At 69.0% G+C, this 45,992-nt stretch carries 49 protein-coding genes and 8 pseudogenes; 25 read left to right on the top strand and 32 right to left on the bottom strand.

The genetic code is table 11. The features are described from left to right. A pseudogene (locus SYNGFB01_RS02315) lies at positions 1–916 on the top strand (sulfite reductase, ferredoxin dependent); the annotation flags it as partial. A gap of 363 nt (positions 917–1,279) precedes the next feature. Here SYNGFB01_RS02315 and SYNGFB01_RS02305 read toward each other — a convergent pair. The 10 genes and pseudogenes from SYNGFB01_RS02305 to SYNGFB01_RS02260 all read right to left on the bottom strand — a co-directional run bounded on the left by SYNGFB01_RS02305 (position 1,280) and on the right by SYNGFB01_RS02260 (position 12,026). Next, positions 1,280–2,011 carry a M15 family metallopeptidase gene (locus tag SYNGFB01_RS02305; RefSeq protein ID WP_200900037.1) on the bottom strand — a complete coding sequence of 244 codons (732 nt, stop codon included), beginning with the start codon at positions 2,009–2,011 and terminating at the stop codon, positions 1,280–1,282. A 31-nt stretch (positions 2,012–2,042) separates the two neighbouring features. Further along, positions 2,043–4,516: pseudogene (gene recG, locus SYNGFB01_RS02300) on the bottom strand (ATP-dependent DNA helicase RecG). 1,120 nt (positions 4,517–5,636) lie between these two features. Further along, entirely contained in the window at positions 5,637–6,293 is a 657-nt protein-coding gene (gene tsf, locus SYNGFB01_RS02290; RefSeq protein ID WP_048016755.1) for a translation elongation factor Ts, read from the bottom strand. Positions 6,294–6,373: 80 nt separating this feature from the next. After that, a pseudogene (gene rpsB, locus SYNGFB01_RS02285) lies at positions 6,374–7,086 on the bottom strand (30S ribosomal protein S2). A 119-nt stretch (positions 7,087–7,205) separates the two neighbouring features. Next, entirely contained in the window at positions 7,206–8,132 is a 927-nt protein-coding gene (locus SYNGFB01_RS02280; RefSeq protein WP_048016753.1) for a glycosyltransferase family 2 protein, read from the bottom strand. Between the two features lie 82 nt (positions 8,133–8,214). Next, positions 8,215–8,370 carry a hypothetical protein gene (locus tag SYNGFB01_RS14765; RefSeq protein ID WP_006171625.1) on the bottom strand — a complete coding sequence of 52 codons (156 nt, stop codon included), beginning with the start codon at positions 8,368–8,370 and terminating at the stop codon, positions 8,215–8,217. 66 nt (positions 8,371–8,436) lie between these two features. Continuing rightward, positions 8,437–9,106, bottom strand: a pseudogene (locus SYNGFB01_RS02275) (DevA family ABC transporter ATP-binding protein). 73 nt (positions 9,107–9,179) lie between these two features. Further along, positions 9,180–10,349, bottom strand: a complete 1,170-nt coding sequence (gene devC / locus SYNGFB01_RS02270; protein ID WP_048016752.1) for an ABC transporter permease DevC — start codon at positions 10,347–10,349, stop codon at positions 9,180–9,182. Continuing rightward, positions 10,346–11,110, bottom strand: a complete 765-nt coding sequence (locus tag SYNGFB01_RS02265) for an HlyD family efflux transporter periplasmic adaptor subunit (RefSeq protein ID WP_152669472.1) — start codon at positions 11,108–11,110, stop codon at positions 10,346–10,348. Before SYNGFB01_RS02265 ends, devC begins: the two co-directional genes overlap by 4 nt. A gap of 157 nt (positions 11,111–11,267) precedes the next feature. Further along, on the bottom strand, positions 11,268–12,026 hold the full coding sequence (locus SYNGFB01_RS02260; RefSeq protein WP_235299870.1) for a phycocyanobilin:ferredoxin oxidoreductase: 759 nt from the start codon (positions 12,024–12,026) through the stop codon (positions 11,268–11,270). 49 nt (positions 12,027–12,075) lie between these two features. Here SYNGFB01_RS02260 and SYNGFB01_RS02255 point away from each other — a divergent pair, with 49 nt between their 5' ends. The 3 genes from SYNGFB01_RS02255 to SYNGFB01_RS15130 are packed head-to-tail and all read left to right on the top strand — an operon-like array spanning position 12,076 to position 14,641. Continuing rightward, the gene (locus tag SYNGFB01_RS02255; protein ID WP_235299869.1) at positions 12,076–13,356 is read left to right on the top strand and encodes a pitrilysin family protein; all 1,281 of its coding nucleotides are present in this window, start codon (positions 12,076–12,078) and stop codon (positions 13,354–13,356) included. After that, positions 13,353–14,078 carry an insulinase family protein gene (locus SYNGFB01_RS15135; protein ID WP_235299868.1) on the top strand — a complete coding sequence of 242 codons (726 nt, stop codon included), beginning with the start codon at positions 13,353–13,355 and terminating at the stop codon, positions 14,076–14,078. The genes SYNGFB01_RS02255 and SYNGFB01_RS15135 overlap by 4 nt, the downstream gene beginning before the upstream one ends. Continuing rightward, on the top strand, positions 13,967–14,641 hold the full coding sequence (locus SYNGFB01_RS15130; protein WP_369795459.1) for a M16 family metallopeptidase: 675 nt from the start codon (positions 13,967–13,969) through the stop codon (positions 14,639–14,641). Before SYNGFB01_RS15135 ends, SYNGFB01_RS15130 begins: the two co-directional genes overlap by 112 nt. A gap of 31 nt (positions 14,642–14,672) precedes the next feature. Here SYNGFB01_RS15130 and SYNGFB01_RS02245 read toward each other — a convergent pair whose 3' ends face one another. Continuing rightward, positions 14,673–14,927, bottom strand: a complete 255-nt coding sequence (locus SYNGFB01_RS02245; protein ID WP_235299867.1) for an NAD(P)H dehydrogenase assembly family protein — start codon at positions 14,925–14,927, stop codon at positions 14,673–14,675. Between the two features lie 84 nt (positions 14,928–15,011). Between SYNGFB01_RS02245 and SYNGFB01_RS02240 the strand changes: the two genes are divergently transcribed. From SYNGFB01_RS02240 to SYNGFB01_RS02230, 3 genes are read left to right on the top strand one after another with little or no spacing between them, the layout of a single operon-like run. After that, positions 15,012–15,587, top strand: coding sequence for a biotin transporter BioY (locus tag SYNGFB01_RS02240; RefSeq protein WP_048016751.1), 576 nt, complete (start codon positions 15,012–15,014; stop codon positions 15,585–15,587). Next, a complete protein-coding gene (gene lspA, locus SYNGFB01_RS02235; protein ID WP_048016750.1) occupies positions 15,584–16,057 on the top strand; it encodes a signal peptidase II in 474 nt (157 codons plus the stop codon). Before SYNGFB01_RS02240 ends, lspA begins: the two co-directional genes overlap by 4 nt. Continuing rightward, on the top strand, positions 16,054–17,601 hold the full coding sequence (locus SYNGFB01_RS02230) for a YcjF family protein (protein ID WP_048016749.1): 1,548 nt from the start codon (positions 16,054–16,056) through the stop codon (positions 17,599–17,601). The genes lspA and SYNGFB01_RS02230 overlap by 4 nt, the downstream gene beginning before the upstream one ends. On the opposite strand, the gene SYNGFB01_RS02225 is transcribed toward SYNGFB01_RS02230, so the two are convergent. Beyond that, entirely contained in the window at positions 17,537–17,752 is a 216-nt protein-coding gene (locus SYNGFB01_RS02225) for a hypothetical protein (RefSeq protein ID WP_048016748.1), read from the bottom strand. The two genes, SYNGFB01_RS02230 and SYNGFB01_RS02225, sit on opposite strands and share 65 nt — an antisense overlap. Continuing rightward, positions 17,745–19,163 (bottom strand): aspartate aminotransferase family protein, encoded by a 1,419-nt coding sequence (locus SYNGFB01_RS02220; RefSeq protein WP_053068263.1) that lies wholly within the window; start codon positions 19,161–19,163, stop codon positions 17,745–17,747. Before SYNGFB01_RS02220 ends, SYNGFB01_RS02225 begins: the two co-directional genes overlap by 8 nt. 122 nt (positions 19,164–19,285) lie before the next feature. Between SYNGFB01_RS02220 and SYNGFB01_RS02215 the strand changes: the two genes are divergently transcribed. Beyond that, the gene (locus SYNGFB01_RS02215; protein ID WP_048016762.1) at positions 19,286–19,723 is read left to right on the top strand and encodes a nucleoside deaminase; all 438 of its coding nucleotides are present in this window, start codon (positions 19,286–19,288) and stop codon (positions 19,721–19,723) included. A gap of 60 nt (positions 19,724–19,783) precedes the next feature. Here the strand turns inward: SYNGFB01_RS02215 and SYNGFB01_RS02210 are convergent, their stop codons facing one another. Together SYNGFB01_RS02210 and SYNGFB01_RS02205 are read right to left on the bottom strand one after the other, a co-directional pair. Continuing rightward, complete coding sequence (locus SYNGFB01_RS02210; protein ID WP_235299866.1) at positions 19,784–20,968, bottom strand: alanine--glyoxylate aminotransferase family protein; 1,185 nt, start codon at positions 20,966–20,968, stop codon at positions 19,784–19,786. A gap of 58 nt (positions 20,969–21,026) precedes the next feature. Next, positions 21,027–21,545 (bottom strand): allophycocyanin, encoded by a 519-nt coding sequence (locus tag SYNGFB01_RS02205; RefSeq protein WP_048016747.1) that lies wholly within the window; start codon positions 21,543–21,545, stop codon positions 21,027–21,029. Between the two features lie 207 nt (positions 21,546–21,752). On the opposite strand from SYNGFB01_RS02205, the pseudogene glnA reads away from it, so the two are divergent. After that, positions 21,753–23,172: pseudogene (gene glnA, locus SYNGFB01_RS02200) on the top strand (type I glutamate--ammonia ligase). Between the two features lie 106 nt (positions 23,173–23,278). Here glnA and SYNGFB01_RS02195 read toward each other — a convergent pair. Both SYNGFB01_RS02195 and SYNGFB01_RS02190 read right to left on the bottom strand, forming a co-directional pair. After that, the gene (locus SYNGFB01_RS02195) at positions 23,279–23,515 is read right to left on the bottom strand and encodes a hypothetical protein (RefSeq protein WP_048016746.1); all 237 of its coding nucleotides are present in this window, start codon (positions 23,513–23,515) and stop codon (positions 23,279–23,281) included. Positions 23,516–23,649: 134 nt separating this feature from the next. Further along, positions 23,650–23,901 (bottom strand): hypothetical protein, encoded by a 252-nt coding sequence (locus SYNGFB01_RS02190; RefSeq protein WP_235299865.1) that lies wholly within the window; start codon positions 23,899–23,901, stop codon positions 23,650–23,652. 78 nt (positions 23,902–23,979) lie between these two features. Between SYNGFB01_RS02190 and SYNGFB01_RS02185 the strand changes: the two genes are divergently transcribed. Continuing rightward, the gene (locus SYNGFB01_RS02185; RefSeq protein WP_235299864.1) at positions 23,980–24,339 is read left to right on the top strand and encodes a DUF6439 family protein; all 360 of its coding nucleotides are present in this window, start codon (positions 23,980–23,982) and stop codon (positions 24,337–24,339) included. Here SYNGFB01_RS02185 and SYNGFB01_RS02180 read toward each other — a convergent pair. Together SYNGFB01_RS02180 and SYNGFB01_RS02175 are read right to left on the bottom strand one after the other, a co-directional pair. Continuing rightward, positions 24,281–24,739 carry an ATP-binding protein gene (locus SYNGFB01_RS02180; RefSeq protein WP_048016744.1) on the bottom strand — a complete coding sequence of 153 codons (459 nt, stop codon included), beginning with the start codon at positions 24,737–24,739 and terminating at the stop codon, positions 24,281–24,283. The genes SYNGFB01_RS02185 and SYNGFB01_RS02180 overlap by 59 nt on opposite strands. Before the next feature lie 65 nt (positions 24,740–24,804). Continuing rightward, positions 24,805–25,527 (bottom strand): GUN4 domain-containing protein, encoded by a 723-nt coding sequence (locus SYNGFB01_RS02175; RefSeq protein ID WP_048016743.1) that lies wholly within the window; start codon positions 25,525–25,527, stop codon positions 24,805–24,807. A 65-nt stretch (positions 25,528–25,592) separates the two neighbouring features. Here SYNGFB01_RS02175 and mnmH point away from each other — a divergent pair, with 65 nt between their 5' ends. From mnmH to SYNGFB01_RS02155, 4 genes and pseudogenes are all read left to right on the top strand, one after another. Beyond that, positions 25,593–26,648 (top strand): tRNA 2-selenouridine(34) synthase MnmH, encoded by a 1,056-nt coding sequence (gene mnmH / locus SYNGFB01_RS02170; RefSeq protein WP_048016742.1) that lies wholly within the window; start codon positions 25,593–25,595, stop codon positions 26,646–26,648. 23 nt (positions 26,649–26,671) lie between these two features. Further along, positions 26,672–27,046, top strand: coding sequence for a photosystem II reaction center protein Psb28 (gene psb28, locus SYNGFB01_RS02165; protein ID WP_048016741.1), 375 nt, complete (start codon positions 26,672–26,674; stop codon positions 27,044–27,046). 3 nt (positions 27,047–27,049) lie between these two features. After that, positions 27,050–28,133 (top strand): annotated as a pseudogene (locus SYNGFB01_RS02160) (AI-2E family transporter). Between the two features lie 15 nt (positions 28,134–28,148). Further along, complete coding sequence (locus SYNGFB01_RS02155; protein ID WP_048016740.1) at positions 28,149–29,153, top strand: AI-2E family transporter; 1,005 nt, start codon at positions 28,149–28,151, stop codon at positions 29,151–29,153. Positions 29,154–29,198: 45 nt separating this feature from the next. Here SYNGFB01_RS02155 and SYNGFB01_RS14760 read toward each other — a convergent pair whose 3' ends face one another. The 4 genes and pseudogenes from SYNGFB01_RS14760 to SYNGFB01_RS02135 all read right to left on the bottom strand — a co-directional run bounded on the left by SYNGFB01_RS14760 (position 29,199) and on the right by SYNGFB01_RS02135 (position 32,806). Further along, on the bottom strand, positions 29,199–29,426 hold the full coding sequence (locus tag SYNGFB01_RS14760) for a hypothetical protein (RefSeq protein WP_048016739.1): 228 nt from the start codon (positions 29,424–29,426) through the stop codon (positions 29,199–29,201). Beyond that, positions 29,423–30,385 carry a protein translocase subunit SecF gene (gene secF / locus SYNGFB01_RS02145; RefSeq protein ID WP_048016738.1) on the bottom strand — a complete coding sequence of 321 codons (963 nt, stop codon included), beginning with the start codon at positions 30,383–30,385 and terminating at the stop codon, positions 29,423–29,425. Before secF ends, SYNGFB01_RS14760 begins: the two co-directional genes overlap by 4 nt. Then, positions 30,385–31,804 (bottom strand): annotated as a pseudogene (gene secD / locus SYNGFB01_RS02140) (protein translocase subunit SecD). Before secD ends, secF begins: the two are co-directional and overlap by 1 nt. A gap of 18 nt (positions 31,805–31,822) precedes the next feature. Next, a complete protein-coding gene (locus tag SYNGFB01_RS02135) occupies positions 31,823–32,806 on the bottom strand; it encodes a pyruvate dehydrogenase complex E1 component subunit beta (RefSeq protein WP_048016759.1) in 984 nt (327 codons plus the stop codon). 257 nt (positions 32,807–33,063) lie between these two features. Between SYNGFB01_RS02135 and SYNGFB01_RS02130 the strand changes: the two genes are divergently transcribed. Continuing rightward, positions 33,064–33,681 (top strand): hypothetical protein, encoded by a 618-nt coding sequence (locus SYNGFB01_RS02130; protein ID WP_152669469.1) that lies wholly within the window; start codon positions 33,064–33,066, stop codon positions 33,679–33,681. Positions 33,682–33,689: 8 nt separating this feature from the next. Here SYNGFB01_RS02130 and SYNGFB01_RS02125 read toward each other — a convergent pair whose 3' ends face one another. From SYNGFB01_RS02125 to rsmA, 3 genes are all read right to left on the bottom strand, one after another. Beyond that, the gene (locus SYNGFB01_RS02125) at positions 33,690–34,016 is read right to left on the bottom strand and encodes a DUF3082 domain-containing protein (RefSeq protein WP_048016737.1); all 327 of its coding nucleotides are present in this window, start codon (positions 34,014–34,016) and stop codon (positions 33,690–33,692) included. Continuing rightward, entirely contained in the window at positions 34,013–34,948 is a 936-nt protein-coding gene (gene ispE / locus SYNGFB01_RS02120; protein WP_048016736.1) for a 4-(cytidine 5'-diphospho)-2-C-methyl-D-erythritol kinase, read from the bottom strand. Before ispE ends, SYNGFB01_RS02125 begins: the two co-directional genes overlap by 4 nt. Continuing rightward, positions 34,945–35,802 (bottom strand): 16S rRNA (adenine(1518)-N(6)/adenine(1519)-N(6))-dimethyltransferase RsmA, encoded by an 858-nt coding sequence (rsmA, locus tag SYNGFB01_RS02115; protein ID WP_048016735.1) that lies wholly within the window; start codon positions 35,800–35,802, stop codon positions 34,945–34,947. The genes ispE and rsmA overlap by 4 nt, the downstream gene beginning before the upstream one ends. A gap of 128 nt (positions 35,803–35,930) precedes the next feature. On the opposite strand from rsmA, the gene SYNGFB01_RS02110 reads away from it, so the two are divergent. Continuing rightward, positions 35,931–36,218: a hypothetical protein gene (locus SYNGFB01_RS02110; RefSeq protein ID WP_048016734.1), complete on the top strand. Its 288-nt coding sequence runs from the start codon at positions 35,931–35,933 to the stop codon at positions 36,216–36,218. Positions 36,219–36,262: 44 nt separating this feature from the next. Here the strand turns inward: SYNGFB01_RS02110 and SYNGFB01_RS02105 are convergent, their stop codons facing one another. Further along, complete coding sequence (locus tag SYNGFB01_RS02105) at positions 36,263–36,556, bottom strand: YraN family protein (RefSeq protein ID WP_369795457.1); 294 nt, start codon at positions 36,554–36,556, stop codon at positions 36,263–36,265. 67 nt (positions 36,557–36,623) lie between these two features. On the opposite strand from SYNGFB01_RS02105, the gene SYNGFB01_RS02100 reads away from it, so the two are divergent. From SYNGFB01_RS02100 to SYNGFB01_RS02080, 5 genes are all read left to right on the top strand, one after another. Next, positions 36,624–37,148, top strand: a complete 525-nt coding sequence (locus SYNGFB01_RS02100; protein WP_048016733.1) for a pentapeptide repeat-containing protein — start codon at positions 36,624–36,626, stop codon at positions 37,146–37,148. A 98-nt stretch (positions 37,149–37,246) separates the two neighbouring features. Further along, the gene (locus tag SYNGFB01_RS02095; protein WP_369795456.1) at positions 37,247–37,561 is read left to right on the top strand and encodes a hypothetical protein; all 315 of its coding nucleotides are present in this window, start codon (positions 37,247–37,249) and stop codon (positions 37,559–37,561) included. Then, complete coding sequence (locus tag SYNGFB01_RS02090) at positions 37,558–37,905, top strand: hypothetical protein (RefSeq protein ID WP_048016732.1); 348 nt, start codon at positions 37,558–37,560, stop codon at positions 37,903–37,905. Before SYNGFB01_RS02095 ends, SYNGFB01_RS02090 begins: the two co-directional genes overlap by 4 nt. A 42-nt stretch (positions 37,906–37,947) precedes the next feature. Continuing rightward, positions 37,948–38,949 (top strand): type I glyceraldehyde-3-phosphate dehydrogenase, encoded by a 1,002-nt coding sequence (gap, locus tag SYNGFB01_RS02085; protein ID WP_048016731.1) that lies wholly within the window; start codon positions 37,948–37,950, stop codon positions 38,947–38,949. A gap of 141 nt (positions 38,950–39,090) precedes the next feature. Next, on the top strand, positions 39,091–39,471 hold the full coding sequence (locus tag SYNGFB01_RS02080; protein ID WP_048016730.1) for a hypothetical protein: 381 nt from the start codon (positions 39,091–39,093) through the stop codon (positions 39,469–39,471). Here SYNGFB01_RS02080 and SYNGFB01_RS02075 read toward each other — a convergent pair. From SYNGFB01_RS02075 to SYNGFB01_RS13980, 5 genes are read right to left on the bottom strand one after another with little or no spacing between them, the layout of a single operon-like run. Beyond that, positions 39,440–40,180: a succinate dehydrogenase/fumarate reductase iron-sulfur subunit gene (locus SYNGFB01_RS02075; RefSeq protein ID WP_048016729.1), complete on the bottom strand. Its 741-nt coding sequence runs from the start codon at positions 40,178–40,180 to the stop codon at positions 39,440–39,442. The genes SYNGFB01_RS02080 and SYNGFB01_RS02075 overlap by 32 nt on opposite strands. Beyond that, the gene (locus SYNGFB01_RS02070; RefSeq protein WP_048016728.1) at positions 40,177–42,096 is read right to left on the bottom strand and encodes a fumarate reductase/succinate dehydrogenase flavoprotein subunit; all 1,920 of its coding nucleotides are present in this window, start codon (positions 42,094–42,096) and stop codon (positions 40,177–40,179) included. Before SYNGFB01_RS02070 ends, SYNGFB01_RS02075 begins: the two co-directional genes overlap by 4 nt. Then, complete coding sequence (locus SYNGFB01_RS15125; protein WP_235299863.1) at positions 42,093–42,329, bottom strand: hypothetical protein; 237 nt, start codon at positions 42,327–42,329, stop codon at positions 42,093–42,095. Before SYNGFB01_RS15125 ends, SYNGFB01_RS02070 begins: the two co-directional genes overlap by 4 nt. After that, positions 42,293–42,769 carry a hypothetical protein gene (locus SYNGFB01_RS02065; protein ID WP_235299862.1) on the bottom strand — a complete coding sequence of 159 codons (477 nt, stop codon included), beginning with the start codon at positions 42,767–42,769 and terminating at the stop codon, positions 42,293–42,295. Before SYNGFB01_RS02065 ends, SYNGFB01_RS15125 begins: the two co-directional genes overlap by 37 nt. Before the next feature lie 19 nt (positions 42,770–42,788). Beyond that, entirely contained in the window at positions 42,789–43,118 is a 330-nt protein-coding gene (locus tag SYNGFB01_RS13980; protein WP_152669468.1) for an MliC family protein, read from the bottom strand. Between the two features lie 293 nt (positions 43,119–43,411). Between SYNGFB01_RS13980 and SYNGFB01_RS02055 the strand changes: the two genes are divergently transcribed. The 4 genes and pseudogenes from SYNGFB01_RS02055 to SYNGFB01_RS02040 all read left to right on the top strand — a co-directional run. Continuing rightward, positions 43,412–44,878: a glycosyltransferase family 39 protein gene (locus SYNGFB01_RS02055; protein ID WP_161795829.1), complete on the top strand. Its 1,467-nt coding sequence runs from the start codon at positions 43,412–43,414 to the stop codon at positions 44,876–44,878. Further along, positions 44,851–45,105, top strand: coding sequence for a hypothetical protein (locus tag SYNGFB01_RS02050; RefSeq protein ID WP_048016725.1), 255 nt, complete (start codon positions 44,851–44,853; stop codon positions 45,103–45,105). The genes SYNGFB01_RS02055 and SYNGFB01_RS02050 overlap by 28 nt, the downstream gene beginning before the upstream one ends. Positions 45,106–45,205: 100 nt before the next feature. After that, on the top strand, positions 45,206–45,628 hold the full coding sequence (locus tag SYNGFB01_RS02045) for a LexA family transcriptional regulator (RefSeq protein ID WP_048016757.1): 423 nt from the start codon (positions 45,206–45,208) through the stop codon (positions 45,626–45,628). A 33-nt stretch (positions 45,629–45,661) separates the two neighbouring features. After that, positions 45,662–45,992, top strand: a pseudogene (locus SYNGFB01_RS02040) (Y-family DNA polymerase); the annotation flags it as partial.

Here is a 45,992-nt window from a genome sequence, read left to right as displayed (position 1 = left end):
CCCACAACAAGGAGGAGACCTTCGCCCGCACAGCCGACCCTCTCGGCTACGTGGCCGCTGAGCACATCCTGGAGCTCTGTCAGGCGATCGTGGCGCTGCAGCGTGATCATGGCGACCGCGTTCAGCGACGCCACGCCCGCATGAAGTATCTGATCCACGACAGGGGCATCGACTGGTTCCGACAGGAACTGCAGCAGCGCTACTTCCCCCATCCGATCCGAGGCTTCGCCAGGAGCCGAAGGCCAAGCTGGAGGATTATCTCGGCTGGCACCGTCAGGGCAGCGGCCTCTGGTTCGTGGGCTTGCCGGTGCTCTGCGGCCGGGTGGCGGGCGATCTCAAGAGCGGCCTTCGCCGACTGGTCGACACCTACAAGCTGGAGGTGCGGGTCACGCCCAACCAGGATCTGCTGCTCTGCAACATCGGCGCATCCCAGCGCAGCAGCATCCGGGCCGAACTGGCGGCGATCGGATTCGAGACGCCGGAGGCGCCGCCCCTGCTGGCCCGTCATGCCATCGCCTGCCCGGCGCTGCCGCTGTGCGGCCTGGCGGTCACCGAAGCCGAGCGGGGGTTGCCCGCCGTGCTGGATCGCCTCGATGCCCTGCTGAACCGACTGGGGATCAACAGGTCCGTGCTGGTGCGCATGACGGGATGCCCGAACGGATGCGCCAGGCCCTACATGGCCGAGATCGGGCTTGTCGGCAGCGGTGTCGACCAGTACCAGCTCTGGCTGGGAGGCACCCCGAACCTCAGCCGCCTGGCCGAGCCCTACCTCGAGAAGATGCCCCTCGAACAGCTCGAGAGCACGCTGGAGCCGCTGCTTCGCGCCTGGCATGAAGCGGGGGGCCGGCGCAGCTTCGGCGATTTCGTGCTGAAGTGCGGGCGCGACAGAACCCTGGAACTGCTGCAGGGGGCCTGATGCGCCGCCGTACCGCAACTCTGTTCTGCCTGGCCAGCCTGGCGGGCTTTCTGGCAGCCGGGATGGCGTTGGCCGAGCGGGGCGCAGCCAGGGGCGGGCCCAACCGCCCCCGCCAGCCTCACGCCCCGTCTACTACGACCCGGATCCACTCACCTGCCAGCCGGCCACCATCCGCAGCGGCTTCGAGCGGCAGCTGCAACCCTATGCCGACCAAAGCGAAGCCGTGCTCCAGCAGTTGCGGCGGGTGCAGCTGGAGCTCACCGCAGCCACGCTGCGCCGCTGCGTGGCCAAGGGGTTGATGGCGCCGGAGACTGCCAGTGCTCTCGAAGCCGAGCTGCTCAGGCCAGCGGGCAAACCCGGAGCTCAACCGCCGGGACCATCGACCCGGCCGTAGCAGGCGCAGGGTTCGCCGCGCCGCCAGGCCCACAGCTGATCGCCCCAGCTGAAGTGCCACCACTCGTTGGGGTGCTGGCTGAAGCCCGCGGCCTGCATGGCGTCGCGCAGCAGACAGCGGTGGTGGTGCCATTCCAGGAGGAGCTGCCGCCGCTGCCCGGGCGCCCCCTGTCGGGCCTGCTCCAGCCAATGATCCGGTTCGGAGACGGCACCGATCGCATCGATGGCCGAGCCCATGGCAACCGGCACACCCGTGAGCCGATCAGCCAAGGTGAGATCCACGGCAGCGCCGGTGCTGTGGGGAGGCGGAGCGGAGGGATCGGGGTTCGGTGGAGCCCAGAAGCGGCCCACGTCGGCCAGCACGGCCTCCTGATCGGGGCCGGAGCCGGCCGGATCGAGCCCCCGCTCGCGGCAGGTCTGGGCGATCGCCTCCTGCACCATGAACGCCTGCACCGCCAGGGGTCGCCAGCCATCGAAAATCGCCAGCCGGTACCGGGGCGAGTGCTGCTGGAGATGAAGCTGAGCCTGGAGCAGCCTCGCCACCACCCCACGGCGCAGCTGGAACGGCCCGCCGTCGGCGCCATAGGGGGCGCCGAGGGTCATGTAGGGATGAGGTTCGAGCCGCAGCAGCTCGCGGGGCAATGCCTCCAGGGGCTCGCCGCAGTCGTCGATCGGCAGGTTGTTCCAGGGTCGCAGGCTCATGACAGCGGCGCGGCGTCTCGAGGGCGATGGCTCAGTTGAGGCGACCGCCCTGGAGGCTCAGACGGCGACGGCTTTCGGCCAGGGCATCACGCAATGCGGGATGGCCGCTCAGATCGGGATCGGCGGCGGTGATCGCCTGGGCCATGATCCGGGCACGCTCCAGGGTTTCGCCATCCTCGCTGAGGCTGGCCAGAGCCAGATCCGGCAGACCGGACTGACGCGTGCCCAGCACCTGGCCGGGTCCCCGCAGTCGCAGGTCCATCTCGGCGATCTCGAAGCCGTCGGTTGAACGTACCAGCACCTCAAGCCGCTGGCGCGCCAGGGCGTTGCGGCCATCGTGGATCAGCAGGCAGTGGGATGCCGCCGCACCCCGCCCCACCCGGCCGCGTAGCTGGTGCAACTGCGCCAGCCCGAAACGCTCGGCGTGCTCGATCACCATCACACTGGCCTGCGGCACATCCACACCCACCTCCACCACCGTGGTGCTCACCAGCACCTGGGTGCTGCCGGAGGCAAAGGCGCCAATGGCAGCCTGCTTGTCGGCACTCGCCATCCGCCCGTGCAGCAGTCCAACGACGAGATCGGGGAACACCTGCTCGGCCAGCTGGCGGTGCACATCCACCGCCGAGCGCAGGTCGAGCTTCTCGGACTCCTCCACCAGTGGCAGCACCACGTAGGCCCGTTGGCCCTTGCTCACCTCGGCGCGGATCAGGTCATAAGCCCGCGCCCGCTCGGAGCCGGCCAGCAGCTGGGTGCGGATGGGGGTGCGACCGGGTGGGAGTTCATCGATCTGACTCACCTCGAGATCGCCGTGCAGCGAGAGGGCCAGGGTGCGGGGAATCGGCGTGGCCGTCATCGTGAGCAGGTGCGGCTGGAGCCCNTTGCTCAGCAGCCTGTCGCGCTGCCGCACCCCGAAGCGGTGCTGCTCATCCACAACCACCAGACCGAGGCGGGCGAACTGCACCGGGTCCTCCAGCAGTGCATGCGTCCCCACCAGCAGCTGAAGGTTGCCGTTGGCGAGATCGGCCAGCAGCTCACGGCGCCGGCGAGCCGGTGTGGAGCCGCTGAGCAGGGCGCAGCTCACGTGCAGCTGGGGCAGCCAGCTGCATAGCTTGGCGTAGTGCTGCTCGGCGAGCACCTCGGTTGGGGCCATCAGAGCGCCCTGGCAGCCGGCATCGATGGCCGTCAGCAGGGCGGCGACGGCCACCACGGTCTTGCCGCTGCCCACATCGCCCTGCACCAGCCGGGCCATGGGTCGGTCGGNTGGCGNAGATCGGCACGGATTTCATCCAGAACCCGCCGCTGGGCAGCGGTGAGGCTGAAGGGCAGCAGCTCCAGAAAGCGGGCGGTCAGCACACCGCCCGCGACCGGTTCAAGGGGAGAAGCCTGGCGGGAGGTGAGCTCCCGGCGACGCTGCAGCAGGCCGAGCTGCAGCAGCAGAAACTCGTCGAACACGAGGCGCCGCCGACTTTGCTGCAGCTGTTCGGCGTTGGCCGGCGCATGGATCTGGCTGAGGGCCACGCCGCGATCCATCAGACCTTCCCGCTGCCGCAGCGGTTCGGGGATGGGATCGGGCCAGCTGAGCACCAGCGGCAGCACGGCCGTGACGGCCTGCCTCAGCCGGTCGGCCCCCAGCCCCTCGGTGAGCCCATACACCGGGATGAGGCGGCCGATCTGGCTCGAGCGCACCGGAGCGTACGGACTCTCGAGCACTTCGATCAGCGGGTCGTGGAATGCCGGGCCGTAGGGGNTCTGGCGCACAAGCCCCGACACAGCCACCGTGGCACCGGGGGGATACTGACGCTGCTGGTTCTTGAGCCAGGCGGGGTTGGCATAGCGGCGGCCGGCGAGAAAGCGGCTCACCCGGATCCGCCCGGTGCTGTCGGCCAGCTGCAGCTCGAGGATCGAGAGGTTGGGGTTGCGTGGGCTGGTGAAGGCGTGACAGCGACGCACGCTGGCCACGATGGTGGCGGTGCGACCCACCTCGAGGCCACTGATCCGCGCGAGATTGGCATAGTCGAGATAGTCGCGCGGGTAGTAGTGCACCAGATCACGCACCACGAACAACCCGAGCTGGGCAAGCTTGGCCGCGGTGCGCGAACCGACGCCTGGGATCTCCGAAAGCGGCGTGTCGGCCCGCAACTGAGGCCCCTGCTGTGCCCTGCCGGCAGCAGGACCGGCGGACAGCGGAGCCGCCGCATCGCTCAGCCGCAGCCGGGGCGGTGCCGGCGGCTCCGCTGGCTGCAGGCGCCGCCGCAGCAGATGGAGATGCTGGCGGCAGCGACGCACCAGGCTCTGGCGCTGGGACGGGGAAAGCTGCCCGTAGCTGGCGAAGGCCTCCGCCAGGCGGCGGAGATCCTCCTTGTCGGAGAAAGAAGCATCAGCACCCTGCGGAGGCTGAAGCAGGCAGCGCGAGAGGAACTGGCTGAAGCGCTCCTGACGACCGAGCAGATCCTCGAATCCCCGGTCCACCTCCAGCTGGAGGGCCTGCTGGAGGGTCCTCAGCCAGGCATCACAGGCCGCGAGGGGCGGATGGGCCTCTAGGGGCGGTGCGTGGTGATGTCCGTCAGCCACAGCTGTTGCGCCTCCAGCACCTGAACGCGGCGCTGCAGGAGCCGGCCGCGCTCCGCCATTTTGCGCACTTCGAGCCGACTGGCGCGCCAGCGGCTGCGACAGGTACGCAGCCTCGGCTGCTCCTGCTCAAGATCCACGCATCGCAGCAGCACGGCCAGAGCTTCAGTTCCCTGAACGGGCAGGCGGATCAGGTTGGGCTGACTTGGCTGAAGGTCGATCCTTCCTTGTTGCACCGCCTCGAGCAGACCGAGAGGCAACAGGCCTCGGCTCAACTCGGCGCGCAGCAACTCCACATTGATGGCATGGGAGAGGTTGCGCAGACGGCGCTCCAGCGCCAGCTCGAAACCATCCAGCCAGACCAGAAGAGCCCCCGGATCCTGGGGCAGACGGCCCTGATTCCATGGCGGCGGAACGGCAGGGGCGTCATGCGAAGCGTCGTCGTCTGGGTCGACTCGCTCGACGACAGCCTGGAGGTCCCCGATCCAGACCTCAGAACCGTCTTCAGGGGCAGCACTGGGCGCGGCAGGGGCGTCGCGCTGCTCCCCCNTGGCCGCTGGCATCAGGCTGGAATCGCCCCGAGCCCAGGAGATCGGCGGCTCCAGCGCGAGCCGCACCGAGCCTGGAGGATCATCGTCGGCGGGGGGTGGCCCAGAGGTCTCGAGCTCATCATCGCCCTGCCACAGCAATCGCTGCATCTGTTCCTCGGCCATGCGCTCGCGCCTCAGCTGGGCGGCCAGCAGGGCCAGCTGTTCCACCGTGAGCAGACTGGCGGCGCGGCGGACCAGGGCGTCCAGGCGCCGATGCAGACGGCGACGCGCCGGGAGAGACATTGCCAGGTAGCGATCCGGATGGACTTCGGTGGCCAGATGAAAACAGGCCTGCTGAACAGAATCCAGCAGGCCGTCACGCAGAACCTGAAGATAGAGGGCCAGCTGCCGGTAGAGCTCCGGGTTGAGGCTGGCGCACTGCTGGCGCAGAGTTGCGAGCTGTTGGCGGGTTTCCCCGAGGGCCTCCAGCATGGAACGCGGCAGATGGGACGCTGCGGGCCGGATCAGGCGGCCTGCATGGCCGCCACCTCGGCGGCGAAATCCATCTTCTCCACCTCGATGCCTTCACCGAGGTTGAAGCGCACGAAGCGGCGCACCTGAATGTTCTCGCCCACCTTGCCGGCCACCTGCTTCACCATGTCAGCCACGGTGATCGAGCTGTCCTTGATGAAGGGCTGATCCATCAGGGCCATCTCCTTGAGACGCTTGCCGATGCGACCGGCGACGATCTTCTCCTTCATCTCCTCCTTCTTGCCGGCCAGATCGTCGCGGCCCATCTCGATCTGCTTCTCACGCTCCGCCACCTCAGCGGGGATCTGATCCACGGTCACGTAGTCGACCGAAGGGCAAGCGGCGATCTGCATGGCCACGTTGCGCAGCAGTTCCTGGAAGAGTTCACCGCGGGCCACGAAGTCGGTCTCGCAGTTCACTTCCACAAGCACGCCCACCCGCGCTCCGGTGTGGATGTAGGAGCCGATGGCGCCCTCAGCGGCGGTGCGGCCCGCTTTCTTCTCGGCGCTGGCGATGCCCTTCTGGCGCAGCCATTCGATTGCCTTTTCGGTGTCGCCCTTGGTCTCGGCGAGCGCCTTCTTGCAGTCCATCATGCCTGCGCCGGTCTTGTCGCGCAGATCCTTGACCAGTTTTGCCGAAATCTCAGCCATGACGTTGGAGGGAGGAAATTGGAAATCCGAACTCAGCGAGGTCGCTGATCAACCGTGCACCGCTGGGGCGGTCAGAGGTTTCAGGCTTCGTCGTCGCGACCCTGGTCGCCGGCACCATGACGGCCTTCGTTGATGGCATCGGCGAGACGGCTCAGCACGAGCTGCACCGAACGCACGGCGTCGTCATTGCAGGGGATGGGCACATCGCAAAGATCGGGATCGCAGTTGGTGTCGAGCATCGACACCAGGGGGATGTCGAGCTTGCGGGCCTCCAGCACAGCATTGGTCTCGCGGCGCTGATCCACCAGCACCACCACGTCGGCAGACGGCGCATGTTCTTGAGACCGCCGAGATACTTCTGCAGGCGCTCGAGCTCACGACGCAGCACCGCCGCTTCCTTCTTGGGGCGCATGGCGATGGCACCGGAGCTCTCCATGCGCTCCAGATCCTTGAGCCGGTCGATGCGGGCCCGCATCGTCGTCCAGTTGGTGAGCATGCCGCCCAGCCAGCGCTGATTCACATAGGCGGCGCCGCAGCGGGTCGCCTCCTGGGCGATCACCTCGGAAGCCTGCTTCTTGGTGCCCACGAAGAGAAAGCGCTTGCCGCTGCGGGCGGCACTGCGAACCCATTTGTAGGCGTTGTTCATGCAGACGGCCGTCTGCACGAGATCGATGATGTGAACCCCGTTGCGCGCGCAGTAGATGTAGCGCGACATCTTGGGATTCCAGCGGCGGGTCTGGTGCCCGAAGTGGGCACCCGCCTCCATCATTTCGGCGAGAGTGACAACAGCCATGGTGTTGAGGGTTTCGGGTTGGCCACCACCTGCCAGGGACTCCGCCGGCCCCTGGAGGGCTCTGGACGGATCACCCGAAACGGGCAGGTGTGCGGGGTGAAAGGAACTTGCGAACCCTATCAAAACGCCTGCCTGGCCTCGGCGAACAGGGCGCGCACGCCGATGCGGTTGAGCGGCAGACGCAGCAGCTCCATCGCCAGACCGGGCTTGCCGCCACGGATCAGCCAGGCCAGCAGGGGACGCAGCGACCGCTCATTGATCAGCCCGCCGAGACAGAGGAGCTCCCACAGCAGGCGATGCATCCAGGTGAACTGGATCATCAGCNGCACCCTCCAGGTGGGGTGTTTTCGGTAGAACACCAGCCCNATGCGGGCCCGCTGCCGCTCAACCTGGATCAGATGGGGAATCTGCCCCAGATCAAGTGCGGGGTGCCAGTGGTAGCCCACCGCTTCAGGGCAGCGCACCAGACGGGTGCCGAGCTGGCGCAGCCGCTCGCCCAGCTCGAGATCCTCCCAGCCGTAGAGACGGAAGGCGGTGTCGAACAGCCCGGCCTGCTCCAGCAGCTGCCGGTCGATCGCCACGTTGCCGGTGGCGAAGTAGGCCCAGGAGAGGTCGCGAAGCTTGTGGGGCTCACTGGTGGGATCCTCGAAGTTGGCGGTGTTGATCACCGCGCCATAGGTGAAGCAGCGCCGATCGCCGTGGCGCTGCCAGTCGTGCTCGAGCTGCCGGGCGTGGCTGATCAGGAAGGTGGGGGTAACCACCAGATCGCTGTCGATGAACACGATCACCTCACCGCGGGCCTCCCGCACGCCCCGGTTGCGGCCCTCCGCTGGCCCGCCATGCTCCTGACGGACAAGCCGCACGTGCGGCAGGATCTCGGCCTGGCTGGTGAGCCAGGCCACCGTGGCATCGGTGGAGCCGTCATCCACCACCACCACCTCGTAGGCGCTGATCGGAGCGCTCAGCCGTTGCCGCTCGAGGGCCCCCAGGCACTGCTGCAGGATCGGCAGACGGTTGTAGGTGGGGATGACGACGCTGATGAACATGCGCTGACCAGGCAAGGTGGCGGGCAGAAAAAAAGGACCCCGCAGGATCCCCAGTCAGGTCGCCCTGGCGGCAGAGGCCGGCTCAGTCGGCTGCTCCGCCGTTGTTGGCGGTGCCGGTCACACCGTTGCCGGCTCCTTCACCGCGGCCGTCGTTGCGGAGCTTGCGCTTCTTGAACTTGCGGGCGTAGGCGCGGTTGCGCTCCTGCTTTTCCTTCTTCAGATTCCTGCGCTTGGCCATACGGGAGAAGACAGAGCTCCTGGTGTCGAGATCTCACCCTACTCAACCGGGGCAGCGGCGACCGTCTCATGGGGGTGGGGATGCCGCCCACAACCTGCCGTCCTCCATGCGCAGCAGCCGGTCGGCCACATCCAGGATGCGCGGGTCATGGGTCACCATCAGCACCGCGCAACCCTCCTCGCGAGCCAGGCCGCGCAGCAGGTCCACCACCTCGCGGCCCGTGCGGCTGTCGAGGGCCGCGGTGGGCTCGTCGGCCAGCAGCAACCGCGGATGGGCGGCCAGGGCACGGGCGATCGCCACGCGCTGCTTCTGTCCGCCGGAGAGGTCGTGGGCAGCTTGCGAGGTGATCGGCCAGTCCAACCGCACGCAGCCACTGGCGTGCCAGATCGCGCCGGGCCCTGTAGCTCAGGTCGGGGAGCAGGTCGGCTCCCATCTGCACGTTCTGCTCGGCGGTGAGGCAGCGCAACAGATTGTGTCCCTGGAAGATCATGCCGATGCCGCGGCGGATGCGCTGACGATCGCGGCGGCTCGAGCCGTTCAGTTCGCGGCCGAACACCCGCACGGAGCCCTCCATCACGTGCCGCAGGGCCCCCACCAGGGTGAGCAGGGTGGTCTTGCCACAGCCGGAGGGCCCGGTGAGCAGCACCACCTCGCCCGGGTGGATGGTGAGATCCACACTCTGGAGCACCTGGCGGCGCGTCGTGCCACGGCCGTACCAGTGGTTCAGGCCCTGCACGGCGACGGTGGCCGCCGCGGCGGCGGGGTGCGGGGCTGTGGGCCTAGCGCGGCGGCGGTCGAGGCCATCGTGGTCAGAAGATCTCGGCGGGATCGGCGTCGCCCAGGCGACGCATGGCCAGCCCTGCGGAGGCCATGCACATCACCACGATCAGGCTGAAGACCAGCAAGGCCCGCTGGGTCTCCATGTAGACGGGGATGTTGGTGGCGCTGCGCACGAGCACGTAGAGGGACACCCCNGCCGCATAGGCGGGCACGAAACCCAGCACTGCCAGCAGGAGGCCCTCGCGCGCCACGACCCCGAGCAGGGAGGTGAGGCGGTAGCCCATGGCCATCAGGGTGGCGTACTCAGGCAGGTGATCGCTCACATCCGAGTAGAGGATCTGGTACACGATCACGCAGCCCACCACGAATCCCATGGCGGCGCCGAGGCTGAAGATGAAGCCGATCGCGGTGCTGCTGCGCCAGTAGTCACGCTCGAAGTCGATGAAGCCCTCGCGGGTGAGAACCCGCACGTCCGCAGGCAGGATCCCCTCCAGCCGGCGGACGACCGCCGCCCGATCGGCGCCGGGACGCAGCCTGACCAGGCCCAGTTCGATGCTGCCCGAGGGGGTGTTCGGCAGCAGTTGCAGGAAGGTCTCGCCGCTGGTGAGCAGGTTGCCGTCGGCGCCGAAGGAGGCCCCGATCTGGATCAGACCCGCAACCCGCACCCGCACCCCGTTGATCTCGCTCTCCACGGTGCGTCCCTGGCGGAACCACTGGGCCACGGGCCCGAACTCAGGCCGCGAGCGCTCGTCGAACAGCACCCTGCCCCGCTGGGTAAGGACGCCGGCCTTCTCGCCCAGGCCGGGGTCACGGAACAGCGGATCGCCGGGCTCGAAGCCCAGCGCCAGGATCGAACGGGTGCCGCGGGTCTGCGGATTGCGCCAGAGCAGCAGGTTCCAGTGCACCGGGGTGATGCCGCTGACATCGGGATCGGCCATCGCCTGCACCAGCCGTCGCCGCGGGAAGCCCGCCATGCTCACCGAGCTGCTGGAGCGCGGGCTGATCAGCACGATGTCGGCATCGAAGCGCCGATGCAGGATCACGCTGGCGTCGAACAGACCGTCGCGGAAGCCGAACTGCATGAACATCAGGATCCCGGCGAAGGCGATGCCCGCCAGGGCAACCGCCAGCCGCGCCGGCTGACGCGTCAGCAGCAGCCAGGCCAGAGGGATGCGCCGCGATCCCCAGAAGCCACTCATGGCTGGAAGCGGGCGATCACCTTCATGCCGGCCAGGCGTGCCACCCGTGAGGCATCTCCCGGCTCCAGCCGCACCCGAACCTCGACGATGCGGGCGTCGGAATCCTCCACCGGGTCGGTTGAGAGCACCTCACGCTGGCGGACCTGCGGACTGATCCGCGCGACTCTGCCGGCGAGCGTGCCCTGGAAGCCGCCGTTCTCACTGGTGAGCTGCACCGGCTGCCCCACCCTGACCCGGTTCACATCGCTCTCGTACACCTCCACCACCGCTTCCATCCGATCGGTGTTGCCCAGCTCCAGGATCCCTGCCTCACCCGGTCGCTCGCCCTCGCGGGCATGAACGCGCAGCACGATGCCGTCGATCGGGGCGCGCAGTTCCGTCTGCACGATCTCCGTCTCTTCCTGAATCTCCTGGGCGAGGGACTCCTGCAACTGTCCCTGCAGCTCGAGCGTCTCCTGCTCGAGTCGATCGAGCTGATCAGCGGGGATGGCTCCGGCCAGGGCCAGCCTGCGATAGCGGATCAGCTCGCGGGTCTGAATGTTGAGCCGACGGCGCAGATTGGCGATGCGGGTGCGGACCAGGGCCCTCACAGCCAGCTGGCGGGGGGCTGAATCGAAGCGGGCGAGCAGCTGACCCGCGCGGACCATCTCCCCCTCCTGAACCAGCAACGCGTCGATGCGGGGGCTCGCGCCGATCGGAGTCACCGGCGCCGCCAGGATGCGGATGTCGCCCGCCGGCTCGAGACGCCCCAGCGCGGCCACGGCGCGGGGAACTGCTGCAGGGCGGCGGCAGGAACGCTGGTCGCCGGCGCCGCGGCAGGGGTCCGGCGGCTGCGTTGCGCGGCGAACAGGCCAACTCCGATCAGGATGGCCAGCGCCAGGCCGCCGCTGAGCCAGGGCCGCCTGACCAGCCGCCGCCTCAGGGTGCGGGCGGATCGTCGAACAGCAGTTCCTCGATGTAGCGATCGGCCCAGGCGGGATTGAACGCCTTTTCCAGGACTCGCCGCGTCTTGTCGTTGCGTTTCTGCTGCCTGCAATAGCGGAGCTGACCCTCCCAGCGTTCAACCGTAGCCGGGTCGTCAGGGGCCTGCGGTTCAGCGGCAGCCACGGCTGCGGCCAGCACGGCCAGCACATCGTCCACCTCGTCGACGAAGGTCTGCTCTTCGGTGAGGCAGGTGGGACGCACGAAGCGCACGAAGGGGGAGAAGATGGTTCCCCAGGCCGNCAGCTCACGCTCCTGGGCGTAGTGACGGCGGGGGCGCTGGCTCAGCGCCCTGCTCACAGCTGACGGCAGTTCCGCCGTGACCGGGGAGAGATCGACGATCGCCGCGGAGACGCCGGCCGGGCCGGCGACGATGTCGGCTCCGAACACGGGCAGATCGAAGCGTGGGTCCGGAAAGAAGACGCAGTGCAGAATCTGCAGGCCGGCTCCGAGGCGGGCCGTTTCGAGATGCAGCTTGCGCAGGCCCCTGCAGCGCCGCAGCTCATTGCGAATGAACAGCACCTCACCATCGAGACTGCCGCTGATCGCCTCCAGCTCGGGATCGACGTCGAGCGCCGCCAGCTCGGGGAGCTGCTGCCAGCGCTCCCGGATGCGATCGGCGAGGGCGTCCACCAGCGGATGAAGACCACCGGTGGCGTGAGCGTCGATGGCAGGAGCGGCGGAATCGGAACTCACAGGGCGGCGCCAGCCAGCAGAATGCAGATCCTGCCACGGTTCCGAGTTCTTGCCCCTGGCCCGCGACATCGCCCCGGCAGCCGCGCCGCTGCAGGGCATCGGCGAACCCCGTCGTCAGCAGCTCGGACAGGGAGCCACGGTGCTGAGCCTCGAGCTGGAGGAGGCGCCGCTGGTCTGCATCGAGTTCTGGTGTCGGGCCGGCAGCCGCTTCGAATCCGAAGCGGAAAGCGGCCTGGCCCACTTCCTCGAACACATGGTGTTCAAGGGAAGCCGGCGCCTGGCAGCCGGCGAGTTCGACCGCCGCATCGAAGCGCTCGGTGGCAGCAGCAATGCCGCCACCGGCTTCGACGATGTGCATTACCACCTCCTGATCCCCCCCGCGGCGGCCGCTGAAGGGCTGGCACTGCTGCTGGATCTGGTGCTGGAGCCGCGGCTGGAGGCGGCGGCCTTCGATCTGGAGCGGCAGGTGGTGCTCGAGGAGCTGGCCCAGAGCGAGGACCAACCCGATGAGGTGGCCCTGCAGCACTTGCTCAGCCTGGCCTGCCCCGACCACGCTTATGGGCGCCCGATCCTCGGCCGACGCGAGGCCCTGCTCGCCCATACGCCTGAGGAGATGGCCGACTTCCACGGGCGTCTCTACGGCGCCAACCGCTGCGTGCTGGCGCTCACCGGTGCCCTGGCCGACGCAGGCCTCGACGCTGTGCTGGAGAGCTGTGCCCTGAGCCGCCTTGCTGCCCTGCCGGAGCTGCCTGACTCAGCGCCGCTGCGGGTGGAGCCCGGTGAGCTGCGTCTCACCCTGCCGAGACTCGAATCGGCGCGGCTGCTGATGGCCTGGGCGATGCCTGCCGCCTGCGATCTCGATGGCGTGATGGGCGCCGATCTGGCCACCAGCCTGCTGGCCGAGGGGCGCCGCAGTCGGCTGGTGGATCGGCTGCGCGAGCAGCTGCGCATCGTGGAGAGCGTGGATCTGGACCTTCATGTGATGGAGAGCGGCAGCCTGGCCCTGCTGGAGGCGATCTGCGAGCCCGACGAGCTGCCCGCGGTCCGACGGGAGATCGGCGCGGTGCTGCACAACCTGACGGCTGGCGCGATCGGGCCCGCGGAGTGGCAGCGCTGCCGCCATCTGGTGGCCAATGGCTACCGCTTCAGCCTCGAATCACCGGCCGGCATGGCCGGTCTGATCGGCAGCCAGGCTCTCTGGCAGCGGCGGCTGCCCCTGGCGGCGCCGCTGCAGGCCCTCGACGGCTGGGCGGGTGAGCGGCTGGTCGAGGAGATCATGCCCCGACTGGATCCGGCGCGGGCTGCGGTGCTGGAGGCCCTGCCGGCATGAGCGGACCCTGGCAGAGCCGGCCGCTGCTCGGCGGCCTCAGCCTGCACCGCCAGTGGCGGCGCGGCCCGGGCATCCTGGCGGCGCGCCTCTGGGTCCGCGGCGGCAGCGGTGAGGATCCATCCGGCCAGAGGGGACTGCACCAGCTCCTGGCCGGTGTGATGACCCGCGGCTGCGGCAATCTCGACGCCGAGGCCCTGGCCGACCTGGTGGAGGGTCGGGGTGCCGAACTGCGCTGCGAGGCCAGTGAGGACAGCCTCGTGTTCAGCCTCAAGTGCGCTGCCGAGGACAGCGCCGACCTGCTGCCGCTGCTGATCAGCATGGCGCGCCAGCCGCATCTCGATGCCGATCAGGTGGAGCTGGAACGCAGCTCAACCTGCAGACCCTGCAGAGACAGCAGGAGGATCCCTTCCAGCTCGCCCACGACCTGCTGCGGCACCAGCTCTACGGCGATGGTCCCTATGGCCATGACCCTCTCGGCATCGAAGCCGAACTGGCTGGGCTGGGACCGGAGCAGCTGCAGGGGATTCTGCCCGCACTGGGCAGTTCAGGAGCGCTGCTGGTGCTCTGCGGTGCCGTGGATGGGCGCGTGGAGGACGCCATCGACGCGGCCCTGGCCCGCACACCCTGGATGGTGGCTGCACCCGGTCAGGGTGCAGGTCCTGAAGCGAGGCCGGGCCTCCGTTTCCAGGCCTGCGCCCAGGAGACCGAACAGCTGGTGCTGATGCTGGGGGCGGCGACGGTGCCGCTGGGCGACCCTGACGCCCTGGCGCTGCGGATTCTGCAGACCCATCTCGGCATGGGCATGTCCAGCCGGCTGTTCCAGGTCATGCGCGAGCAGCAGGGGCTGGCCTACGAGGTGGGTGCCCACATGCCGGCGCGGCGCGGCGCCACACCGTTCGTGTGCCATCTCTCCAGCTCGGCCGATCGCGCCGCGCAGGCCTGCCGGTGTCTGCTGGATGAGTGGCAGCGGCTGCTCCTGGAGCCGCTCACGAACGCCGAACTGGAGCTGGCCAGGGCCAAGTTTCTCGGCCAGGACGCCATGGGCCGTCAGACCTGCGGCCAGATCGCCGACCGCCAGGCGCTGGTGATGGGCCACGGGCTGCCCCAGACGTTCGTGGAAACCTGCATCGAGCGGGCGCGCGTGCTGGAGGCTGCCGAGCTCCAGGCGGTGGCGAAACAGCAGTTGCAGCGGCCCCATCTCAGCCTCTGCGGGCCGGAGGAAGCGATCGCGGCCGCCGAAGCGGTGTGGGAGCAACATCCCCTGAGCCGCGAGCCACGCATCTGAGCGGCAACGATGGCCCTGATGCCGCGATGGGTCAGTCGGCGGGCGCTGCCGCCAGGTCTGCGGCATCGATCAGGAAGGAACCGCGCCGGAAGCGAACCGCCACACGGGACTGCGCTCGGAGGCCCACCACCTCACCCACCTCCTCGGGATCGATGAGATCGGGAGGGCGCAGCATCGGCATCGGATCGGCTGATTTCAGATAGCGCACGGGGCGCTGCAACCGCACCCTGCTGCCGAGGGCCCAGCTGCTGTCGTCGGCTGGCGTGTCGGGCCCCAGATCGGCCAAGGGNTGTCTGGCTGCATCAGCTGCCCGACGCTAGCGCCGGCCCCTGCCGGCCCGGCAGACTGGGCGAAGCCAACCCCGGAGCCGTTGCGGGCCCTTGCCACCTGGAGCGGCGCCATCGCCGGCCTGATGCTGATCCTGGTGGGGGGCCTGATCCAGGCTGCCGTGCCCTGGCCCCTCAAGGCCGACAGCTGGACGCTGGTGAGCCTGCCGATCACACTCCAGGTGCCGGCGCTGCTGCTCACGGCCCTGGTCTGCGGGCCCCGCAGCGCCATGTTGGCCAGTGTGGGCTATCTGAGCCTGGGGCTTCTGCAGCTGCCCGTGTTCCAGGGAGGTGGAGGGACCGCCTATCTCCTGGATCCAGGCTTCGGCTTTCTGGCCGGTTTCGTGCCAGCCGCCTGGATCACCGGCAAGCTGGCTCGTCAGGCCGGGATGAACGACCCGCTGCGGCTGCTGGGAGCTGCGGTGATCGGCGTTGCCGTGCTGCAGCTCTGCGGGGTTCTGAACCTGCTGCTGGGCGCCCTGGCCGGCCGCTGGGGTCCCGCTCTGCCTTCCCTGCTGCTGGCTTACAGCCTGGCCCCCCTGCCCTCCCAGCTCCTGCTCTGCTGCGGCGTGGCGCTGGTTGCCCTGCTGCTGCGACGCCTCCTGCTGGTGGATCCGTGAGACCGACCCTGCCGCGGAACCGCTGGCTCAGCTACGCCCTCGCCGCCCTCACGCTGGCGATCGATCAAAGCAGCAAGGCATGGGCGGTGTCCCACCTTGCCCATCAGGGACAGGCCCCGCTGCTGCCCGGCCTGCTGGACCTGCAACTCACCTACAACCCCGGCGCCGCCTTCAGTCTGCTCACCGGCTTCACGGGACTGCTGGGTCTGGTGAGCGTGCTGGTGGCCCTGGGCCTGGTGGTCTGGCTGCAGCGCCACAGGCAACTGCGGGCCTGGCAGGCCGCGGCAGCGGGGCTGCTCCTCGGTGGAGCGCTGGGCAACGGCATCGACCGCTGGCGGATCGGGGCGGTGGTGGATTTCCTCGCCCTGGTCCCGGTGAGCTTTCCGGTGTTCAACCTCGCCGATGTGGCGATCAACGCCGCAGTGGCCTGCTTCCTGATCGACCAGCTGCTCGCCTTGCGGCGGCCGTGAAGCTGCCGCACCGCCTATGGCTGATCGCCGCCGGACTGCTGGGCGTGCTGCTGCTGCTGAGCCTGGTGCTGCAGCTGATCAACCAGCTCACCTGGCAGCTCAGCAGCGTGTTGCCTTATGGGCTCGTCGGTCCGGTGCTCTTTCTGGTGCTGGCCGTGGTGCTGGCGGGACTCGGCCAGCTGCTCTGGCCGTGGCTGCAGGGCTGGCTGCAGCAGCGCCGCGCGGAGAGCAGCTCCGCGCCGCGGCGGGCACTGGCCAGCCGCAGGGAGGCGGCGGCGAGCCAGCTCGAGGCGATCGACCGCACCCTGGAGCAGGTCAGGGATGCCGTGGCGCGTGAAGCCCTGCGCCAGGAGCGGCTGCGCATGGCCGCCCAGCTGGAGCGCGGCGATCTGGTGGTCGTGGTGTTCGGCAGCGGCTCGGTCGGCAAGACCTCGCTGATCCGCGCCCTGCTGCGGCAGCTGGTGGGCGTTGTGGGGGCTCCGATGGGTTCGACCGGCCGGAGCCAGCGATACCGTCTCCGCCTGCAGGGCCTCAAGCGCTGCGTATGGCTCGTGGATACGCCGGGAATCCTCGAAGCCGGCATCGATGGCCGCGAACGCGAGCGGCTCGCCAGCGACAAGGCCGGCCGTGCCGATCTGCTGCTTCTTGTTGTGGACGGCGACCTGCGGGCTGCCGAACAGGAGGTGTACGCCGCACTGGCCGGCCTGGGCAAACGCCTGCTGCTGGTGCTCAACAAGTGCGACCTGCGCGGGGAGCAGGAGGAGCAGCGCCTGCTCGCCCTGCTGCGCCAGCGCTGCGGCAGCCAGCTCGACCCCGCCGACATCATCCCGGTGAGCGCAGCGCCCCAGTCGATCCCCAGGCCAGGCCGTCAGCCGCTCCAGCCGGAGCCGGAGGTGGAACCCCTGCTGAGGCGCATGGCTGCCATCCTCCACGCCGACGGCGAGGAGCTGATCGCCGACAACCTGCTGCTGCAGAGCCGCCGGTTGAGCCAGGCGAGCCGTGATCTGCTGGCCAGCCAGCGCCGCGCCGATGGCNTGGCGATCGTGGATCGCTACATGTGGATCGGTGCTGGCGTGCTGGCGGTGACACCCCTGCCGGGGCTCGATCTGCTCGGCACCGCCGCCGTGAACGCCCAGATGGTGGTGGAGCTGGCCAGGCTGCACGGCATCCAGTTGAGCCGCGATCGGGCTCAGGAGCTGGCGTTGTCCCTGGGACGGACCCTGGCCGGCCTCGGGCTGGTCAAGGGGGGAGTATCGCTGCTGGGCACAGCCCTCAGCCTCAACCTGCCCACCCTCCTGGCCGGACGGGCCATCCAGGCTGTGACCGCCGCCTGGCTCACCCGCATCGCCGGTCTCAGCTTCCTGCGCTATTTCGAGCGCGACCAGGACTGGGGCGATGGCGGCATCCAGCAGGTGGTTCAGGAGCAGTACGAGCTGAGTCGGCGGGAGGGGGTACTGCAGCAGTTCCTTCAGACCGCCATCAGCCGGGTGGTGGCGCCTCTGCGGCGGGAGCAGGCGAGCCTGCCGCCACGGCCGGGGCGCTGAGGTCTGCGAGCGCCTCCGGCGGCGGGGGAAGCAGCGGCCCGCGACTGTCGAGCAGCAGGATCACCCCGAGGTAGAGCACTCCGATCAGGATCGAGAGGGCTCCGGTGATGAGCGCGACCCAGCGGCCACGGCGGGATCCCTGCTCAGCCATGTCGATGGTCCAGGCTGGCGCGAACCAGCTGGGCGACTCGGTCGAGATGCTCGCTGCGGGTGTGGGGATTGCCCAGCACCGCCTTGAGATGATGGCGGCCGGCGTAGAGCGGGCGCGACAGCATCAGCTGATCCGCCAGCAGCCGCTGGCGGGTCTGCTCACTCCAGCGCTCAGCGGCAGACGCGTCGAATCCGTGTGGGGTGAAGGCCAGCAGATGCAGGGCACCGCGGCGCAGCAGCAGCCGGTCATCAGCGGCCAGGCGCTGCTCCAGGGTGCGACGACGCGCGACGGCTCCCTCGACCAGCTGGGCGATCCCCTCCAGTCCGAGCTGGCGCAGGCCGAGCCAGAGCTTGAGAATCTCGGCCGGTCGGGTGCCCTGCAGGCCCCACTCACCGCCGTGGACGCCGCCCCAGCTCGGCTCCATGTAGGGCAGTCCGGTGCGGAAGGGCTGCTCGAGTCGCTGGGGCTGGGCCAGGAGCAGCAGCGAGGAGGTCTTGGTGATCCCCAGCAGCTTCTGGGGATTCACCGTGACCGAATCGGCCAGCCCGAGGCCGGCCACCCGCTGACGATGCTGGGGTGCCAGGGCGAATACCGCGCCGATCGCCCCATCCACGTGGAACCACTGGCCGTAGCGCCGGCACAGTGAGGCGATCGGCTCCAGGGGGTCAACGGCACCGCGGACCGTGGTGCCTGCCGTGGCCACCACCGCCAATACGGGGACACCGGCCTGATTCAGCTGCTGCAGCTGCTGCTCCAGGATCTCGAGATCGAGGCAGCCACCGGCATCCACCGGAACGCGACGCAGGGCGGTGGCAGGCAGGCCCATCACCGTCACCGCCTTGGCGAGCGACACATGAGCGTCGGCGCTGGTCAGCACGACCGCCCGAGCGTCCGTGGCCAGTCCGCGGCAGTGGCGGGCCGTGACCAGGGCCATCAGGTTGGAGAGGGTGCCGCCGCTGGCGGCCACGCCGCCACTGCCGGGCGGCAGACCGATCGCCTCGGCCAGCCAGCCGGAGAGGCTGCGCTCCAGACGGCTGAGGCTGGGTGAGAGCTCCTCGGCCAGCAGATTGTTGTTGAGACCGGCGCAGATCAGCTCACCCGCCACCGAAGCCGGCAGCGCCGGTGGATCCAGGTGAGCCAGGGCCCCTGGATGGCAGGGGTTGTAGGCCCCGTCCATCACGAGCTGCAGATCGGCCAGCAACGCCTCGGGGTGGAGGCCCTGCTGCTGCGGCTGGACGGGGGGCAGCACGCTCAGACCCGGCAGTGGCGCCCGCTGCTCGGCGGAGGCGATCCAGCGGCAGAGCATGGCGGACGCCNGCTCCAGCAGGTCCGCCAGCCGGGAATCGATCTCCCCCGCTGGAGGGAAGGGCAGGCTGGGGTGAGCCCGCGGGGCAGGTGGCGCGCTAGCCAACGGCGGNCGACTCGGGTGCCGCCATTCTCCACCGCCGGGTGGGCTACAAGAGAGCGATGCGTTCAACACCACAGCGTGGAACCTCCTGGGCGCCGCCGGATCCCGCCGGTGTGGAAGGCTGGATGGCCCGGCTGCTGCGTCTGGCCGAGCGAGCCGGTGCCAGCGGGGAGATCCCTGTGGCGGCAGCCGTCCTCGATGGGCAGGGGCGCTGTCTGGGCTGGGGCAGCAACCGGCGCCACCGCCTGGCCGACCCCCTGGGTCACGCCGAGATCGTGGCCCTCGGCCAGGCGGCACGCTGCCTGGGTGACTGGCGCTTCAACGACTGCACCCTGCTGGTGACGCTCGAGCCCTGCCCGATGTGTGCCGGTGCCCTGGTGCAGGCGCGCATGGGGACCGTGGTGTTCGCCGCCGGCGATCCCAAGCGGGGAGCCCTGGGTGGATGCCTCAATCTGGCTACCGACCCTTCAGCTCACCACCACATGACCGTGGTGGACGGGGTGCTGGAACGACAGGCCAGCGCGCAGCTGGAGGCATGGTTCCGGAATCGCCGTCAGCGTTGATCAGCCGGCAGCGCCCTTCCCTCGGAGTTCCCGAGATGAGCCCGGTCGGGCAGACCCGTCTCAGACACCTGCCGCCACGGCCGCCACAGGAGCCTGACGACGGAACGCAGGCAACTCGGTCTCCAACAGGTTGAGCAGCTTGTCGACGTTCTCGGGTCGGCTGTTGTAGCCCATCAGGCCGATGCGCCAGATCCTGCCGGCCAGGGCGCCGAGACCGCCACCCATCTCGATCCCGTAGCTGTCGAGCAGATGCAGGCAGAAAGCCTTGCCATCCACGCCATCGGGGATGCGGACCGTGGTGAGGGTGGGCAGGCGGAGATGCTCGGGGGCATGCAGTTCGAGCCCCAGGCGCTCCAGACCGGCCCAGAGGCGTTCGGCGTTGGCGCGGTGACGGGCCCAGGCATTCTCGAGCCCTTCCTCGGCGAGGAGGCGCAGGGCCTCCCGCATGCCGAAGTTCATGTTGACCGGAGCAGTGTGGTGATAGACCCGGTCACTGCCCCAGTACTGGTTGAGCAGGGTCACATCCAGGTACCAGTTGGGAACTTTCCCCTGGCGGGCCATCATCTTGGCTTCGGCCCTCGGACCCATGCTGAAGGGCCCCAGACCCGGCGGACAGCTCAGGCCCTTCTGGCTGCAGCTGTAGGCAAGGTCCACCTTCCATTCGTCGAGGAACAACGGCACGCCGCCGAGGGACGTGACGGTATCGAGCAGCAGCAGGCAATCGTAGCGGCGGCACAGATCACCGATCCCCTCCATCGGCTGGAGGATGCCGGTGGAGGTCTCCGCATGCACCAGAGCCAGGATGGCGGGGCGATGCCGAGCCAGGGCCTCCTCCAGTTCCGGCAACGTGAAGGCTTCGCCCNAGGGCTTCTCGATCGTGACCACATCGGCCCGGTAGCGGGAGGCCATGTCGGCCAGACGCAGACCGAAATAACCCTTCTGGGCCACCAGGACCTTGTCGCCGGGTTCCACGGTGTTGGCCAGGGTGGCCTCCATGGCGGCACTACCGGTGCCGCTCATCGGGATCGTGAGCCGGTTGTCCGTCTGCCAGGCGTAGCGCAGCAGCTCCTGCACCTCACCCATCAGCTCCACGTAGAGAGGATCGAGATGGCCGATCGGGGTGCGGGAGAGCGCCTTGAGGACCGTGGGATGGGCGTTCGAGGNCCCGGGACNGAGCAGCAGGCGCTCGGGCGTGGAGATCGGCCCCAGCGTGCAGCGATGGGCGTTGTTGACGGGAGGCAGCACGGGGCGGGACGGACCGGGTGGGATGGATGGGGGGGAGGGCGGAATCCAGGCTGAGGCGTCAGCGGGCCCGGACGTTGCTGGCTGCCAGGCCGCGGCAGAGGTGGTCGAAGGGAGGACGCACCACGGCTGCGGCGTCAAGGCCGGCATCGGCCAGCTTCTCGCTGATCACGTCGGCCAGCAGGGCGATGCTGCGCACCGTAGGGCCGGTGGGCACGCCCAGGCTCTTGTAGGTGTCGTCAAGACCGTTGAGCACCCGTTCGTTGAGGATCGTGGCGTCGTCAGCGATCAGGGCATAGCTCGCGTAGCGCAGGAAATAGTCCATGTCGCGCAGGCAGGCGGAGAGCCGGCGGGTGGTGTAGGCATTGCCGCCGGGGAGGATCAGCTCGGGGTCCTCCAGCCAGAGGCGCTGGGCGGCCTCGCGCACGATCTCGGCGGCCTCCCGATTGATCAGCTCAACCGCCGCCAGCCTCAGCTGAGCTTCGGAGTAATAGGTGGCGATGCGGTCGATGGCGTCGCGATCGAGGTAGCGCCCCAGCTGGTCGTAGCGACCGATCAGACCGGTGATGGCATCCCGCATGGCTGGAGTGGATCGACGCACCTGCTCGGGAACCTAGCACTTGGATTCCGTCAGATCCCAGGCCAGCGGTGGGTTCTGACGGATCTGACAGAAAGGGTTACGCAAGCCGGGGCCGCGTTTTGGTTACAGACGCTACAAGGCGTGCCTGTAGCGCTCCCTACGGTCCGCTGACGCCTCCCTCCGGTGGCATCACCGAACCCATCCGTCATGGCCAAGACAGCCCAGGACGTCCTCCGTCAGATCCAGACCGAAGGCATCGAACTGATCGATCTCAAGTTCGTCGATCTGCACGGCAAGTGGCAGCACCTCACGGTCTGCAAGGACCTGGTCGATGAGGACGCCTTCAGCAGCGGTGTGGCGTTCGACGGCTCCTCGATCCGTGGCTGGAAGGCGATCAACGAGTCGGACATGGCGATGGTGCCCGACCCCGCGACCGCCTGGATCGACCCCTTCTACAGCCACAAGACGCTCAGCCTGATCTGCTCCATCCAGGAACCCCGCAGCGGTCAGCCCTACGCCCGCTGCCCCCGCGCCCTGGCGCAGAAGGCGCTCGACTACCTGGCCACCACCGGCATCGCCGACACCGCCTATTTCGGCCCGGAGCCAGAATTCTTCGTCTTCGACGATGTGCGCTACACCTCCGGCAGCGGCAGCAGCTTCTACAGCGTCGATTCGATCGAGGCTCCCTGGAACACCGCCCGGCTGGAGGAGGGCGGCAACCTGGCCTACAAGATCCAGCTGAAGGAGGGCTACTTCCCGGTCGCCCCCAACGACACCCTGCAGGACATGCGCAGCGAGATGCTGCTGACGATGGCAACGCTGGGGGNTGCCGATCGAGAAGCAGCACCACGAGGTGGCCACGGCCCAGCACGAGCTGGGCATGAAGTTCGCGGAGCTGATCAGCGCGGCGGACAACGTGATGATCTACAAGTATGTGGTGCGCAATATCGCCCGGAAGTACGGCAAGACAGCCACCTTCATGCCCAAGCCGGTGTTCGCCGACAACGGCAGCGGGATGCACGTGCACCAGAGCCTCTGGAAGGAAGGCCAGCCCCTGTTCTTCGGTGAGGGCACCTACGCCAACCTCTCCCAGACCGCCCGCTGGTACATCGGCGGCCTGCTCAAGCACGCTCCCAGCTTCCTGGCTTTCACGAACCCCACCACCAACAGTTACAAGCGTCTGGTGCCGGGCTTTGAGGCACCGGTGAACCTGGTCTATTCCCAGGGCAACCGCTCGGCCGCCGTGCGCATTCCGCTCACCGGTCCCAGCCCGAAGGCGAAGCGCCTCGAATTCCGCTCCGGCGACGCACTCTCGAACCCCTACCTGGNCTTCGCGGCGATGCTGATGGCCGGCATCGACGGGATCCGGAACCAGATCGATCCGGGCGACGGCACCGACGTCGACCTGTTCGAGCTCTCGGCCGAGGAGCTGGCCAGGATTTCCACCGTGCCCGCCTCGCTCAACGGCGCCCTCGAGGCCCTCGACGCCGACAAGGACTATCTGCTGGCCGGTGGCGTCTTCTCGGAAGACTTCATCAGCAACTGGATCGCCCTCAAGTACGAGGAGGTGCAGCAGCTGCGCCAGCGGCCGCACCCGCACGAGTTCGTGATGTACTACGACGCCTGAGCACAACCCGAGCCTGGCGGGCCTGCATGGAATCAGCGCAGACGAGCCCCGGCGATGCCGGGGCTTTCTGCTGGCGAGTGTCTGATCGACCGGGGGCCGGCTGCCGTCAGTGGTGGCGGATCATGGCGATGGCGCTGTCGTGCAGGTGTTTCTGATGGGCCTGGCGCACGGCCCAGGCCTGCAGCTGATGCACCGCATCACCGGCCGGATTGAGGTCGTGATGGAGCGTGATCTGGGCCAGCTCAGCGCCATGGAGCCGACGATGGCGCTGGTGATCGTCGGCCCAGCTCAGAAACACCCGCTCCGGGCCGGCCTGGCGGGCGGCGTTGGCAGGCAGAGGCAACGAGGAACTCGCACCGGGAAGGGGGNNTCTGCATCGGCTGATCTCCTGCAGCGGGGGTGCGTCAGTCTCCACCTGTTTTGGTAGCGGTTGCTACCGAACCATCCGGAGCTTCACAGGTCTTACGGAACTGAGGTCTACGGACGCAGCCAGAGCGCCAGCACGAGNCCGAAGCCACCCCAGCGCAGAGCGCGCCAGAACAGCACATCGGCTCGCAGCGGCTGGGCCAGCACCGGCGGCAGAGGATCGAGCAGACGCTGGGTGAGGGCGAGACGCTGGCGCAGCCGCCGCTGCTGAACGCCGCTGCAACGGCTGGGATCGACCGCCTGGGTAAGCAGACCGTCAAGCCGGTGCAGCAGGTGCACCGGTCGCAGGCGAGGCGAACGCATGGAGGCCATGGCCGGCAACGGGGGCTGTCCAACCGACAGGATGACCTGTGCCAACGATGCCCGTCCAGGCCCGCAAGCGTGAACCATTCCCTGCAACAGTCCCTGCAACACACCGACAGCAGCCGGAACGAGGCGAACGAGGACGCCTGGCCGCCCGGATCTGCCGGGCTGGCTGCAGACCTGCAACGCCGGCTGACGATCGACGATCGCCACTGGCATGCGCTCAAGCGCCAGCGCCCGCGCCGCGCGGCCGAGCAACTGGCCGCCGCCCTCGTGGTGCTGCTCAGCCGTGATCAGCCCGATCAGGCTCCCGCCGGAGAGGCCCGCCTCAAGGCGATCGCGCTGGTGGAACACGCCCTCGGCTGGCTGAAGGCGGAGATCAGCGACCCCGGCTGCCCACGCCACGGTGGAACGGGGGGGAGGGCGCAACACGGCTGATCAGGGGGGCTGGACGGCGGCGGATCGCCAGCTGCAGACGATTGCCCCTCTGGCTCCAGCGCACGTCGTCGAAGCAGTGGTGGATCAGGAACAGCCCGCGACCGCCCGTGGCATCCAGCTGCTCCGGCAGGTGGCCGGCACGGGCGTGGGGGGGAAGGCCGGGTCCCTCGTCCTGCACCTGCCAGATCACCCAGCGTGGGGTTTCGATCCGCCGGACGCGTAGACACTTGCCCGGATCACAGCCATTGCCGTGGCGCACGGCATTGACGAGGGCCTCCTGCAGTCCGAGCTGCAGCTGGGACTGCAACTGCAGACAGGAGATGGGCTCCAGCAGCAGCTCCACCAGGGGAGACAGCTGCAGGGTGGACGGCGTGATGAAGTCTGACCAGCGCAGGGCCATCGGGCCGGAACCGCAGGGTCCGTTTTGAACCTACGCCGTCACCGGAAGCATGGCTTCCGGAACGGTCAGGCTTTGATGCGCTGTTGCAAGGCAGGGTGGCCCAGCAGCGCATCCATCAGGCGCACACCACGCAGCTGGTTGATCAGGGGCATGTGCCCCTCAGGAGCGTCGATCGTCCACTGGAAGCCGCCTGGATAACGGGTCCAGATGCCGTTGGTCTTCCAGTGCAGCCTGGGCCAGAGCTGGTCCCAGCGACCAGCGCAGGCCTGCAGCAGTCGACCCTGCACGGAGAATCCGAAACGCCCGCGCGAGTAGCAGACCCAGAGCCGGTCAAGGCTCTCGAGATCGGTGCCGGCGATGGCCGGCACCTCACTGAAGTAGACGTAGCCGCGCCGTACGGCCCCGGGCCCGGCAAGCTCGCGCAGCAGGGCACTGGTGAGTCGATCAGCCTGCTCGAAGTTCTGCAGGGCGAGCTGTCGCTGCAGGGGGGTGTAATCCATGCCCTGGGCGGAGCTGGTGGCCAGCCAGCCCTGGGGGTAGCGGCGGAAGAAGCTGTCACGTTCGGCAGCTCCTCCGGCCAGCAGCAGCTGGATCAGCCAGCCGGCGGCCCAGTCGTCACCGGTGGCATCGAGAGCGGCGATGTGATCGGGAATCAGAGGCCGCACAGCCTCGGCTCGCTGATCGAGCTGGGCCAGCAGGCTGCGCCGCTGGCGCGGGGTGGCGCTCTGGAAGCGCTGCAACAGCTCCTCAGGACTGACGCTGGCGGTGACCCGTGATCCGGAGAGCATGAACGGCCGTGCCTGATCGTGAGCCCACGTGGGCCCACTATGTCAGCTGAGCGCAGCCGAAGGCGATGGACGACGCTGGAACGACCCAGCCCGGGGCGGAGCTTGTGGTCGGGGTCGAGGACTTTCTGAACGGTCGCGGATCGATCGTGGATGTGCGCAGCCCCGCGGAGTTCGAGCGGGGCCATCTGCCCGGTGCCGTGAACCTGCCGCTGTTCAGCGACGCGGAGCGCGCGGCGGTGGGAACCGCGTTCAGGCAGGAGGGCCGCCGGCGGGCCGTGCAGCTTGGTCTGGAGATGGTGGGACCGCGCCTGGCGGCGATGGCGCTCGAGCTGAGCGGGCTGGCCGATGCAGCCGGGCAGCTGCGGGTCCATTGCTGGCGTGGCGGTCTCCGATCCACGAGCGTGGCCTGGCTGGCGGGGCTGCAGCAGCTGCGGGTGTGGCTGCTGGGCGGTGGCTACAAGGCCTATCGGCGCTGGGTGCTCGAGCAGATGGAGCGACCCTGGCCTCTGATCGTGCTGGGTGGCCGCACCGGCACGGGAAAGACCGATCTGCTGCTGGCCCTGGAGCGTCGAGGGGCCGCGGTGGTGGATCTGGAAGGGCTGGCCCAGCATCGGGGCAGCAGCTTCGGAGGGCTGGGTCTGCCAGCCCAGCCCAGCACGGAGCAGTTCGAGAACCGACTGGCCGATCGCCTGCGCCGGCTGCGGGGCAGGACGCCGATCTGGGTGGAGGCCGAGAGTGCCCAGGTCGGCCGGTGCCGCATCCCCGCAGCCTTCTGGCGGCAGATGCGGGAGGCCGCGGTGGTCGAGATCGACCGCCCCGTCGCGGTGCGGGTGAGCCAGCTGGTGGCGGTCTACGGCCCGCAGGGGAAGGACAACCTGCGCCAGGCCACCGAGCGGATCGCACGGCGGCTGGGCCCCCAGCGCACTACGGCGGCCCTGGCCGCCATCGACGCGGGCGACTGGGCCAGCGCCTGCCGGGAGATGCTGGATTACTACGACCGCTGCTACGACCACGAGCTCCACAGCCGCGGTCAGCCGCCGCTGCAACGCCTCGAACTCGGTGAGATGGGCGCGGAACAGGCCGCCGTGCACCTGATGGGCGTGTCGACCGGTGCCGCCTAGGATCGGCCTTTCACCGCGACAGCATGGGCGCCGCCATTCAGTTCTTCCGTGGCGTGGATGAGCCCGTCGTGCCGGACATCCGGCTCACCCGCTCGCGGGACGGACGGACCGGACAGGCGATGTTCGTGTTCGAGGAGCCCGACGCCCTGGCCCCGGAATCCATGGGCGACATCACCGGCATGTTCATGGTGGATGAGGAAGGCGAGCTGGTGACACGTGAGGTCAAGGCCCGTTTCGTGAATGGCAAGGCCAGCGCTCTCGAGGCCACCTACACCTGGAAGAGCCTGACCGACTTCGAGCGGTTCATGCGCTTCGCGCAGCGCTATGCCGACAGTCACGATCTGGGATTCTCCGGCAGCCAGAGCGGCGAGGACGACGCCGACCTGAGCGAGGCCTGATCGTTGCGGTTCGGCCAGTGGCTGGGACTGCTGGCCCTGATCGCCGCCATGGCGCTCCTGTGGAGCCTGCGGATGGTGGTGGTTCAGGTGTTCGCCGCCGTGGTGCTGGCCATGGCCCTCTGCACCCTGGTGGGGGGGTTCAGCGGCGACTGGGATGCGCCAGAGGCCTGGCCCTGCTGATCAGCCTGCTCGGCCTGGCGGTGCTGCTGGCCCTGGTGGCCACTGCGGTGATCCCCCCTTCGTGGAACAGTTCGGCGAACTGCTGCAGAAGTTGCCGGCCGCCGCCCGGCTGCTGCTCAGCCTGGTGCGCCAGTCGATGGCCAGCGTGTCCCAGATGCTGTATGGCCGCAGTGATGGCGGCTTTACGATGCTGTCGCAGCTGGGCCTGACGGGGGTCGGAGAGGGAGCCCCCGCCCTGGGCAGCAGTCTGGGTGCCGGAGCTCTGCGCCTGGTGGGACTGGCCGGCAATCTGGGCAGTGGCCTGGTGCAGCTGCTGTTCGTGCTCGCGGTGAGCCTGATGATCGCCGCCCAGCCAGTGGCCTACCGGGAGGTGGCGATCCTGCTCGTTCCCTCGTTCTACCGCCGCAGGGCCCGCCAGGTGCTGGTGCTCTGCGGCGAGGCCCTCAGTGCCTGGATGGGGGGGGTGCTGATCAGTTCGGTGTGCGTGGGGCTGCTGGCGGCCATCGGCCTCAGCCTGCTGGGGGTCAAGCTGGTGGCGGCACACGCGTTGCTGGCCGGTCTTCTCAATGTGATCCCCAACGTGGGACCCACGCTCAGCACCGTGTTTCCCATGGCGGTGGCCCTGCTGGACGCGCCCTGGAAGGCCCTCGCTGTGCTGGGCCTGTATGTGGCCGTCCAGAACCTCGAGAGCTATGTGATCACGCCGTCGGTGATGCACCACCAGCTGCGCCTGCTTCCCGGCCTCACCCTCTGCGCCCAGTTCCTGTTCACGGTGCTGTTCGGGCCGCTGGGCCTGCTGCTGGCGCTGCCTCTGGCGGTCTGTCTGCAGGTGATCCTGCGCGAGGTGGTGATCCGCGACATCCTGGAACCGTGGAAACCGCGCCGTTTCATCGGCGCCAGCAGCTGAGCGGGACGCGAACCGATGAGCAGCCGCACCTTCGTGATCACCGTGGCGGTCGTGGCCCTTGCCTTGGTGGCCTGGCAGCTGCGCTGGGTGCTGCTGGTGTTCTTCGGCGCCGTGGTGCTGGGGGTAGCCCTCGATGTTCCGACCTCCCTGCTGCGACGACTGCTGCCGCTGAACCGCCCGGCGGCCCTGCTGGTGGTGGTGCTGGCGCTGCTGCTGCTGGGCTGGCAGGTGGGCCAGCTGCTGGTTCCCGAGGTGATCGAGCAGGTCAACACACTCAACCGGCTGCTGCCCGACCTGATCGATCGGCTGGTGAGCCTGGCGGGACGCTCCCAGGCGCTGGGGAACCTGCAGCGGCTTCAGAACATCGAGATCTGGGACAGGCTGCAGCCGCTGGGCAGCCATGTGATCGGCCTGGCGGGCGGAGCCGCCAACACCACGATCCAGCTGCTGCTGATGGTGCTGCTGGCCCTGTTGATGGCCCTCGATCCCCGCAGCCATCAACGCCTTCTGATCGCCGCCACGCCACACTTCTACCGCCCGCGCATGCAGGGGCTGCTGCAGGAGTGCCGTGAAGCGCTGGGGGGATGGCTGGCTGGCATGACCTTGTCGGCGGTGGCGGTGTTTCTGCTCACCTGGCTGGGGCTGGCGCTGCTGCACGTGCCCCTCGCCCTGATCAGCGGCCTGGTCTGCGGTGTGCTGACCTTCGTGCCCACGATCGGGCCCACGGCCGCCACCCTGCTGCCGCTGGCGGTGGCGCTGCTGATCTCTCCCGCCAAGCTGGTTCAGGTGCTGGTGCTGCGGTTGGCGCTGCAGAACCTGGAGGCCTTCGTGCTCACGCCGCTGCTGCTCAAACGCACGGTGAATCTCCTGCCCACGGTGGCGCTCATGGCCCAGCTCAGCCTCGGGGCGGTGCTGGGGCTGCCGGGATTGCTGCTGGCCCTGCCTCTGGTGGTGGTGCTCCAGGTGGTTGGTGAGCAGGTGCTGGTGAGGGATGTGATGGATCGCTGGCGGGCCGGCTGAGAAGAGCGGCGTTGAGCTGAACCGGGGTGTGGCCCCCAGCGGCCCTCAGCCCCTCCGCCAGAGACGCGGCAGCAGCAGCAGAACAACCACGGCCAGCGGGTGGCTGACCACGGCGTACCAGAGGGCGGTGAAGGTGAAATGCTGGGCGAGAAGTTGCAGTTCCTCCCGCAGATCGAGCAGGGCCAGGAATCCCAGCAACAGGGCAATCGGGGCGGGCCGGAGTCGCCCCGGACTCTGGGACCGGGGGGATGATCGGCCGGTGCCCAGGCTCATCGGCGCGAGAGCACGGGCAGGAGGGTCGGAGCGATGCCGATGCTCGACCAGCTGCCCACCGCGATCCCGATCGTGAGAGCCACGGCAAACCAGAACAGCGTGCTGCCGCCGAAGAAGATCAGGGCCACCAGCGGCAGGAGTGTGGTGAAGGAGGTGTAGAGAGAACGCGTGAGGGTGGCATCCACAGCCACATCAACCTGCTCCACCATCGACAGTTCGCGCAGCAGACCCTTCTGCTCGCGGATCCGGTCAAACACCACAACGGTGTCGGTGACGGAGTAACCGGCCACGGTGATCAACGAGACGGCGAAGAGGGAATCAACCTCCACGCNGGCGAGGAAGCCGAGCCAGGCAAAGGCCCCGCAGGTGATCAGAACGTCGTGGGCCAGGCACAGCAGGGCGAGGCCAGCAAAGACACGGTCGTAGCGGAAGGTGATGTAGGCGGCGATGGCCGCGAAGCTCACGATCAGCGAGATCAGGCTTCCCTGCAGCAGCTGGGCCCCAAGGATCGGGCCGATGGTGTCGACCGAGATCCCCGCGGGATCCAGCTCACCCAGGTCCGGTTTGAGGCCGTTGATCACCGATGTGGCCTGATCCGGCTGCAGGGTTGGCAGACGCAGCACCAGCGATCGGCCTTGATCGAGGATCTGCACCCCCGCTGAATCGAGCATCACAGCAGGCTCACCAGGTTGCACCGGCAGACGCAGACCAGCCAGACGGCTGCGGATAACGCCAGCGTCCAGGGCTGAACAGGTCTGTGGGCAACGACGCTCCAGCTGGATCTGGGTGCCACCGGTGAAATCAAGGCCCGGCTTGAGCGGGGCGCCGATGGCAGGACTGAGCCAGCAGAGAAGCAGACCGATCAGGCTGAGCAGGCAGGTGATGCCGGACCCCCACCAGGCCAGACGGCGATGGCGACTGATGCAGAAACGGGGTGAAACGGCAACGGCTGATGTCATCAGGAAGCGCTGAGTGGAAGCTGGCGTGCGGGCAGGAAGTAGGTGGTCTGACGCAGCGCGGAGTAGCTCATCAGCACCCTCAGGATGCTGCGCGTGCAGGTGAGCGCCGTGAACAGACTGAGCAGCAGACCGATCGCGAGGGTGACGGCGAAGCCCTTGACCAGACCCGTTCCCAGGGCGAAGAGAGCTGCGCAGCTGATCAGCCCCGTGACATGGCCGTCGAGGATCGATGAGAAGGCCAGGGAGAAGCCCGTGTCGATCGAGCGGATCAGGGTGTTGCCGGCACGGAGCTCCTCCTTGATGCGCTCGAAGATCAGCACGTTGGCATCCACGGCCATGCCGATCGAGAGAATGAAGCCGGCGATCCCGGGCAGGGTGAGGGTTACGGGGATCAGGGTATAGATGGCGAGGTTGAACAGGGCATAGAGCGACAGGGCCACCACCGCCACCCCCCCGGCAAGGCGGTAGACCAAGACCATGAAGATCGCCACCAGGCTGAGGCCCACCAGGCCCGCCACGAGACTGGTGCGCACGTTCTCGGCACCGAGGGTGGGACCCACCGTGCGCACCTCGATGATCTTCACGGGCAGGGGCAGAGAACCACCCCGCAGCTGCACTTCGAGTTCACGGGCCTCTTCGGCTGTGAAGTTCCCGGTGATGCTGGCGGCGCCCCCCGTGATCCCGGCCGCCTGAANTTCAGGCCCCACACTGGCCTCGCTGATCGAGCGGCCATCAAGCACGATCCCCNAGGAGCCGGCCGCTGCCGGCGATCGACTTGGTGAGAGCGGCGAAGCGATCACCACCCTCTCGCGTGAAATTCAGAGTCACATCCCAGGCGGTGCCGGTCTGCTGCTGTTGCCGCCCGGCAGCCACCAGATCCCTGCCGGTGAGCTGGGCCGGTTCGAACAGTGACAGGATGTCGACATTGAGGCGGTCGAGATCCGTCTTCACCTTCTGAAGGTCGCGCTGGCGGGCGGGATCAGCCTCTGCGGCGGGAGTGCTGAGCCGGGCCTCCAGAGCCTGCGCCGCGCGGCGCAGCTTGAGCAACTCCTGCATGCGCTGCTCGGTGCCGGGTTTCTGAGCGCGGAATTCAAGAAGCGCTGTGGTACCGAGCACCCTGGCAGCACGGCTGGGATCCTGCTCGCCGGGTAACTGTAGTACCAGCTGGTCGTCACCCACCGTCTGCAGGGTCGACTCGGCGACACCCAGACCGTTGATGCGTCGCTCCAGGACCTCCTTGACAGCTTCAAGCTGCTCCTTCTCCACGGTCCTGATCGCGCCGGCCGGCATGACCTTGAGGGTGAGCTGGCTACCACCGCGCAGATCGAGCCCTAACTGGAGCGGAAAGCTGACCAGCAGCGCGGCCGAGGCGATCGCCAGGGCGAGGATCAGGGCCAACCATCCCTGTTGACGGGCCATCAGAAATCTCGCTGAGGATCAGAGGCTGCCGGCCTTGAGAGCCAGGGCAGCTTCCATGATCTGGTGGGGCTGGATGATCGTGAGGTTTTCCAAGGTGCCGTTATAAGGCGTGGGAATGTCCTGGGAGGAGAGGCGAACGGGCCTGGCATCCAGATCGTCGAAGCACTGCTCGGTGATCAGGGCCATCAGCTCGGCACCGATGCCACCGGTCTTCATGCACTCCTCCACGATCACCACCTTGTGGGTCTTGCGAATCGAAGCCCGGATGGTGTCCATGTCGAAGGGCTTGAGGCTGATCAGGTCGATCAGTTCCACATCCACACCCTCCGCCTCGAGCAGCTGCAGGGCCTTGATGCAATGATGGCGCATACGGGAGTAGGTGAGGATCGTCAGATCCTTCCCCTTACGTACGATCTCGGCCTTGTCGAGAGCGCAGATGTAGTCGCCCTGGGGGATCTCCTCAGAGAGGTTGTAAAGCAGCACGTGCTCGAAGAAGAGCACGGGATTGTTGTCGCGGATGGCAGCCTTCATCAGGCCCTTGGCGTTGGTGGGTGTGCTCACCGCCACGATCTTGATGCCCGGCACGGCGTGAAAATAGGCCTCCAGCCGCTGGCTGTGCTCGGCTCCGAGCTGGCGGCCGACACCACCCGGACCACGCACAACGGCCGGGATCGTGTAATTGCCGCCGCTGGTGTAGCGCAGCATCCCCATGTTGTTGGAGATCTGGTTGAAGGCCAGCAGCAGGAAGCCCATGTTCATGCCCTCCACGATCGGCCGCAGGCCGGTCATCGCGGCTCCCACGGCCATGCCCGTAAAGGCGTTCTCGGCGATTGGGGTATCGAGCACGCGCAGCTCGCCGTATTTGTCGTAGAGGTCCTTGGTCACCTTGTAGGAGCCGCCGTAGTGGCCCACGTCCTCGCCCATCACGCAGACGTGGGGATCGCGCGCCATCTCTTCGTCGATGGCCTCGCGCAGGGCATTGAACAGCAGCGTTTCGGCCACGGCAGAGCGTTCCTCGTCGCCGGCCAACCTATCTCAGCCGCCTGCTGCAAATGTGCTGAGAACGAGCACCGAGAGGAGCATCCCCGGCAGCAGCAGAGTGACCAGCAGACCCAGGTCGTGGAGGGTCATCAGCAACGCCGTACCTCGTCAGAGCCTAGGTCGATGGAAGCCTGACCGCCGCGGGAGTTGGGTAGAAAGGCCGATGCCGCCGATCAGCACCGCAGCGATGCTGGGCGCAGCCCCTGCACGGCCTTGTGATGTCCGTCGCTGATCTGACGGTTACTGATCTGTCGGTCGCACGCCAGCTGGCCCTGCTCGGCGCAGTCCTGCTGGTGGGAGGCCATCCGGCGCAAGCCGCTGGTGGCCATGCGGCGGGGGGACAATCGATGCAGAGGCCAGCATCCACGGCCGAGCTGATCCGCAGTGCCGAGAGCGCTGCACCGATCGCCCTCTCCAGCAAGGCGGCGGTGGTGCTGATCGATGCAGCAGGAAACAGCACCGTGCTGCGCCAGGGCAGCAACAACTTCACCTGCCTGCCGGACAGCCCCAGCACCCCGGGACCCGATCCGATGTGCGGCGATGCCAACGCCATGGAATGGGCTGGCCAGTGGATCGGCCACAAGCCACCGAACCAGAACAAGCCCGGGTTCATGTACATGCTGGCCGGGGGCACCGACGCCAGCAACACCGATCCGTGGGCCAAGGGCCCATCGCCTGGGGATGCCTGGATCGAGACGGGACCTCACGTGATGCTCGTCGGCATCGGCCCGGAAACCCTGGCGGGCTACCTCAGCGGGCCGCGACCGGACACGCGCCAGCCCTACGTGATGTGGGCTGGAACCCCCTATGCCCATCTGATGCTGCCGGTGCGCTGAGGTTCAGCTCAACCACTCCCGGCAGGCTTCACCGGCACCAGGCTGCGCAGGAACACCAGCAGCAGGCCCAGGCCGATGAAGGCGAAGCTGAAGGTGGCCAGGAACGCCATGCCCACGATCAGGGTCTTCAGGGCCGTGGCGATGTTCTGGGCGATGGCTGAGCTGTAGTGCGGTGGGTGATGGGCGTAATGGACTGCCAGACGGCGGCTGAGGCCCAGGCAGAGCCAGGCCAGCAACCCGGATGTGAGCGCGCCGGAAAGAAAGCTCAGCGGACCCTTGCGCCGTTCGGGAGCGGACTGGGCGTCTGCGTCCGTGGTGGGAGTGGGCTCGTTCACCGATCCAGGCTGACACCCTGACGGCGCAGCAGGCAGCACCAGCTCTCGAAGCCGCCGGTCTCGAGGGCTCCCGTGAGCTGCTCCTGAGCTGCTAGAGCCGTCTCCAGATCGGCGAACAGGGCGAAGACACTGGGTCCTGAGCCGCTCATCGCCACCGCCAGGGGCCCAGCCAGACCACGCAGCCACTGAAGGCCCTGTCGCACGGTGAGCTCCTCCGCCTCGACAACGCCCTGCAGATCGTTGCGCAGCGTCGGCAGCTCCTGCACCGCCGCCAGAGCCGCCAGCAGAGGGGCGCGGCGCAACACCTGGCGCCGTTGCTCGAAGGCGCTCTCGTCGGCGAGATACCCATCGCCCCGCAGCTCACGGCAGCGGCCATAGGCCCACGGGGTGCTGACGCTGGCCTGGGGATGCTTGAGCAGCAGCACCGCCATACCCTCTGCCGGCGGCTCGGGCACCGGTTCGAGGCGTTCACCCCGACCGAAGCAGAGCTGGGTGCCCCCGTGAAGGCAGAAGGGCATGTCGGAGCCAAGCTCGCCGGCCAGCTGCTGCAGCTCGGCGCTGGAACAGCCGAGCCCCCAGAGGGCATTGAGGCCCACCAGGNCAGCGGCGCCGTCGCTGGAGCCGCCAGCCAGCCCCGCTCCCACCGGAATGCGCTTGCGCAGATGGATCCGGGCACCCAGTTCCGGCAGGCCGCTGCGGCTGCGGAGCAGCTCAGCCGCCCGCACGATCAGGTTGGAACCGTCGGTGGGCAGGTCGGGGCGGTCACAGCTGAGCCGGATGCGGGCATCGGCCGCCGGGGCGAACTCCAGACCATCGAGCAGGTCGATGCTCTGCATCACCATGGCCAGCTCATGGAAGCCGTCGCGCCGAAGGCCGAGCACCTCCAGATGGAGATTGATCTTGGCCGGGGCCCAGACGGTGAGGTCGGTCATGGCGATGCGGCAGGACGGCCGGAGTCCGCCGCCGCGACAGGCGGATCCTTGAGGCGATTCAAGCCGGCCGCCAGCGCCACCCAGGCCTGGGGTGCCAGCTCCTGGGGCCGCTGCTGCAGGCTCACCCCGGCCTGGGCAGCCAGGTGGACCAGCACCTCCGGGGCCGTGATACCCCTGAGGGTGCTGCCGACCATCTTGCGACGGGCCGCGAAGCAGCGCCGCAGCAGCTGCTCCACACCCCGGGCCAGATCGGAGCCGAGACGGCGCTCGGCGGGCCATGGGTCTAGGGCGATCACCTCGCTCATCACCCTGGGCGGGGGCTGAAAACAGCGCGGCGGCACGCTGCAGACGCTGCGACAGTCGGCCAGCAACTGCAGGCGCACGCTCAGGGCCGAGTAGGCGCTGCTGCCGGGGCGGCTGCGGATGCGCTCGGCCACCTCCTGCTGCACGAGCAGCACCAGACGCCGATAGGGCGGATCAAGGGGACGGTCGAGCCGTCCCAGCAGGCGCTCCAGGAGCGGGCCTGTGATGTTGAAGGGGATGTTGGCCACCACCTTGTCGGCGGGGGGCAGGGTCACGGCCAGGGCATCCCCCTCCAGCAGGGAGAAGCGTGGATCCTGCCCGAAGCGGTGGCGGAGCCCGCTGATCAGATCCCGGTCCAGCTCGACCGCCGCCACCGCCGCGGCGGGGGATGCCAGCAGCCGCTGGGTGAGGGCCCCACGGCCCGGGCCCACCTCCAGCACCCGATCCGACGGCCCCAGCCCCGCGGCGCCGACGATCCGATCCAGCACGTCAGCATCCACCAGCCAGTGCTGACCGAAACGCTTGCGGGCGTGGTGGCCGCGGAAACTCATCGGGGAAGCGGCTGGGATGAGGGGCATGGAGCGGGGCCGCCGGCGACGGCTTCCCACAGACTGCCTGCCAGCGCTACACCGAGTGCAGGGCCTGCGGCCCCTCCACCCTGCCAGCCACGATCACCGCCATGTCCTCCCGTGTGGCACTCGGCTGCCTGCTGTTGTTGCTGAGCGCCGCAGCGCCCAGCCGGGCGGGCAGCGTCACCGCCGAGTCAGTCTGGGACCGCGACAATGCCCTGCAGAGGGCCCGCCAGCAGCTGCCCCGCGGTGCCGTGGTGGGGCGGGAGCGCTGCCAGATCGTGGAGGTCGGCAGGGGCAATGACCGCTACCGCTGCACGATCGACTACAGCATGCCCCCGGCCGGCACCAAGCCGCCAACCGGGGTCACGGACGGATCCAGCGCACCGGCGCCCTGACGGGCGGCAGGGGAACCAGCGCCAGCACCAGTTCAACCCGCGCCTCAGCCCAGCCGGNATGGCTGGCCAGCCAGCAGCTCCAGCTGCGCTGCAGTCGCAGCAGCTTGTGTCGGTTGAAGGCNGGAACGCCCCCAGGCATCGGGGCCGCCGCGGCGGCGCCCCTTGACCTCCACCACAAGGATCCGCGGAGGGCAGCGGTCCTTGCCGAGCACCAGGTCGAGTTCACCCCAGCGGCAGCTCCACTGGCGGCTGAGCAGCTGCCAACCGCGGGATCGCAGCAGCCGCAGGGCTCTTTGCTCGGCCCAGTCGCCACGCCGGCGCAGGACGGTGCGAACCATGGAAGGGGAACTCCGCTGCCGCCAGCGTTCCCACACCCCCTAGGGTTGCTGCAGTCGGATCCGGCCCATGCGTTCCGCACATCCCGCGCATCCCCATCGGCTGGCTGCCCGCCTGTGGCGCGTCGCTCTGCTGCTGCCGCTGCTCGCAATGATCTGGTGCCTGCCGGCTGCGCCGGCAGCCGCTGCCGTGGACGTGGCCAAGCAGGTGCTGATCGGCGCCGACTACCACGGGCAGGATCTCCGCGGAGCCACCTTCAACCTCACCAACCTGCGGGACGCGGATCTCTCCGGCGCCGACCTGCAGGGGGCGAGCCTGTTCGGAGCCAAGCTCCAGGATGCCGATCTCAGCAACACGAACCTGCGCGAAGCGACCCTGGATTCGGCGGTGTTCGACAGTACCGACCTGCGCAATGCGGTGCTCGAGAACGCCTTCGCCTTCAACACCAAGTTCAGCGGGGCCCTGCGCGTGGAGGGAGCCGATTTCACCAACGTGCCGCTGCGGGGGGATGCGCTCAAGTCTCTCTGCGCCGTGGCGAGCGGCACCAACCCGGTGACCGGTCGTGAGACCCGCGACACGCTGGGCTGCAGCTGAGGGTGCCGAGCGATGAGCTTCGATCCCCACAGCCTCGAGCGCCTGCGTCAGCTGGGCCGCAGCCTGCCCCAGCCCCTCCCCCCACCGGNAATCNACCGGTGCGCCCGGCACCTGCCGAGCCGCTGCGCCATCGCGTGGAGACCGAGGAGGATCCTGAGCAACTGTTCCGGGAGCTCATGCAGGCCAGCCCGGACGGCACCGTGCCGCCCCATCTGCTCGACCGCCTGCGGCAGCTCGAGAAGCGCCGCCAGCCCACCATGCCGGCGGCAGCTGTGAGCGAGCCTCCACCTCCCCGGACCAGGAGCCGTCGGGGACCGTCCCCAGCCGGGGGGCGTGGCCAGCGCCCCCCTTCCGAGAGCCTCGATCTCTACACGGCGTTCCAGCAACTGCTGCTCGAGGACGACGACGCATGAGCCTGGCAGCCGTGCGTTGCGCCGCCATCGGCTTCTGCCTGCTGGGTCTGGTCTGCGTCGCGCCGCGGGCTGATGCCGCGGAGGCGACAAGCAGCGGTCAGCTCACCCAGAAGGAATCGTTCATGCTGATGTTCGGCAAGGGGAACGGCGCCATGCGGGTGCTCTGCGCCCTGGAGCGGGATGGGGTGATCACCCCCGAGCAGCGCCGCCGTTACGCGGATGCGCTGCTCGAGGCGATCGTTCAGGCGGGTGACAGCGAGGAGGACCGGCGCAACGCCCGCATCGGCATGGCCTTCGCCGATGGCAGGAGCGGCGTCTGCGCGAAGCCTGTGCTGTCGCGTTGAACCGACTCCTTAGGCTGCCTGCGGTGCTCCAGCTGCTTCCCCATGACCCTCCGCATCGGCATCAACGGCTTCGGCCGGATCGGCCGGCTCGTGTTCCGTCGCGCNTGTGCGATGGCCGAGGTGGAAGTGGTGGCGATCAACGATCTGATCGACCCCGAGTATCTGGCCTACATGCTGCGCTACGACTCCACCCACGGCCGCTTCCAGGCTGATGTGCGGGTCGAGAGCGGCCAGTTGGTGGTGAACGGCAGCACGATCCGCATCACCGCTGAGCGCGATCCGGGCCAGCTGCGCTGGGGCGATGTGGGGGCCGAGTATGTGCTGGAGAGCACCGGCCTCTTCCTGAGCGATGACAAGGCCCGTGCCCACATCCAGGCCGGCGCGAAGCGGGTGGTGATGAGCGCGCCGTCGAAGGACGCCACGCCGATGTTCGTGATGGGTGTGAACCACGCCAGCTACGCCGGCCAGGACATCGTGTCGAATGCCAGCTGCACCACCAACTGCCTGGCACCGATCGCCAAGGTGGTGCACGACAACTTCGGCATCGTCACCGGGCTGATGACGACGGTGCACGCGGTCACCGCCACACAGAAGACGGTCGACAGCCCCTCCGCCAAGGACTGGCGAGGCGGCCGCGGTGCCGGCCAGAACATCATCCCCAGCTCCACCGGTGCCGCCAGGGCCGTGGGCAAGGTGATCCCCGAGCTCAACGGCAGGCTCACCGGCATGGCCTTCCGCGTGCCCACACCGGACGTCTCGGTGGTGGACCTCACCGTGAACCTCGAGCGACCAGCCAGCTATGAGCAGATCAAGGCGGCCATGAAAGCCGCCAGCGAAGGAGCGATGGCCGGCATCCTCGGCTACACCGAGGACGATGTTGTGAGCACCGATTTCCTCGGCGAGAGCTGCACCTCGGTGTTCGATGCCAAGGCCGGCATCGCCCTGAGCGACACGTTCGTGAAGCTGGTGGCCTGGTACGACAACGAATGGGGTTACAGCTGCAAGTGCATCGACCTGATGCGCCATATGGCAACCGTCGGGTAGACGTCGGCTTCAGCAAAGCGAACCCACGGCCTGTGGAGGCGGCCCCTGCCTGGGCATGGCGGGGCGGCCGGGAGATCCGGGGCACGAGACGGCCGGGGCACTGGAAGGACGCCCTCCGCAAGGACGCCCTGCGCGTCGACCATGGCCAGCCCTGCCCTGATCTCCCTGCTGCACGTGCACTCGTCGACCCAGCATCATTGGTGGCTGCCGGATGACGGCTTCCCCCAGAGCATCGCCAGCCTTCTGGGAGCGGCTCTGCAGAGCACCTCCAGGCCACCGCACGGCCTCGAGGAGCTGCTCAGCGTGTTCGAACCCCTGCCCAGCCTCGGGGCGGCGGATGCCTGTCCGGTCGGACAGCAGGCCAGCTACCGCTACCTGATCCGGATGAGGCCCTGGGGGGCGGAGCTGAGCTGCTGGCGCCGCTACCCGGAGGGCATCGGCTGGCAACGCCGCTGCGGGCCCATGCCCCTGAGCCGGTTCGTACGCCGTTTCAGCGGCGCGCCTCACCCTGCATCCAGCTGATCCAGTCGGCGGAGATCTGCTTCGGGCAGACCGCCTCGCACTCGAGGTTGCTGCTGCAGCTGCCGAAACCCTCGGCCGCCATCTGGGTCTCGAGGGCGCGGGCGCGGCGGCGCCGTTCCGGCTGGCCCTGCGGGAGCTGGGCGAGGTGGGCCAGCTTGGCGGCCACGAACAGGCTGGCGGAGGCGTTGCGACAACTGGCCACACAGGCGCCGCAGCCGATGCAGGTGGCCGTCGCGAAGGCCGCAGCCGCCTGCTCCTGACCCACCAGGATGGCGTTGGCCTCGGGGGCCTGACCGGCGTTCACGGAGCAGTAGCCGCCTGCGGCGATCACCCGGTCGAGGGCGGAGCGATCCACCACCAGGTCCTGGATCAGCGGGAAGGCCCTGGCGCGCCAGGGCTCCAGTGTGAGCGTGGCGCCGTCGCTGAACTGGCGCAGGTAGAGCTGACAAACGCTGGTGGCCGCCCTGGGCCCATGGGCCTGCCCGTTCACCAGGAAGCCGCAGCTGCCGCAGATGCCCTCACGACAGTCGTGGTCGAAGTGCACCGGCCGCTCACCGGCGATGATCAGCCGTTCGTTGAGCTGATCCAGCGCCTCCAGCAACGACAGGTCGGTGCAGACCTGCTCCAGCCGGTAGGTCTCGAAGGCGCCGGGCTGGCCGGGGGCCTCCTGGCGCCAGATCCGCAGCGTCAGCGACACGGTGCGACTCATCGGTAGCTGCGGGCGCTGGGCTGCAGAACGGTGAAGCGCAGGGGTTCGGCATGACGGATCGGGTCGGCGCCGTCGCCCCTGTGCTCCCAGGCCGCGATGTGCGCGAAGCGGTCGTCGTCGCGTCGCGCCTCTCCCGCCTCGGTCTGGTGCTCCTCTCGGAAGTGAGCGCCGCAGCTCTCCTCGCGGGCCAGGGCATCGCGCAGCATCAGCTGAGCCAGACCGAAGAAATCCGTCACACGGAGCGCCTTCTCCAGCTCAGGGTTCGGACCGGCCGCACCGCCCGGCACCCGCACCTCCGCCAGGAAGCGCTGCTCCAGCGCCGCCACCTCCTCCAGGCCCGCCCGCAGCCCGGCGGCATCGCGGCTGATGCCGCAGCGATGGATCATCAGCGCCCCCAGCTGGCGGTGGAAGCCATCCACCGGCCGCGACCCCGCGACCGCCAGCAGCCCCTCGATGCGGCCCCGGGCCCGCTGCAGCGCCTCGCGGCAGGCCGGGTGATCGGCGCCCAGCTCCGGCGTGGGGTGGCCCGCCAGCCAGGCCGTCACGCTGGCCGGCGCGATGAAGGTGCCATCGGCAAGGCCCTGCATCAGGGCGCTGGCGCCGAGCCGGTTGGCGCCGTGATCGGAGAAGTTGGCCTCGCCCAGAACGAACAGCCCCGGGATCGAGCTCATCAGCTGATAGTCGACCCAGAGACCGCCCATCGTGTAATGAGGAGCCGGGTAGATGCGCAGCGGCACCGCGTAGGGATCGTCACCGGTGATCCGCTCATACATCTCCAGCAGGTTGCCGTAGCGCTGCGCGATCGGCCCGCGCCCCTGCTCGGCGAGGGCGTCGCGCAGATCGAGATACACCGAGCGGCCGCCGGGGCCGACCCCGTGGCCGGCGTTGCAGAGCTCTCGCGCGCGGCGGGAGGCCAGATCGCGGGGCGCCATATTGCCGTAGCGGGGATAGAGGCGCTCCAGGAAGTAATCGCGCTCGCCCTCGGGGATCCGATCCGGCGGCCGCAGGTCGCCGGGGATCGCCGGCACCCACACACGCCCGTCGTTGCGCAGGCTCTCGCTCATCAGCGTGAGCTTGCTCTGGCCAGGGTCGCCGCTGGGGATGCAGGTGGGGTGGATCTGGGTGAAGCAGGGGTTGGCGAAGAGGGCCCCCTGCCGGTGCGCGCGCCAGATCGCGCTGGCATTGGATCGGAGCGCATTGGTCGAGAGGAAGTAGACGTTGCTGTAGCCGCCCGTGGCCAGCAGCACCGCCTGGGCGGTGTGCACCTCCAGCGAACCGCTGATCAGATCGCGACAGACCACGCCGCGGGCCACCCCATCCACGGTGACCAGATCGAGCACGTCACGACGGGGCAGCAGGGTGATCCGGCCGGCGGCCACCTGGCGCAGCAGCGCCTGGGTGGCGCCGTAGAGCAGCTGCTGGCCGGTCTGGCCGCGGGCGTAGAACGTGCGGCTGACCAGCGCTCCGCCGAAGCTGCGGCTGGCCAGGGTGCCGCCGTACTCGCGGGCGAACGGCACCCCCTGGGCCACGCACTGATCGATGATCGCGCTGCTGAGTTCCGCCAGGCGCATGCAGCCGGCCTCCCGGGCGCGGAAGTCGCCGCCTCGCAGGGTGTCGGCGAACAGACGGCCGACGCTGTCGCCGTCGCCGGCGTAATTCTTGGCGGCGTTGATTCCCCCCTGGGCCGCCACCGAATGGGCCCGCCGCGGGCTGTCGTGATAGGTGAGCACCGTGACGCGGTAGCCCTGCTCCGCCAGGGTGGCCGCCGCCGAGGCTCCGGCCAGACCGGTGCCCACCACCAGCAGGTGCAGCTGCCGCTTGCGCAGCGGGCTGATCAGCGGCAGATCCTCGCGGGTGCGGCGCCAGGCATCGGCGATCGGACCGGCCGGCAGCCTGGGATCGGGCAGAGCGCTCATGGGAATCCGCCCGGGGCCGTGGGGGCGAGCGCCAGCGCGACCAGCGCGAAGCCGCCGCCCAGCAGCAGCGCCAGCAGCCTTGCGCCAAGGCGGATGCGGCCGCCGTTGGCCGGCTCCAGCAGCCCCAGGCTGCGGTGGGCGGCCTCGCCGCCGTGGAAGAGGTGCAGGGCCAGCGCCAGCGCCGCCCCCAGATAGATCAGCAGGCTCCAGGGACTGGCCAGAACCGCCCGCACAGCCGCCAGCTCGGCACCCTGCAGGGCCTCGACCAGCGCAGCTGGTCGAGGTGCACGACCAGAAACAGCAGCAGCACGAGTCCGCCGAGCGCCTGGCTGCGGGCCGCCAGTGCCGCCAGCGGGGCCAGTGGCCCGCTGCGGCGGCTGCGCAGCACAGCGCTGTTGCCGGCGCGCCGGTTGGCCAGCCAGCGGACCAGGCTCAGGCCCAGGTGGGCGAGGGCAACCGCCAGCAGGCCCAGCTCGGCGGCAGGCAGCCAGACGCTCCGGTGCAGGGCTGCGGCCAAGGCCTCGAACCGGGCTGGGGCCAGCGGCGCCAGCGCCACCCCGGCCAGATGCAGCACCAGAAAGAGCACCAGCAGCAATCCGCTCAGCGCCGACCCCCGGCGCAGCAGGTCGCGGCCGGGGAGGCCGGCGAGGCCGGGTGCTGACTGCGGCGGCATCGTCACAAGCGGCGCCGGCTCAGGAAGCGACCTGTTCGCATCTGAGGGCCGGCGCCTGGCCGCGCTCCCAGAGGGCCCTGTCCCCCTTGACCCAGAAGCTCTGCTCAGCATCGCCGTAGCGAGCACCACTGGCGGTGTGCGTGATCGCCAGGCGCGTGGCTTGCCGGCCCGTCAGCAGCACGGCGGCGCTGGGGGTCTGATTGAAAAAGAAGACCGTCACGCGCTCGGCGTCGGGGCCTTCGCCGCAGCGGTACTCGGCCCGGATCCCCGGCTCGGCCCGGGCAGCGCCGGCCAGGGCCACCAGGGCCAGCCCGAGCGCCCAGGGATCCGCCCCCACCGCAGTCCGCATCGGTGCCGCCTCAAGTGACAGCCAGTCTGCAGCCGCCAGGCCCGGCCGGTCCACCAGCGTCGATGGGCATCGCTGTGCCCCCGCCTGCAAGGCCTGAGGCCACGAGCCTGCGCCGCGAGGCCCCGTAGCGTTGCGCTGATGTCCAGCCGCTCTCGGTCGCCCAACCCGAGGGAGAGCGTTCCGACCGACATGAGCCGATCCACATGAGCCGATCCAATGGTGCTGTCGAACAACGGGTCCCCCGCCGGGAACCGTTGTTGCCCCACCGCTCCGTCGTGGCGGCTGGGGTCTTCGTGCTGATCGCATTCCTCTGCTGGCTCTGCTTCTTCAACGGCATCGACCTTCTGGCGCCGCTCGACAAGACAGAAGCGCTCCAGCTGGAGATCGCCCGTTCGATGGCCGTGAGCGGTGACTGGGTCACCCCTGCCACCGACGGACTGCCCTATTTCGACAAACCTCCCCTGCCCTACTGGATCGGTGCCCTGCTGCTCCGCCTCGCGCCCCAGGCCCCCTGGCTGCCGCGCCTTGGCGCGGCCACAGCCGGCTGCATCGGCCTCGGCGCCACCCTGCTGCTCTGCCGATTCGGCCGCAGCGACGGTGCCAGCCTGCGGGGGCTGAGCCGTGCCGTGAGTGCCGCGGCGATCCTCGGTCTGATGCCCGCCTATGCCGGCTTCTCACGGATCGCCCTGCATGACATCTACCTCACCGCCAGCATCACCACGGCTCTGACGATCGTCTTTCTGCTCAGCCGGCACGGCGGCCAGTCGCCGCGGCAGCAGGCACTCGCCGGCTGGCTGACCGGAATCGCGCTGGGCGTGGGCGTGCTGGCCAAAGGGCTGCTCAGCCTGGCGCTGCCGTTCGCCACGGCCTCGGTGTTTCTGACCGTCGCCGGCCCGGCTGCCCGCCGGCCGTTCACCTGGCGCTTCGCCGCGGCGCTGCTGCTGGGCCTGGTGCTGGTTGCCCTCCCCTGGCACCTGGCGGCATGGCACGACCAGGGCAACGCCTTCCTTGCCAACTACCTGGGCCGCAGCCACCTGAGCCGCTTCACCAGCGAACTCGATGACCATGCCGGCCCCTGGTTCTACTACCTGCTCGCCTATCCAGCCCTCACGGCCCCCTGGAGTCTCCCCGCCCTCGCCGCCCTGATCCAGGGCGATGCCCTCGATCCCCGCCACTGGCGGCGCCGGCTCCGGAGCGAACCCCTGTTGGTGCTGTGCACGATCTGGATCGCCGTGACCGTGGGGCTGCTGAGTCTGGCCTCCACCAAGCTGCCCCACTACATCCTCTCCAGCCTGCCTCCCACCGCCATCGCCGCCGCCCACTTCTTCTGGCCGTCACAGCAGCCCCAACCGGCCTCCGATCGGCTCAGCCGAATCCTGCTCGGCATCATCGCGGCGCTGTTGCTGGCGGCGGCCCTCCTGCTGGGCTGGATGCCCTCCCTGCTGATCCCCACCAGCCGCAATGCAGCGGCCTTCAGCCTGGCCCTGCGCGCCCTGCTGGGATCACCCGCCACGGTGGCGGGACTGGCGCTGCTGGGGGTCTGCGGCGGCTGGGCCGCCTGGCGGGGACGCCGGCCACGGCTTGGCCTGGGAGCGCTCCTGGCCGCCTGCGTCATCGGCCTGCTGCTGCTCGCCCCGCCTGTGATGCAGGCCTACCGCGTCACGGTTCAGGAGCCTCGGCTGGCACTGGCCGATCGGGCCTGCGGGAGGCGCGCGGGGATGAACCGATCCAGGTGGTGGGCAAGAGCTGGTATTCCCTGAGGATCCATACCCACGGCCGCGTCGAGATCCTGCACCGGGGCAAGGCCTTCTCACGGAGCAGCGAGATGCCTTCAGCCGCGGTATGCGGCGGCCATGGGCTGCTGCTCGGGCCGAGCAGCAGCGTGAGTCGGGCCGCCGCGAGCTGCGGATCCAGCTCGCTGGTGGTCCTGGAGCAGGACCCGCAAGCCCGCCTCACCCTGGCCCGCCTGCAACCCGCGGGCACATAGAACAGGCGTACTATCGGAGCTGTGATGCCTGTCGACCGTCGTGCCGGGAGCACCCGAGCTGCGTAAGCCATCCGGACCTGAGCCGGGCCGGGCAGCGACACTGAGCCTGCTGGCCGGCCTGCGGCCCCAGCGGCCGGAGCGGACCCTCCCCCTGGCCGGCGCCAGCGTGGCGGCCGGCTTCCCCAGCCCGGCCGACGACTACGTGGAAAGCCGCATCGATCTCAACGACGTGCTGATCCGCCACCCCAGCAGCACCTTCTTCCTGCGGGTGAGCGGCGATTCGATGCGCGGCGCCGGCATCCTCGACGGCGATCTGCTGGTGGTGGACCGGGCGATCGAGCCCCGCGCCGGCCGGGTGGTGGTGGCCGTCCTCGAGGGGGCCTTCACGCTCAAGTACCTGACCCGCCACCGGGGCCGCTGGCGGCTGGAAGCGGCCCATCCCGACTACCCGCCGCTGGACCTGGCCGCCAGCGACGACGCCCGCATCTGGGGCGTGGCGATCCACGCCATCCACAGCCTCTGAACAGCCTCCGAGCCGCCTCTCCCCGGAGCCGCCATGCCCAACGGGTCTGCCCTCCACGCCCCGGCCAACGGCCGCCAGGCCACCGTGCTGATCGACGGCAACAACTTCTACGCCTCTTGCGAAGCGGTGGTGGATCCGGCCGTGATCGGCCGGCCGCTGGTGGTGCTCTCCAACAACGACGGCTGCATCGTGTCGCGCAGCGCCGAGGCGCGCGCCCTGGGCATCCGCATGGGCCAGCCCTGGTTCCAGGTGCAGCGCCAGCTCGAGCGCCTCGGGGTGATCGTGCGCAGCTCCAACTACGCCCTCTACGCCGACATGAGCCAGCGGCTGATGAGCGTGTTGGAGGAGTGGGTGGAAGCGCTCG

This window comes from Synechococcus sp. GFB01 (assembly GCF_001039265.1).
Classification (GTDB): domain Bacteria; phylum Cyanobacteriota; class Cyanobacteriia; order PCC-6307; family Cyanobiaceae; genus NIES-981.
The sequence above is the reverse complement of the archived record's forward strand: the minus strand, read 5'-3'. Positions and strand labels throughout refer to the sequence as shown.

What these genes read in the sequence shown, in the direction of transcription:
- SYNGFB01_RS02305 (WP_200900037.1), bottom strand. Translation starts at nt 2,011, where the DNA reads ATGAGCCTGCGACCCTGGAACAACCTGCCGATCGACGACTGCGGCGAG.
- tsf (WP_048016755.1), bottom strand. Translation starts at nt 6,293, where the DNA reads ATGGCTGAGATTTCGGCAAAACTGGTCAAGGATCTGCGCGACAAGACC.
- SYNGFB01_RS14765 (WP_006171625.1), bottom strand. Translation starts at nt 8,370, where the DNA reads ATGGCCAAGCGCAGGAATCTGAAGAAGGAAAAGCAGGAGCGCAACCGC.
- SYNGFB01_RS15135 (WP_235299868.1), top strand. Translation starts at nt 13,353, where the DNA reads ATGAGCGGACCCTGGCAGAGCCGGCCGCTGCTCGGCGGCCTCAGCCTG.
- SYNGFB01_RS02225 (WP_048016748.1), bottom strand. Translation starts at nt 17,752, where the DNA reads ATGGCTGAGCAGGGATCCCGCCGTGGCCGCTGGGTCGCGCTCATCACC.
- SYNGFB01_RS02215 (WP_048016762.1), top strand. Translation starts at nt 19,286, where the DNA reads ATGGCCCGGCTGCTGCGTCTGGCCGAGCGAGCCGGTGCCAGCGGGGAG.
- SYNGFB01_RS02205 (WP_048016747.1), bottom strand. Translation starts at nt 21,545, where the DNA reads ATGCGGGATGCCATCACCGGTCTGATCGGTCGCTACGACCAGCTGGGG.
- SYNGFB01_RS02180 (WP_048016744.1), bottom strand. Translation starts at nt 24,739, where the DNA reads ATGGCCCTGCGCTGGTCAGACTTCATCACGCCGTCCACCCTGCAGCTG.
- SYNGFB01_RS02175 (WP_048016743.1), bottom strand. Translation starts at nt 25,527, where the DNA reads ATGCTCTCCGGATCACGGGTCACCGCCAGCGTCAGTCCTGAGGAGCTG.
- mnmH (WP_048016742.1), top strand. Translation starts at nt 25,593, where the DNA reads ATGGACGACGCTGGAACGACCCAGCCCGGGGCGGAGCTTGTGGTCGGG.
- psb28 (WP_048016741.1), top strand. Translation starts at nt 26,672, where the DNA reads ATGGGCGCCGCCATTCAGTTCTTCCGTGGCGTGGATGAGCCCGTCGTG.
- SYNGFB01_RS02155 (WP_048016740.1), top strand. Translation starts at nt 28,149, where the DNA reads ATGAGCAGCCGCACCTTCGTGATCACCGTGGCGGTCGTGGCCCTTGCC.
- SYNGFB01_RS14760 (WP_048016739.1), bottom strand. Translation starts at nt 29,426, where the DNA reads ATGAGCCTGGGCACCGGCCGATCATCCCCCCGGTCCCAGAGTCCGGGG.
- SYNGFB01_RS02130 (WP_152669469.1), top strand. Translation starts at nt 33,064, where the DNA reads ATGTCCGTCGCTGATCTGACGGTTACTGATCTGTCGGTCGCACGCCAG.
- rsmA (WP_048016735.1), bottom strand. Translation starts at nt 35,802, where the DNA reads ATGAGTTTCCGCGGCCACCACGCCCGCAAGCGTTTCGGTCAGCACTGG.
- SYNGFB01_RS02110 (WP_048016734.1), top strand. Translation starts at nt 35,931, where the DNA reads ATGTCCTCCCGTGTGGCACTCGGCTGCCTGCTGTTGTTGCTGAGCGCC.
- SYNGFB01_RS02100 (WP_048016733.1), top strand. Translation starts at nt 36,624, where the DNA reads ATGCGTTCCGCACATCCCGCGCATCCCCATCGGCTGGCTGCCCGCCTG.
- SYNGFB01_RS02090 (WP_048016732.1), top strand. Translation starts at nt 37,558, where the DNA reads ATGAGCCTGGCAGCCGTGCGTTGCGCCGCCATCGGCTTCTGCCTGCTG.
- SYNGFB01_RS02080 (WP_048016730.1), top strand. Translation starts at nt 39,091, where the DNA reads ATGGCCAGCCCTGCCCTGATCTCCCTGCTGCACGTGCACTCGTCGACC.
- SYNGFB01_RS02075 (WP_048016729.1), bottom strand. Translation starts at nt 40,180, where the DNA reads ATGAGTCGCACCGTGTCGCTGACGCTGCGGATCTGGCGCCAGGAGGCC.
- SYNGFB01_RS02070 (WP_048016728.1), bottom strand. Translation starts at nt 42,096, where the DNA reads ATGAGCGCTCTGCCCGATCCCAGGCTGCCGGCCGGTCCGATCGCCGAT.
- SYNGFB01_RS02065 (WP_235299862.1), bottom strand. Translation starts at nt 42,769, where the DNA reads ATGCCGCCGCAGTCAGCACCCGGCCTCGCCGGCCTCCCCGGCCGCGAC.
- SYNGFB01_RS13980 (WP_152669468.1), bottom strand. Translation starts at nt 43,118, where the DNA reads ATGCGGACTGCGGTGGGGGCGGATCCCTGGGCGCTCGGGCTGGCCCTG.